Genomic DNA, 55,702 nt, shown 5'->3' with positions numbered 1-55,702 from the left:
AGCGTCGCGGTCGAGGCGCCGGCGCCGCCGCCGACTGGCATCTGCCGCCGGCTGCCGGTGCCGGCCGGGCAGAGGCCCAGCGACCGGGCGAAGGCCGTCAGCTGCGCCCCTGAGAAGGGCGGGGGCGTCGGGCCCGGGGTGTCGACGCGCAGCGCCGCGCAGGGCAGGGTGACCAGCGCCACCGGGCCCTCCGGGCCAATGCGGCCCTGAAGCCATTCGCCGAAATGGCCGGCGACGGAAACCTCGGATCCGCTCATGCCAGATTCGCGCCGATCACCGAGACCGGCCCCTCGGGCCCGCAGCGCAGTCGGGTGGCGGAGAGGGTAGCGACCTCGAAGGCCAGCCCGGCGGAAAGCAGTCCGGTCACCTGCGACAGCGCCGCGCGGATCACCCCGGCATGCACCACCAGCACCAGCGGCGCCGGCATCTGCGCGGCGGCCTGTCCATGCTCGGCCAGCGCCGGCGCCACCCGGGCGCAGAGATCGGCGAAACTCTCGCCTCCGGGCGGGGCGTATTGCGCCAGATCGGCGCCGGACATCGGGCCGAGATCGGGAAGCGCATCGTAGGGCAGCCCCTCGTGGGCGCCGAAATCCTGCTCCCAGAGCCGCGCGTCGGGCTGCGCGGCCTGCGCCGGCCAGAGCGCGGCGGCGGTCTGCCGGCAGCGTCGGGCGGGGCTGGTCACCACCCGGCCGGGCAGGGGCAGGGCGGCGCGCAGCCGGGCGATGTCTGCCGCCACCAGAGCCGCCGAAGGATCGCTGCGGCCGCAGAGCCGGCCGGGCGTGGCCACCGGGGCATGGCGCAGCAGGATCAGCTCTGCCGCGACGCCGGGTTTCGCGGCTGCCTGGCGGGTTTGTTCTTCACATTCATTCATTTTGGTGTTTTTCCATGCGGAAATGTTCAAGTCGATCCTCATCACCGGCGGCGCGCGCTCTGGCAAATCCACCCTTGCGGAACGCAAGGCGCTCGCGCCCTGTGGCCGCGCCGTCTATATCGCCACCGCCGAGATCTGGCCCGGCGATACCGAGATGGCCGAGCGGATCGCCCAGCACCAGGCCCGGCGCGGCGCAGACTGGCACAACCTGCATGCCCCGCGCGATCTTTGCGCGGCGCTGCGCGACAGCGACAGCGCCGGCGGGCCGCCGCGGCTGGTGGATTGCCTGACGCTGTGGATGACGAACCTGCTGCTGGCCGAGGCCGACTGGCGCGCCGAAGTGCGGGCGCTGGTGGCCGAGACGGCCCGGCAGCAGGCGCCGGTGATCTTTGTCACCAATGAGGTCGGGATGGGCATCGTGCCGGAAAACGCCCTGGCGCGCCGGTTTCGGGATGCCGCCGGCTGGATGAATCAGGCCATGGCCGAGGCCTGCGACGAGGTCTGGCTTGCGGTGGCGGGCTATCCAACGAGGGTGAAACCGAATGAGCATACTTTCTGACATCACGTCTTTCGCGGAGCTGTCCGGTCTGGCCGCGACGCTGCCGGTGGCGGATGCGGCAGCGGCACAGGCCGCGACCGCGCGGCAGATGAGCCTGACCAAGCCGCCGGGCGCGCTGGGCCGGCTCGAGGAGCTGGCGATCTTCATGGCCGGCTGGCAGCGGGTCGAGCGGCCGGCGATCGACCGGGCGCAGGCGCTGGTCTTTGCAGGCAACCACGGGGTCTGCGCCCAGGGGGTGAACCCCTTTCCGCAGGAGGTCACGGCGCAGATGGTCGCCAATTTCGCCGCCGGCGGCGCGGCGATCAACCAGCTCTGCCGGGTGGCCGGCGCCGAGCTTTCGGTGATTGCCTGCGATCTCGACCGGCCGACCGGCGACATCACCCAGGCCGCGGCGATGACCGAGGCCGAGACCCTGGCCGAAATGCGTCGCGGTGCGGAGGCGGTGGCCGAGGATGCACAGATCGTGCTGCTGGGCGAAATGGGCATCGGCAATTCCACCGTCGCGGCGGCGCTGGCCTGCGCCGCCTTTGGCGGGGCGGCGGGCGACTGGATCGGGCGCGGCACCGGCTCGGACGAGGCCGGATTGCTGCGCAAGGAGCGCGCGGTGGCGGCGGCTTGCGCCCGGCACGCGGCGGCGCGCGGGCTGGGCCTTCTGGCGGCGCTGGGCGGGCGCGAACAGGCGGCGATCTGCGGCGCGGTGCTGGCGGCGCGGGCACGGCGCATTCCGGTGATCCTCGACGGCTTCATCTGTACCGCCGCCACGGCGCCGCTCTTTGCCGCCGATCCGCGCCTGCTCGACCATTGTCTGGTCGGCCATGTCAGCCGCGAGCCGGGCCATGCCCGCCTGCTCGAGGCGATGGGCAAGGCGCCGATCCTGGCGCTCGACATGGCGTTGGGCGAGGGCTCGGGCGCGGCGGTGGCGCTGAGCGTGCTGCGCGCGGCGCTGGAATGCCACAACGGCATGGCGACCTTTGCCGAGGCCGGGGTCGCGGGCGGATGAGCGCTGCTCTGCGCGAGTTCCGGGTCGCGCTGATGCTGCTCTCGCGCCTGCCGGCCGGCCGGATCGAGGGCGCCGCGCCGAACCTTGCCGACGCGCGCTGGGCCTTTCCGCTGGTCGGGTTGGCGCTGGGGCTGATCGGCTGGGCGGTGCATGCCGGCGCATTGGCGTCGGGCGCTCCGGCCCCGGTGGCGGCGGTGCTCGCCCTGGCGGCGCTGGCGCTGGCCACCGGCGCGCTGCATTTCGACGGGCTGGCGGATTTCGCCGACGGCATCGGCGGCGGGCGCGACGGCGCCCATGCGCTCGAGATCATGCGCGACAGCCGGGTCGGCAGCTACGGTGTCCTGGCACTGATCCTGATCGTCGCGCTCTGGCTGGCGGCGCTGTCTTCGCTCGGGGCGGCGGCCGGGTTGGCGCCGTTCCTCGTCATCGGCGCGCTCAGCCGGGTGGCCATGATCGGCTTGCAGGAGACCCAGCCCGCCGCGCGTTCCGACGGCATGGGCCGGATGGCGGCCGGGCGCTCCGGCCGGGCGCGGCTGAGCGCCGCCGCCGTGGTGCTGCTGGCCGGTCTGGCGGTGGGCTGGCAGGGGGTGGCGCTGGCCGCGACCTGCGCGGTGGTCGCCGCCGGCACCGGCGTTCTGGCCCGGCGCAAGCTGGGCGGGATCACCGGCGACGTGCTGGGCGCGACGCAGCTTCTGGCCGAGGCGTTCTGCTGGGCGGTTCTGGCCACCTTCTGGCCGGGCTGAGCCGCTCATGCGCCGGCCGGCTCCCAGCGGTCGGTCATGATCAGACTGTCGAGCGGCAGGGTCTGCCGCCAGCCGCGCGCCGCCAGCTCGGGCCGGTCGAAGAGCTCGGAGACATGGCCGAGGCAGAGGTAGGCGACGATCTCGACGTGATCCGGCAGCCCGAGAATGGCGCGCAGATCGTCGGGCCGGAAGATGCTGACCCAGCCCATGCCGATGCCCTCGGCACGGGCGGCAAGCCACATGTTCTGCACCGCGCAGACCGTCGAATAGAGGTCCATGTCGCGATTGTGGGTGCGCCCGAGCACCACCTTGCCGCCCCGGGTGCGGTCGCAGGTCACCGCGATGTTGAGCGGCGCCTTGCGGATGCCCTCGAGCTTCAGCGACCGGTAGGTCGATTGCCGCTCTTCGGGAAACATTTCCGCCGCCTCGTCATTGGCGGCGGCAAAGGCGCTGGCGATGCGGTGTTTCTGCGCCGGGTCGCGGATCAGGATGAAGTTCCAGGGTTGCATGTGCCCGACCGACGGCGCGGCATGACCGGCCTCGAGTATCCGCCGCAGCCGGTCCGGGGCGATCGGATCGGGCAGGAATTCGTCGCGCACATCGCGGCGCGCGGCGATGACGTCATAGAGCGCACGGCGTTCGGCAGAAGAGAAGACGCGCGCCGGAGCGGGCGCGGGGGGGTGCAGCATGGTATGGCCTCCGCATGGCTGACAGCGGCCCGTGGTGTCCAGCCACGGAACCTGGTGTCACCAAGCCGGTCTTCTGGCTTGGGTTCCTCCCCGGCGGACGCCTTCCCGGGCCGCAGGGCCCGGTGGCAAAATGTCCGACAGGTCCCCCTCACAGCGGCGGGCCCGCGCCGGTCTTGCACCGGCTTCCCGATTCTCCCCTCTCGGGGCACCTGGTGGCGCGACTATAGATCGACCGGTCGCAGAGACAAGCGCCGAGAGTGCGGCAGGTCAGGGGGCCCGGTCGGGCGCCGGCCCCAGCGAGTCGCGCAGGATAACCGTCGCCTCGAGCTCGACGCTGGGGCCGGGGTCTTCGCCGGCGCGCATCGCAAACAGAAGACTGGCCGCGCCCTTGCCCATGTTGCGATGGGGCACATGCACGGTGGTCAGCGCCGGGGTCACGATCTCGGCGATCTCGATGTCGTCGAAGCCGGTGATCGACAGATCGCCGGGCACGTCGAGCCCCATCTTGCGGGCCTGGGTCAGGGCGCCGGCCGCCAGCACGTCGTTGCCGCACATCACGGCCGTGGGGCGCGGGGTGGTGTGCATGAGCTGCTCCAGCGCCTGTGCACCATTGGCGATGGAATAGGCCGTCTCGACGACGGCCAGGGTCTCCGGGTCCAATCCGCGCGCCGTCATCGCATCCACCAGCCCCTGCGACCGCTGCCGGGCGCGGTCGTTGTTGCGGCGGTCGGCGGTGATCAGCGCCAGCCTGCGGTGGCCCCGGTCGAGAACCGCGTCGGCCAGGGATTTCATCGCCTTGCGATTGTCGAAGCCGATTGAAACCCGCCCTTCGTCGCCGTCGTAGACCCAGGCGATCACATAGGGCACCTGGCGCTTTTGCAGGAAGCTGTAGCATTTTGGCGGCCGGTCATGGCCGATCAGGAGCAGCGCATCGGCGCCGCGCGCGACAAGGCTGTGAATCTGCTGTTCCTCGAGTTCGGGGCTGTAGGAGGAAGAGGCCACCAGAAGGGTGATGCCCTGTTGCCGCAATGCCTCCTGAAAGGCCTGAAGTCCGCGGGCGAAAATGGCGTTTTCCATCGTCGGGACGATGGCGCCAAAGGTGTTGGTGCGCCGGGCGGCCAGGGCCTGGGCCCCGAAATTCGGCGCGTAGCCCATGGCGCGCACCGCATCGAGCACCTTCTTGCGGGTGGCGTCCGATACCACCGCCGGATTGTTCAGGCAGCGCGAGACCGTTGCCGTCGAAACGCCGGCACGGGCGGCGACATCCTCGAGTTTCGGCGTGTCGCTCCCCTGGCGGCTGTCCTGACGTCGATTCGGCACTTTAACCATCAGTTTTCCCGATTCCGGCCTTTGCGGCACTATAAAAAAACCATCGCTGACAAGCATATAACAGGAAAACACGCGGCTTGTCATGTAAGCGCTTGCATTGAGCGACTGTAAGCGCTTACATTTGTCTTGCCCGAGTCGTGGAAAGGACCTGCCCGTGTTTCTGATCTCAGCAATCACTCTGTTTGCAGTCTTTGTCGCGAACGTGCTCGTCGGCGCTTTGGGAGGCGCACAGTTTCTGGGGGACGTGGGGGAGATGCTGCTGCTGTTTGCGGCCTCGGTGACCTTTGTTCTCGCGATTCTTCGGCGAGAGGCGGCGGAGAAGTCCGACCGCAGCTAACGAACCATTTTGGGAGGAAAACATGGATCGTGACAATCTTGAACGCGCCGCGATGGGGCGCCGCAATTTTCTGAAACTTGCCGGCTCCGGCAGCTTTACCGCGGCGCTGGTGGCCGGTGCCGGTGGCATGCTCTGGTCGAGCGAGGCGGCGGCCCAGACCGCCCGGGAGGAAAAAGAGCGCATGGCCGCCGCCGATCACGTGATGACGCTGGCCACCGCCTATGTGCTGGGCGCGTCGCGCAGCTATCCGATCATGCAGCTCGACCTGAAGGAAAACATCCAGAACGCCACCAACGGCAAGGTCTACGTCAAGCTTGCCCCCGGCGGCCAGCTTGGCGCCGGCGGCGCGCTGGTGCAGGCGGTGCAGACCGGGACGATCCAGTGCGCGCAGCATTCGCTGTCGAATTTCGCGCCCTTCGCCAGCGCCGTCGATCTGATCAACATGCCGTATTTCTGCGGCTCGAACCAGCGGTTCACCAACCTGGTCAATTCCGACGCCTGGAAAGGCGAGGTGCATCCCGGCATCGAGGCCGCCGGCTTCAAGCCGCTGTTCTACGTGGTGATCGATCCCCGGGTCGTGGCGGTGCGCAAGGGCGGCAACAAGGTGATCACGCCCGCCGATCTGAAAGGCGTGAAATTCCGCGTGCCGGGCTCGAAGATGCTGCAACAATATTACGGCATGGTCGGCGCCAATCCGACGCCGGTGGCCTGGGGCGAGACGCCTTCGGCGATCAAGCAGGGCGTGGCCGATGCGCTCGATCCCTCGGTCGGCGCGCTGTTTGTCTTTGGCTTCAAGGACATCCTGAGCCATGTCACCTTTACCCAGGCGGTGCCTGACAGTCAGGTCTATTCGGTCAACCTCGAATGGTTCAACGCGCTGCCCGCCGACGTGCAGGAAGGCATTGAATTCGCCGGCGAAATGACCGCGCAGCAAAACCTGGCCAAAGTGCCGGCGGCGCGCGCCCACGCGATGTACGAGCTGACCAAATCGGGCGTCGAGTTCCACACGCTGACCGACGACCAGCTTGCCGAATGGCAGGACGCCGGCGGCTACCAGCGCTCGGAATGGGACGATTTCAAGGTCGAGCTTGCCGGTTCGATGGAGACCTTCAACCGGCTCGAAGAAGCGGCCGGCACCATGGGCCGCTACTACGTGCACGACGCCTGAGGCTTCTGACAGGGGCGGCCCGGGCCGCCCCATCGCTTCGATTGACTGCAAACTGGAGCGGTCGGCGGCGCCTGACGCGTCGCGCGACCACAGGAGACTTTTATGTCGAATGCCTTGCGGAAACTCGATCAGAACGCCGAACGCTGGCTGCTTCTGGTTTTCTACACGATGCTCGTCGTGACCATGTTCATCGAGGTTCTGCGGCGCGAAGTGCTGTCCTATTCCTCGATCTGGGGCGAAGAGATCGTCCGCTATTCCTTTATCTACCTGGCCTGGATCGGTGCCGCCGCGGCGGTGCGCCAGCGCGGTCACATCCGCATCGACGTGCTGATGCAATATGTCGGCCCGCGGGTGAAGGCGGCGCTCTACCTGTTCGGCGATGCCGTGATGTTCGGCGTGGCGCTGATCGCCTTTTACTGGTCGTTCGAGACGGTGCTGGTCTCGGCCAAGTTCGGCTCGGTCACCCACGGTCTGCGGGTCAGTCAGGTCTGGTTCCTCTCAGCGGTGCCCTTGGGCTTTGCCCTGGTGATCCTGCGCCTCGTTCAGTCCTTCATCCGGGACTTCACCGATCTTCGTCACGGGCGCCCCGTGTACGAAGGCGACAAGCTTTTCGACTGAGGAGACGGCCATGCTTTGGAACCAACTCGATCAGACCGTCGAACTCGGCTGGGATTTCTACGGCCCTGTGATCCTCTTCGTGCTTCTGGTGGCGCTGGCAGTACCGGTCTGGGCGGCGATCGGCGCCTCGGCCATCGCGATGCTGCTCTTGTCGGGCGCGCTGCCACTGAGCCTGGTGGGCGAGAGCCTGTTCCACGGAATCGACCATTTCGCGCTGACCGCCGTGCCGCTCTTTATCCTGACCGGCGACGTGCTGGTGCGGACCGGGCTCTCGCGCAAGTTTCTCGACGTGGCCGAGGCGCTGACACAGTTCGCCAAGGGCGGTTTCGGCTCGGCCACGGTGCTGGTCTGCGGCATGTTCGCGGCGATCTCCGGCTCCGACGCCGCCGGCGCCGCCGCCGTCGGCCGGATGACGATCAACCGACTGGTCGAGAGCGGCTATCCGCGGCCCTATGCCTGTGCGCTGGTCGCCGCCGGGGCCTGCACCGGCATCCTGATCCCGCCGTCGATCGCCTATATCATCATCGGCCTGGTGCTGGGGATTTCCGCCTCGACGCTGTTCCTGGCCGCCGTGATCCCCGGCCTGGCCATCCTGCTGTCGATCCTCGCCACCAATATCATCATGAACCGGCTTTACGGCTGGGAGGGCGGCGGCAACGTCTCGGCGGGCGAATACCTGACGAACCTCGGCAAGGCGCTGAAATCCGGCTGGTATGCCTTTATCGTGCCCGGCATCATCTTCTTCGGCATCTTCTCGGGGCGGATGACCCCGACCGAAGCCGGCGCCACCGCGGTGGTGGTGACCATCATCATGGGCTTCATCCTCGGCACCCTGAGACTGTCCGATTTCCCCTCGATGCTGGTCAGCTCGGCCAAGGTCAACGGGATCATCCTGCCGATCATCGCCTTTTCGCTGCCGCTGGCGCAGGCGCTGGCCATCCTCGGGGTGCCGCAGGGCTTTGTCGCCGCCGCCACCTCGGTCAGCAGCGAACCCTGGGTGCTGATCGGAATGATGGTTGTCATCCTGATCGCCGCCGGCTGCGTGATGGAGACGACGCCCAACATCGTCATCCTCGCGCCGATCCTCAAGCCGCTGGCCGACGACATCGGGATGAACGAGATCCAGTTCTGCATCATGATGATCACTGCGCTGGGGGTGGGCTTCATCACGCCGCCTCTGGGGCTCAACCTCTTTGTCGTCTCGGGGCTGACCGGCGAGTCGATCCTGAAGATCGCCTACAGGGCCATCCCCTTCGTGCTCTTCATGCTGATCGTGACCCTGTTCATCGCCTATCTGCCGACGATTTCCACCATCCTTCTGCCTGACATCTTCAAATAGGAGCCCAGCTCATGACCCGTGAATACCTGAAAAAAGCCACTCTGACCTCCAAGAGCGACGCCTCCGACACCAAGAAGATCGTGCGCGGCATCCTCGACGAGATCGAGGCCGGTGGCGACGAGGCGGCGCTGGCGTACGCCAGGAAGTTCGACAAATACGAAGGCGAGATCATCCTCTCGCCGGAGGCCATCGCCGCAGCCGCGGCGCAGGTGCCGGACAAGCTCAAGCGTGACATCGAGTTCAGCCACGCCAACGTCAAGCGGTTTGCCGAGGCGCAGCTCGGCACGGTCCGGGATTTCGAGGTCGAGGTGGTGCCGGGCTTTGTCGCCGGGCAGAAGGCGATCCCGGTGAATGCGGCGGGCTGTTATGTGCCCGGCGGGCGCTACAGCCACATCGCCAGCGCGATCATGACGGTGACCACCGCCAAGGTGGCAGGCTGCAAGAACATCGTCGCCTGTTCGCCGCCGCGCCCCGAGATCGGCATCGCACCGGCGATCATCTATGCCGCGCATGTCTGCGGCGCCGACAAGATCCTCGCCATGGGCGGCGTGCAGGGGGTGGCGGCGATGACCTACGGGCTCTTCGATCTGCCCAAGGCCAACATCCTGGTCGGCCCCGGCAATCAATTCGTCGCTGAGGCCAAGCGCATGCTGTTCGGCCGGGTCGGCATCGACATGATCGCCGGTCCGACCGACAGCCTGGTGCTGGCCGACGAGACCGCCGATCCGATGGTGGTTGCCGCCGATCTGGTGGGCCAGGCCGAACATGGCTACAACTCGCCGGTCTGGCTGGTCACGGACAACCGCGCGCTGGCCGAAGAGGTCATGCGCCTGGTGCCGCTGCTGATCGACGATCTGCCCGAGGTGAACCGCGATAATGCCACCGCCGCCTGGCGTGATTATGCCGAGGTGATCGTCTGCGCCGACCGTGAGGAAATGGCCGCCACCTCCGACGACTACGCGCCCGAGCACCTGACGGTGCAGGCCGCCGATCTCGACTGGTGGCTGGAGCGGCTGAGCTGCTACGGCTCGCTCTTCCTCGGCGAGGAAACCACCGTGGCGTTTGGCGACAAGGCCTCGGGCACCAACCACGTTCTGCCGACCTCGGGCGCGGCCAGCTACACCGGCGGCCTGAGCGTGCACAAGTACATGAAGATCGTGACCTGGCAGCGGGCCACCAAGGAGGGCGCCCGCCCGGTGGCCGAGGCCACGGCGCGGATCGCGCGGCTCGAGGGAATGGAAGGCCACGCCCGCACCGCCGACATCCGGCTGAAGAAGTACTTTCCAGACGAGACCTTCGACCTGACGGCGGAAGGCTGAGCCGATGCGGGGCGATGACCTTTTCTCGGTCGCCGGCAAGGTGGCCTGCGTCACCGGCGCCAGCTCGGGGCTTGGCCGCCATGCGGCCGAGGTCCTGGCGCGGGCCGGAGCCAGCGTCATCGGCGTGGCGCGGCGGGCCGGCGCGCTGGCGGAATGGCAGGCCGGGGCCGGCGGGGCCTGCGCCGCCGTCGAAGGCGACGTGGCCGATCGCGACGGCCTGCCGGCGCTGGTCGACCGGATCTCTGCCCCTTTCGGCGCGCCCGACATCGTGGTCCATGCCGCCGGTCTCAACACCCGGCAGGCGGCCGATGACGTCACCCCCGAGGGGTGGGACGCGACGCTGGCGGTCAACCTTTCGGCACCGTTCTTTCTCAGTCAGCGGCTGGTGCCCGGGATGCGCGCCAGGGGCTGGGGGCGGATCGTGAATTTTGCCTCGCTGCAATCTTTCCGCGCCTTTCCCGGCGGCATCGCCTATGGCGCCACCAAGGGCGGTGTCACTCAGCTCACCCGCGCCATGGCCGAGGCCTGGTCGGGCGACGGCATCACCGCCAACGCCATCGCGCCGGGCTTTTTCCGCACCGAGCTGACTGCGGCCGTGTTCGACGATCCTGACCGGGCCGCCCGCAATGCCGCCCAGACCTGCATCGGCCGCAATGGCGAACCCGAAGACCTCGACGGGCCGCTCAGGTTCTTGTGCTCGGATGCGTCGCGTTACGTGACCGGGCAGGTTCTCATGCTTGACGGGGGGTTCACCGCGAAATGAAAGCTCTGGTCTATACCGATGTCGAAACCCTGACCTACCGCGACGCCCCCGATCCCGAACCGGGCGCAGGCGAGGCCCTGATCCGGGTCGAGAGCGTCGGCATCTGCGGCTCGGACATGCATGCCTGGCTGGGGCATGACAACCGGCGCCCGGCGCCGCTGATCCTCGGTCACGAGGCGGCGGGAACGGTGGTTGGCGGCCCGCGTGACGGCGCGCGTGTCACGATCAATCCGCTGGTCACCTGCGGCGGCTGCCCGGCCTGCACCAGCGGCCGCGAGAACCTTTGCCCCGAACGGCAGATCATCTCGATGCCGCCGCGTGAGGGCGCCTTTGCCGATCTGCTGCGAATGCCCGAACGCAACCTGATCGCCGTGCCGGACGGCGTGCCGCTGGCCAAGGCCGCGCTGGCCGAGCCGCTGGCGGTGAGCTGGCACGCGGTGCGGCTCGGGCTGGCGGCGCTGCATCCTTCGGCCGAGCGGCGGGCGCTGATCCTCGGCGGCGGGGCCATCGGCCTGGCCGCGGCGCTGGCGCTGCGGGCGATGGGGGTGGATGAGGTCACCGTGGTCGAGCCCAACAACGCGCGCCGCGCCTATCTGACCGAGCGCTGCGGGCTTCGGGCGGTGCCGGCCGCCGAGGGCGCCCATCCGATCGTCGTCGATGCGGTGGGGTTTGCCGTCACCCGCGCCACGGCCTCGGCGCTGGCCGAGCCCGGCGGGGTGATCGTGCACATCGGACTGGGCGAGGACGCGGGCGGGCTCGATCTGCGCCGCATGACCCTGCAAGAGATCACCTTCATCGGCACCTATACTTATACCGCACAGGACTTTCGCGACACCGCGGCCGCCCTGTTCGACGGACGTCTCGGCCCGCTCGACTGGACCGAGATCCGCCCGCTTTCCGACGGCGCCGCGGCGTTCCGGGACATTCGGTCCGGGCAAAGCGCGGCGCCGAAAATCATCCTTCAACCTGACAATCAAGGAGTCTGAACCATGGCTGAAATCCCCCATCTGCTGGTCCACGAACATGACGACAACGTCGGTGTCGTCGTGGTCGAAGGCCTGAGCGCCGGCACCGACATGCTGGTCTGCGTCACGCATGACAATTCGACCTTCCGACTGACCTCCGGCGCCGATGTGCCGATCGGCCACAAGGTCGCGCTCAAGGACCTCAAGGAAAGCGACACCGCCATCAAGTACGGCGAGGACATCGGCAAGATCATCGCCGACATCCCCAAAGGCGCCCATGTCCACACCCACAACTGCAAAACCAAGCGCTGGTAAGCCCCGCTCCAGCAGCGAAACGGTCGCGATAAAGGAAAGCCCCATGGCCTCTAAATATTCCAACATGACAGTGCGCGCCTACCGCCGTGAAAACGGCCGGGTCGGTGTCCGCAACCACGTCGTCATCCTGCCGGTCGACGACATTTCCAACGCCGCCTGCGAGGCGGTTGCCAACAACGTCAAGGGCACGCTGGCGATCCCGCATGCCTATGGCCGGTTGCAGTTCGGCGAGGATCTCGAGGTGCATTTCCGCACCATGATCGGCACCGGCGCCAACCCCAATGTGCATTCGGTCGTGGTGATCGGCATCGAGCCCGGCTGGACCAAGCGCATCGCCGACGGCATCCGCGCCACCGGCAAGGAAGTGGCCGAATTCTCGATCGAGCAGAAAGGCGATTTCGAGACGATCCGCGCCGCCAGCTGGGCCGCCAAGGATTTCGTTCACAAGGCGACCGAGGTGCAACGCGAGGAATGCTCGATTTCCGAGCTCTGGGTCTCGACCAAATGCGGCGAGAGCGACACCACCACCGGTCTGGGGTCTTGTCCCACCGTCGGCAACATGTACGACAAGCTGCTGCCCGAGGGCATCACCGGCTTCTTCGGCGAAACCTCCGAGATCACCGGCGCCGAGCACATCTGCCAGAAACGCGCGATCAACGAAGAGGTGGGCGAGCGCTGGCACAAGATGTGGAAGGCCTACCAGGACGACGTGATCTTTGCCCATCAGACCGATGACCTCAGCGACAGCCAGCCCACCAAGGGCAATATCGAAGGCGGCCTGACCACCATCGAGGAGAAGGCGCTGGGCAACCTCGAGAAGATCGGCCGCACCTCGCAGTTCATCGACATTCTCGAACCGGCCGAGGCGCCGCAGTCGGGCAATGGTCTCTATTTCATGGACTCCTCCTCGGCAGCCGCGGAATGCGTGACGCTGATGGCCGCCGGCGGCGCGGTGATCCACACCTTCCCGACCGGGCAGGGCAACGTCGTGGGCAACCCGATCGTGCCGGTGATCAAGATCACCGCCAACCCGCGCACCGTGCGCACCATGAGCGAGCATGTCGACGTCGATGTCTCCGGCATCCTGCGCCGCGAACAAACCATCGACGAGGCCGGCGACGCGCTGATCGAGATGATCTGCCGGACCGCGAACGGTCGCAACACCGCGGCCGAGGCGCTGGGGCATCGCGAGTTCTCGATGACCAAGCTCTATCGCAGCGCCTGACCTGGCCCGGGGCGGCGCATCTCGCGCCGTCCCGCACCGACGAAAGCTCCCGACATGCTTGAGACCGAAACCATCAGCCTTGCCGAGGCAGAGGCGCTGATCACCCGCGTGCTGGGCGCGCAGCGCGTGCCCGAGGCGACGGCGGCCTCGGTGGCCCGGGCGCTTGTCGCGGCCGAGGCCGAAGGCCAGTCTGGCCACGGCTTTTCCCGGCTCGAGGATTACGTCGCCCAGGTCCGCTCGGGCAAGATCCGGGCCGCCGCCGAGATCACCTCGCGCAAGACCAGCCAGACCGGCCTGCGCACCGATGCCGGTTTCGGCTTTGCCTATCCGGCGCTCGACCGGGCGATCGACTGGGGCGCGCGGGTGGCGCGGTCTTATGGCACGGCCACCATGTCGGTGATGAATTCACACCATTGCGGCGCGCTGTCGGTGCAGGTCGAGAAGCTGGCCGCGCGTGGGCTGATCGCCATCATGGTGGCCAATGCGCCGCCCGCGATTGCGCCCTGGGGGGCCCGGACGCCGATTTTCGGCACCAATCCCATCGCCTTTGCCGCGCCGCGCGGCGATGGCCCGCCGCTGGTGATCGACCTGTCGCTTTCCAAGGTGGCGCGCGGCAAGGTCATGCATGCCCGCAAGTCCGGCCGGCCTATCCCCGAGGGCTGGGCGCTCGATGCCGAGGGCGCGCCCATAACCGATCCCGAAGCCGCGCTTGCCGGATCGATGCTGCCGATCGGCGAGGCCAAGGGCACCGCGCTGGCGCTGATGGTCGAGATTCTCGCCGCCACGCTGACCGGCGCCAACCAGAGCCCCGAAGTCTCGTCGTTCTTTGACGCCGAGGGGCCGCCGCCCGGTGCCGGCCAGTTCCTGCTGGCCATCCGGCCCGACAACGACACCGCCTTTGCCGCCCGGCTGGACCGGCTCCTGAGCACAATCGACGCGCTCGAGGGCAGCCGCCTGCCGGGCAGTCGCCGCATCGCCGCGCTGGCCCGCGCCCGTGACCACGGGATCGATGTGCCGCGCTCCTATCTCGCTCTCGCAAGGACACTCGCCAACCCCCATGACTGATCGCCAAGCCGGCCCGGCCGGGCTCTTCGAACGCCGCCTGCGGCCCCTGCTTCCCGGCGTGCTGATCGCCGGCATCATCGCGCTGGCCAGCCAGTTCGTCGCCGAGCACTACGGCGCGCCCGCGATGCTGCTGGCGCTGCTGTTCGGCATTTCGCTCAATTTCCTCGGCACCGAGGCGCAGAGCAAACGCGGCATCGACTTCGGCTCGCGTCAATTGCTGCGGCTGGGCGTAGCGCTGCTGGGGGTGCGGATCAGCGCCGATGTGCTGACGCTCCTGGGCTGGCCGGTGGTGCTGATGATCGTCGGCGCCGTCATCGCGACCATTGGATTCGGCCTTGCGGTGTCGCGGCTGTTCGGCTTCCGCTTTCGCTTTGCCTTTCTGTCGGCCGGGGCGGTGGCGATCTGCGGCGCCTCGGCCGCCATGGCCATCGCCGCGATCCTGCCGCGCGACGCGCGCTCGGAGGAGCGGCTGATCTTTACCGTGGTCTCGGTCACGCTGCTTTCGACATTGGCGATGATCGTCTATCCGGTGCTCGCCGCCGCCATCGGCTTCGACGATCGCACCACCGGCATCTTCATCGGGGCAACGGTGCATGACGTGGCCCAGGTGGTGGGGGCCGGCTTCTCGGTGTCGGAAGAGACCGGCAATGTCGCCACCCTGGTCAAGCTCCTGCGGGTTGTCATGCTGGCGCCGGTGGTGGTGATTGCGGCGCTGGCGATCCGGAGCTTTGCCAATGGCGGCGAGATCGACGGCCGCCGGCCGCCACTGGTGCCGGTCTTTGTGCTGGGGTTCGTGGTGCTGGCCGCCCTGCGCAGCGCCGGGCTGGTGCCGGAACTGCTGGTTCAGGTCGCGTCAGAGGCCTCGCGCTGGCTTCTGGTGATCGCGATTGCCGCCGTCGGCCTTAAGACCCAGCCCCGGGACATCCTCAAGGTCGGTCTGCCGGCGGTTGCGCTTCTGGTGGCCGAGACCGCGTTCCTGGCCGGGCTGATCGGGCTGGCGCTGCGCTTACTGCCGCACACCCTGCTCGGGTGACCGCCGGCGGCCGGCAGGAACGGTCGCAATGGCCGATCCGGCGGTGTAGACAGGGGCCGGTGGCCGGCCAACGGCCAAGCTGAAGGGAGCCGACATGAGCAGTTTCGACGAAGATCTTTTCCTCAAGGGGCGGGCGCAACGCGAGGCGACGCTGGGCGCGGACTACGTCGAGAAGAACCTCGCCGCCGCCGATGACTTTACCCGGCCGTTCCAGGAGGCGATGACCGCCTGGTGCTGGGGGTTCGGCTGGGGCGACGAGGTGATCGACGCCAAGACCCGGTCGATGATGAACCTGTCGATGATCGGCGCGCTGGGCAAGATGACCGAATGGGAGATCCATTGCCGCGGCGCGCTCAACAATGGGGTCAGCAAGGAAGAGATCCGCGCCATCATCCATGTGGTTGGCATCTACTGCGGTGTCCCGCAGGCGCAGGAATGCTTCCGCGTGGCACGCAAGGTCCTGGCCGAGAACGATATGCTCTGAGCGGCCGAACCGGCCGGTCAGGGCACCTCGATCGCCGCCGGTTTGACGGTGGTTTCGAGATAGGCGGCGCCCTCGGCATGGGTCATGAAACCGGGCGGCGGAAACGCCATCTCGAGGCCCCAGGCGTCGCCCGTCTCTTCCATGTTCCGCACCACCCGGGCATCGAGCTCGGCCTGCACCGCGGCAAAGGCCGGATCATCCACGAGGTTGATCAGCTCGTCGCGATCGGCGGTCTGATCGAAAAGGTAGAGCGGCCGGTCCTGCTTGCGCACATAAAGCCAGTCGGGGGTGCGAATGCCGCGCTCGGGCTTGACGTGGCGTTCGCTGCGGCCGCCGAAATCGGCTTTCATCAATTCGAACTGCACGTGATCGCGGATGGGAATATCCTCTGTCCCCTCCAGCAGCGCGAGATAGCTGGTGCCCTGTACACTGTCGGGAACGTCGGCACCGCACGCCTCCAGCAGCGTGGGCATGGTGTCCACCGCCACATCGACCAGCGATGTCACCCGCTTGCCGGCGGCGAACGTGCCCGGATAGCGGATCAGCAAAGGCACCTGCGCCGAGGCGCGATAGGCCTGCCGCTTGATCCCGCAATAGCTACCGTGCTGGCCCAGCATGTCGCCGTGGTCGGAAAAGAAGACGACGATGGTGTCTTCCGCGATGCCCTGGGCATCCAGCCAGTTCAGCAGCCGCCCGACATTGTGATCGACGTTGGAGATCATGCCGTAATACTCGGCCACGAACTTGCGGATCTGCGCCTCGGTTTCGATCTCCGGGTCCTGGCCCTCGATCTTGTCGGCCTTGGAGCGTTCGCCGAAGTTGTCATCGCCGTCGAAGTCGCGCGCGGTACGTTCCTGGGCCCGGCGCTTTTGCAGCTCGGGGTTCGGCGTGCCCTTGGGCAGGGTGATCTTGTCGGGGTCGTACATCCGCCGCCAGTGCTCGGGCATGTCCATCGGGAAATGCGGCGGGCCGAAGCAGACGTAGGCGAGGAAGGGGTCGCCCTTGGCGCGGGCGCTCTGCATGAATTCGATGGTGTGATCCGTCTGGAAATCCGGCTCGTAGCGGCGGCAGCGATAGGGCTGGTCGGTGTCGCGGTAAAAGATCGCATCCATGTAGTAGTGGCCGCGATTGTAGCCGACGAAATGATCGAACCCCATGCGGTCCGGTCCGGGCGGGATGAACCCCGGTTTCGGTCCGCCGTAGAGGTGCCACTTGCCGATGTAGCCCGAGCGGTAGCCCGCGTCGTTCAGGATCGGCGCCAGCGAGGGCTGATCGGTGTCGATCGGGAAGTGGTTGGAATAGAGCCCCGCCTTGTGGGCATATTTCCCGGTCAGAAGCGAGGCGCGGAACGGTGTGCAGAGCGGGTAAGAGGTGAAAGCCTCGTCGAAGCAGGTGCCTTCATTGGCCAGCCGGTCGAGATGCGGGGTCTTGACGTCGGGGTTGCCGGAAAACCCGGCGCAGTCATAGCGCATCTGGTCGGCATAGATCATCAGGATATTGGGTTGCTTGGTCATCGCTTACACCGTGGCCGGTTTGTTCACGCCGCGCACATATTGTTGGCTGGCATCGAAAAGGGGCTGATAATCCCAGTGATAGCCGCCATTGGTCGACAGCGCGTCATGCAGGAAACTGCGGGTTTCCTTTTCCCTCGCGGCCCGTCGGGTCATGGCCTCGACGTCGTAGCGGCCGAGCAGCCGGTTCTTCAGCTGCGTCTTGATCGCGGCATGCGCCGGATCGGTCGAAAGGTCGGTTTGCTCGTCGGGATCCCTGGCCAGGTCGAACAGCAGTTCCGGCGCGTTGCGCGTCCAGGCGTATTTGAAATCGCCCTGCCGGATCGCCAGCCAGGGCTCGATCACGCCTGGGCCGAAATACTCGGCAATCGCCTCGTCTTTCACGCTGTCGCTGCGCGCCATCAGCAGGCCGAGGAAACTGCCGCTCTGGTCGCTGCCGTAGCGGTCCGACGTCTCGCCGGCGCCGCCAAGCTCGGCGAAGGTCGGGCAGAGATCGGCCAGCGAGACACATTCGGCCCGCCGCCCCGGCGCAATGCGCTTGGGGTTGTGCCAGATCATCGGCACCTGCAACGAGCCCTGGTAGAAGCTGCGTTTGAACCACATGCCGCGTTCGCCCAGCATGTCGCCATGATCCGAGGTGAAGACGATCACCGTGTCGTCATAAAGGCCCAGGTGCTTCAGCTCGGCCACCAGCTCTCCGACGTAATCGTCAAGATGCGAGATCATGGCGTAATAGGCGCGGCGCGAGGCGCGGATGGTGTCGTCGCAGGGCGGCGCCTGATCGATGCCGTGGTGGATGTGCAGCCATTCGGTGGTCGGGTGCGGTGCCTCGTCCGCAGGGATGCGGGGCAGGGCGATCTCGGTGTCGTCGTAGCGGCCCCAGTACTCCGGCACCGATTGATAGGCCTCGTGCGGCTGGGTGTAGGAGACATGCAGGAACCACGGCTGATCGTGGCTTTCCAGCACACGGGACCGCAGGAATTCCAGCGACCGGTACTGCACCTCGGCGTCGTAAAGCAGCTGGTTGTTGGTCTTGCAGAGCCCGCTGACCGCCAGTTTCTTGACCGAGGTGCCTTCGCGATGCACCGGCCCCCAGGACCAGGGAATGGTCCAGTCGAAGCCCGAGGGATACATGTCGGTGGTCAGCCGCCGGTCAAAGCCGTGCAACTGGTCCGGCCCGATGAAATGGCATTTGCCGGATACCACGCATTCATACCCGGCCGCGCGCAGGAAATGCGCCACGGTGGGGATCTCGGCCCGGAACTCGGCGCCGTTGCCCCAGACCTCATGCGTCGAGGGCAACCGGCCCGAGAATTGCGAGGCCCGCGCCGGGCAGCAGATGGGTGAATTGGAATAGGCGTTTTCCATCACCACGCCCTGGGCGGCCAGCGCATCGAGATTGGGCGTCTTTGACTGGGCGTCGTCGCGGTACATCGACAGCACGAAAGCGGTCAGTTGGTCGGCCTGGACAAAGAGGATATTGGGCTGATCGCTCATGCCGCTTCCCCTTCGCCGAGGGGCAGGCCCTTGGCGGTCAGCGCCGCGCGGCGGGCCAGCTCATGCGCCTTGAGGATCGCATTGGGCCGCGCCTTGCCTTGCCCGGCGATGTCAAACGCGGTGCCATGGGCGGGGGTGGCCAGGATGAAGGGCAGCCCGCCGAAATAGGTGACGCCATCGTCGAACCCCATCAGCTTGGTCGCGATCTGGCATTGGTCGTGATACATCGACAGCACGGCGGGAATGCCCTCGTCCTGCACGGTGAGAAAGATCGTGTCGGCGGGATAGGGCCCCGCGACGTTCAGGCCCCGGGCCTTGGCCTTTTCGATGGCGGGGGCGATGATGTCGATCTCCTCGCGGCCAAAGGCGCCTTCGTCGCCGTTGTGCGGGTTCAGCCCCGAGACCGCGATGCGCGGATCGGCATAGCCGAAGCGCCGCAACTCGCGGTCGAAATAGGTGAGGACATCGAGGATCGCGTCTTCGCTGATCGCGCCGGCGATGGCCGAGATCGGGATGTGAGAGGTGACGCGGGTGGTCCAGAGGTGGCCGATGGTGTTGATCTCGGTCGAGCGCTCGGTAAAGCCCATGTAATCGGCGATCCCGGCCTTGTAGCCTTCGAAATGATGGCCCGCCTTGTGGATCGAGGCCTTGTTGACCGGCGCCCAGACAAAGGCGTCGATCAGCCCGGCCGCCGACAGATCGGCCGCGTGACAGCCGATCTGGTAGTCCGCCAGCCCGGCCTGGGCGCTGGTCTTGCCGACGTCGATATCCCCGTAGTGCAGCGTGTCGAAGTGGTAGAAGACCACCGGATCGGGGCTGGCAATCGCGGCCTCGATATCGGTGAAGCGGGGCAGGTCGGTGGCGACGCCCGCCACCTCGCGGCCCATGTCGAAGATCCTGGGGTGGCCCGCGATCACGCGTTTGCAGCCACGGGTGATCTCAGGGTGGTCCAGCGTGCGGGCCACCAGTTCCGGGCCGACGCCGCCGGCATCGCCGAGGGTCGAGAGGATCACGGGGGTATCTGTCATCAGTCGTTCCATAACTTTGCGTTGCGAGACGCGCCGGCGGCCCGGCGCCCCGTTCATTCGTCGTTGCCGGTCAGAAGGGCGGCCTGGTTGGCACGCCAGGCGCCAAGCGCCTTGGCAATCAGCGGGCCGCAGACCCCGACCACCGAGAGCAGCAGGAAGACCAGCGCGATGGGCTGTTGCAGGATCGCCCAGAGGTTGCCGTCATAGATCAGGTAGCTCTGTTTCAGCGAGGTTTCGATCAGCTCGCCCAGGATCAGCCCCATGACGATGGGTGCGGGGGCAAAGCCGTGGCGGTTGAGAAAGAAGCCGAGGATCGCGAAAAAGACCATGACGCCGACGTCGAACATGCTCTGCTGCAACGAGAAGGCGCCAAGCGCGGCAAGGCAGATCACGCAGGGCCAGAGGATCGTGGTGGGGATCAGGGTGATCCGGCTGAAGAACTTGGCACCGACCATGCCGTAGATCAGGAAGCAGATATTGGCCCCAAGCATGGCACCGAAGATGCCGGCCAGCAGATCGGGCTGTTCGGCAAAGAGCGCGGGGCCCGGCCGCAGCCCGAGGATCAGCATCGCGGTCAGGATGATCGCGGTCGAGCCGCCGCCAGGGATGCCCAGCGCCAGGGTCGGCACCATGGTGCCGCCGGTCGCGGCATTGTTGGCGGCCTCGGGCGCGGCGAGGCCTTCGATCGCGCCCTTGCCGAACTGGTCCTTGTGTTTCGACCAGCGCATTTCCTCGTTATAGGCGATCATCGCCGCGACCTTGCCCCCCTCGGCCGGCAGGATGCCGATGAAGGTGCCGATGCCGGTCGCGCGCAGCACGGTGCGCCAGATCGCCTTGAAGTCCTGCAACGAAGGCAGCTTGGTCACGCCCTCGGCCACCAGCTCGCGTTTGACCTTGGTCTGGGTGGCCTGGCGCAGCAATTCGCCGCCGGCAAAGATGCCGATCATGATCTGCACCACGGCAATGCCTTCGTAAAGGTCGGCCTGACCGAAGGTGAAGCGCTCGATCCCGGTTGTCAGATCGGTGCCCACGGTGGCCAGCAGCAGGCCGAAGGCACCGCCGATGAAGTTCTTGACCATCGAGTTGCCGCTGATCGAGGCCAGCATCGACATGCCGAAAACCGCCAGCGCAAAGAACTCGGCCGGGCCGAAGTGATAGGCGACGCGGGCCAGCAGCGGTGTGGCGACGATCATCACCAGGATGCCGAGAATGCCGCCGATGGCGCTGGAGAAGGTGGCGATGCCCAGCGCCCGGCCGGCCTCGCCTTTCTGGGCCATGGGAAAGCCGTCAAAGGTGGTCATCGCCGCGGCTGGCGTGCCCGGCGTGTTGATCAGGATCGCGGTGATCGAGCCGCCATAGGTGGTGGCGCAATAGACGATGGCACAGAGCGCGATGCCGGTGGTCGGGTCCATGCGGACCACGAAGGGCAGCATCAGCGCAATCAGGATGACCGAGCCCAGGCCCGGCAGCGCGCCGACGATCAGGCCGACCAGCGTGCCGGCGGCGATGATGAAGAGGTTATAGGGGTCCGCAAGGAATTGCAGGACAAGCAGAAAGGGTTCCATCGGGTGCAATCCTCAGGGCAGGGGGACGTTCATGATCAGGCGGAACAGCAGGTAGACAAAGCCCGCGAAGCCGGCAAAGCTGAGCGCCATAAGGCGCCAGCGGCGTTCCCCCCAGAGCAGCGACAGGGCGGGCAGGAACAGCACCAGCGCCGGGAAGGTGCCGATCACCGGCATCAGTGCCACAAAGCCGATCAGCAGCGCCGCGGTCAGCACCACGATCAGCGGGATTGGCCCCTTCGGCTTGAGCATTTCCAGATCCTCGGCCGAGCGCCGCAGCGCGGTGACGGCCTGGATCACGCCGAGGCCGAACATGATCGCCAGGATGGCGCGGGGAAAGACCGTGGGCTGAATGCCCTGGGCGAGGATCGGCGGCACCTTCTTGAAGCTGAAGGTCACCGCAAAGAGGATCACGGCAAAGGCCATGACGACCAGCGCTTCGAAAAGCCGGGTGCGGTCGATGGTGCGGGGGGCGGGGTGTGACATGGGCGTCCTGTATCTTGAGACGGAATGCGAAAGGCGGCCGGCCCGGGGGGAGGCGTCCGGGCCGGCCGAGGCCTCAGCCGCCCATCAGTTCCTTGGCGACGGCCTGATAGCCATCATACATCCTGTCGAACTGTGCGCCGAAGACCTCGCGCCCGGCAATGCTGCGTGCGTCCTGGCCCGACCCGGCGAGATATTCGAGATAGCCCTCGCTGTTCATCGACTGGATCAGCGCCGCTTCCAGTTTGGCGATAACCGGTTCGGGGGTGCCCTTGAGCACGCCGATGCCGCGCACCACCTCGATATCGACCGGCATGCCGACTTCGTGGCCGGTGGGAATGTCGGGCGAATTGGCCGAGCGTTCCGGCGTCAGGATCGCCAGCGCCTCGACCTGGCCGGCCTTGGCCTGGGATTCGAATTCGTCGAAGTTCAGCAGGGCCACGTCGACATTGCCGTTGATCACGTTGATGATGATCTCGCCGGATTTCTCGAACGGCACATAGACCTGGTTCTGCATCTCGAGTGCATTGCGGAAGATCAGGGCGCTGACATGCGGATTGCCGCCGACCTTGGTGCCGGCCTGCTTGACGCTGTTGTTCTGCACATAGTCGATGAACTCCGCCGCATCGGCAAATCGACCGGCTTTCACCACCACGAATTCCGGATCGACGGTGCCGCGCACCAGCGGAATGATGTCGTCCCTGGTTAGATCGACGGTGCCACGCATCATGGTCAGCGCGGTGCCGGCATTGACGATGAACAGGGTCTGCCCGTCGGCCGGTTTGCCGGCGGCGTATTTCAGCGTGTTGGTGGCCACGCCGCCGGTTTTCGACAGGTGCAGGAAGTCGCCGCCGAGGATCTCGCCGGCGCGTTCGGTCGCAAACCGCAGGAAGATGTCCGAGCCGCCGCCCGGCTTGGAATTGTTGATGACCTCGATCGGGCCGTCCGGGAAGCCCTCGGCCAGGGCGGGGGCCGCCGCTGCGGCCAGGGCCAGCCCGGCAAGGGCGCCGGTGATCTGCTTGGAAAGGGGCATGTGTTCCTCCTCTGAACGTGCCGGTGTCTGACGATGACCCCCGCTCCTCCGGGGTTTCGTGCTTGACATGAATCATGGTATACGGTTTTTGGTATACCAAGACAAGACAGAATTTGTGGGCAGCGTTTTGCGGCGGTCGGAGACCCCGGTTATCCTGCGCCACGGTCTGTTGTCTGGAAACGCGAAGCGATAGGCTTGGCCGTGGTGCAGGCAGATGATCTGCGGCAGGACGGCCGGCAGGAGGGTATGGTAGAGATGTCCTTGAAAGACCTGATAGGCGACAATCTGGCCGCCGAGCGGCCCAAGAGCCTGGCCGAGCAATCGGCCGACAAGCTGCGCGAGCTGATCCTGCTCGAACGGCTGCCGGCGGGCCTGTCGCTGAACGAGAGGGAGCTTTCGGCCCTGCTCGGGATCAGCCGCACGCCGGTGCGCGATGCCATCCGGCTGCTCGAGGTCGAGGGGCTGGTGGATTACATCGACGGCCGTCTCAGGGTGGCCGATCCCTCGATGGAGACGCTGTCGCATTGGCTGATGATCCAGGGCGCGCTCGAAGGGCTGGCGGGGGAGCAGGCCTGCGCCCAGGCCACCGAAGCCGAACTGGCGCAGATCGCGGCCCTGCATCGGCAGATGGTCGACATGGCCGAAGGCGAGGACGGGCTTCAACGGTTCCGGCTGGATATGGATTTTCACCGTGCGATCGTACGGGCGGCGCATAATCCGCCGCTGATCGAAACCCACAATCAATACAACACCCGGCTGTGGCGGGCGCGATATGTCTCGTCCCAGCGGCGGGCCAACCGCAAGCAGCAGATGGCCAAGCACCAGGGCATCGTCGATGCCCTGCAACGGCGGGATGCGGCGGCAGCCTCCGCGGCGCTGATCGACCATCTGCGCAATGCCATCGGCAACATCGAAGCCGCCCGCAGCGAAGTGCAGGCGGCCGCCGGCGAGTGAGCGGCGCGGCCCCGGGCGGCTCAGGCCGGTGGTGTCAGGCCGGCCCGGCGCATGCGGCGCAGCACGGTCGAGCGGTTCACCCCCAGCCGGCGGGCCGCCCGGGACATGTTCCAGCCGCAGGCCTCCAGCACTGATTCCAGGCTCTCCTCGGCGACCGGCGCCACGGCTTGCTCGGCCGGCGGCGGCAGATCGGGCAGGTCGATCACCTCGCCATCGCAGAGCGCCACGGCGACATCGAGCAGCCGGCCAAGCTCGTGCAGGTTGCCGGGCCAGACCCGCCCGGTCAGATCGGCCCGCGCGGTCGGTGACAGGCGTTTTTCGCCCTGGGTCCGGCGCCGCAGCAGCCGGTCGAGCAGCCAGCCCAGATCCTGCCGCTTGCGCAGCGGCGGCAGGGCCAGCGTCGCGCCGGTGAGGCGATAGAACAGCGGCGTGTGGAACCGCCCCTGCTGCATCGCCAGCGCCAGATCGGTGCAGCAGGTCGCCACCGGCCGCAACCCGGGGCGTTCGTCGAGCAGGGAGGTCAGCAGCGGCTGCACCGCTGGCGGCAGTTCCTCGACCCGCCGCAGCAGAAGCGTGGCGCGGCAGGGACCGGCGGGCCCCAGCGCGTCGGGCAGGCTCTCCGGGGTCAACGCCGCGCAATCCACCGCGATCAGGCTGCGCCGGGCGCCGCCGGCCACATGGACCGCCCGCGCCAGCCGCATCTTGCCGCTGCCGGTTTCGCCACAGAGCAGCAGCGGCACCTCGGTCGGCGCCAGCCGTTCGGCCTTGGCCAGCAGGCGCTGCATGCCGGGATCGGCGCCGGCCAGCGCATCCAGCGGGCCGCCGCTCTGGCGCAGCCGGCGGGTCAGAGCGCCTGCGGTTCTGGGGGCCTGCGGCGCGATGGCGTGGCCGAACAGCGCGCCGCCGTCGCGCAGGTTGACCACACGATCCTCGGTCGGCCGGTCGCGCATCAGATCGGGCAGGTCGTCGACCGAGAGGTCCAGCAGGGTCTCGAGCCGCTGGCCGAGCAGCGAGCCGCCATCGCCCCGGAACATTTTCTCGGCGCCCCGGGTAAAGCCGATGATCCGCCCCGCTCCGTCCAGCGTCACCGCCGCCTCGGGATCGACATCGAGAAACTCGGGGCTGGCGGAAAAGCGCAGCACCCATTCGCGGCGGCTCTGCGCCATCAGGTTCGCCATCTCGACCCGCCGCGCCGAGGAGGTCACCAGGCTCATCGCCAGGTTCTGGCTCGATTTCGGCGACGGCGATTGCAACAGCGAGATGTCGAGCACCGCAGCCAGTTGCCCGAGGCTGTCATAGACCGGCGCGGCAGTGCAGGAGAGTGCGGTATGGGCATTTCCGAAATGGTCGTCCTGATGGATCGTCACCGGCTCGCCGGTCACGATGCAGGCGCCGGCGGCGCTGGTGCCGGCCAGATCCTCGGACCAGTTCGCCCCCATGAACAAGCCGGCGCCGCGCAGATCATCCTCGAAATCGGGATCGCCAAAGAAATCGACGCAAACGCCTTTGGCGTCGGTCAGCAGCACGGTGTAATTCTGCCGCGCCACCTGTCGGAACAGGCTTTGCAGGCCGGAACGGGCCGAGGCGATCATCCGCTCGGCCTGCATGCGATGCTCGCGCAGCTCGGTTTCGGTGACGATATGCGCCGGATCGGCACGGGCCGGATCGAGGCCATGGACTTCGACGCAGCGTTTCCACGAGTCCGCGACCTGGCTGTCGCGCCCGGTGGCGCCGCCTTCGAGAACGCGCTCGATTTCCTCGACGTGATGGCGTGCGATCATGTCTTCCGTTCGGTTTGGCTGGCGACATGCTACGCCGGATCGCCGCAAAAGGCGATGCGCCAAAAGTCGGAGCCGTGCCGGACGGGCCTCTGCTGCTCAGGCCGCGAAACGGCCCGGCGCCAGCGCGGCGATCACGGCATCGGCCAGTTGCGGCGCGGTGCCTGCGACCAGATCGGCGGTCAGCCGCGACAGCGCCGGCGCGGTCTGCACGCCATAGCCGCCCTGGCCGGCCAGCCAGAAAAACCCCTCGCACTCGGGGTCATGGCCAACCACCGGCGTGCGATCGGGCGCAAAGCTGCGCAGCCCGGCCCAGCTGTGTTCGACCCGGGTGACCGAAATGCTGACCGCCTGTTCGAACCGGTACAGCCCTTCGGCCAGCACCATGTCATCGGCCCAGGCGTCATGCGGCTCGACCGGGTCTTCGTCGGCCGGGCTGACCATCAGCTTGCCGGCCTCGGGCTTGGCATACCAGCGTTCGGAGGCCGAGACGAACAGCGGCCAGGCGCGCAGGTCATACCCCTCGGGCGCCGGCAGGATCGCGGCCGAGCGGCGCAACGGGTGCAGCGGGATCGGCGTGGCGCCGGCCATCCGGGCAACCGCCGCCGACCAGGCGCCGGCGGCATTGACCAGCAGCGGCGCCTGATAGCTCCGGCCGCCGGCGGTCACCTGCCAGAGTCCGGCGTCGCGGCGGATTGCCGTGACCGGGGCATCGGTTTCGACCCGGCTGCCGCGCTGTTTCAGCAGCCGGGCATAGCCCGACAGCATGCGGTCGACATCGATATCCTGGGCGTCGCGCTCGATGGCGGCGCCGGCGATGATCTCGGGGCGCAGGATCGGTACCAGCTCGACCGCCTGCGCGGGGCTCAGCCGCTCCAACCCCTCGGCGCCGCTGCAATAGGCCTCGAGCGCGTCCAGTTCGTCTTCGGTCGCCACCATCATCTCGCCGCGCGGCGACAGCAGGCTGCGCTCCGAGACCCCCTCGGGCGCTTCGAGAAACCCGGCGGCGGCGGCATTGAGCGCGCGCAGGGTGGCATTGCCGTAGTTGCGGATGAAGATCGCCGCCGAGCGGCCGGTGGCGTGATAGCCGATCTGCCGCTCGGCCTCGAGCACGCAGACCGAGCGATCGGCGGCAAGCTCGGCACCGGCGCCAATGCCGGCGATGCCACCGCCGATGATGAGAACATCCGCCCGGGTCACGATGCCTCCTGAAACCCGGTCAGGGTTCGCGTCAGATTGGCCCCGAGCGTGTCGGACAGATAGCCGCCCTCCTGCACGAAGAGCACCGGCAAGCCGGTGGCGGCGATTGCTGCGCCGATCCTGGCAAAGCCGTCCTGGGTCACCGCCAGCCCCTGGAACGGATCGTCGATCGAGGCGTCGAGGCCAAGCGCCACCACCAGCGCCTCGGTGCCGAAGTTGCGCACCCGTTGCAATGCGGTGGTCAGCGCCTCGAGAAAGCCGTCGTCGTTGGTGCCGCGCGGCAGTGGCAGGTTGAGATTGCAGCCAAGGCCCCGACCGGCGCCGCGCTCCTGGGCATGGCCCCAGAAAAACGGGTAGAACCGCGCCGGATCGGCGTGGATCGATACCGTGAGCACGTCGTCGCGCTCGTAGAACATGCCTTGTGTGCCATTGCCGTGATGCACGTCGACATCGAGGATCGCCGGGCGCAGCCCGGCGGCGCGCAGCCGTTCGGCGGCAATGCCTGAATTGTTGAGAAAGCAGAACCCGCCGGCAAGATCGGCAAAGGCGTGATGGCCCGGCGGACGCGACAGCGCATAGGCGGCCTGCGCGCCCGCGCGCAGCAGATCGGCGCCGGTGACGGCGCTCTGGGCCGACCAATAGGCCGCGTCCCATGTGCCTTGCGAGATCGGGCAGGCGGTGTCGGCCTGGTGATACCCGGCCTGACCGACGGCGGATTTCGGATAGCTGTCGCACCGGTTGGCCGGGTGGATGTTGGGGATCACCTCTTCGCCGGCACCTTCGATCCGGCGCCAGCGGGTGTGGATGGTTTCCAGAAAGGTCAGATATTCCGGCGTATGCACTGCCGCAATCGGGCCGAGACCGGCATCGGCGGGCGCCTGAAAGTCACAGCCGGCCTCTTCGGCGGCGGATTTCAGCACCTCGATCCGGCGGGGCTGTTCCGGGTTTGGCCGGATCGCGCCATTGGCCATGAAATGCTTGGGGTCGTGGTGCCATTGGCGGGGGTCGAAGATGGCCTTCATCGTATCTGCTCCTTGGCCTTTGGGGCGGCCTCTTGCGGGGGCGCTTCATGCGGGGCCGCGTCTCTGGCCGGTTTTGGTGTCACTGCCATCAAATCGCCGTCCTGTCAGCGCCCTTGAGGCCCAGCATCTGCCGGGCGTCACCGGGGCTGGCCACCTCGCGGCCCAGCGCTTCGACGATCCGGCGGATCTTGTCGACCTGTGCCGCATTGCCGGGCGCCAATTGCCCGCGCGCGATCATCAGGTTGTCTTCCAGCCCGACGCGCACATGCCCGCCCATGGCGGCGGCCATGGTCGCCATCGGCAGCTGGTGCCGCCCGGCGGCCAGCACCGAGAACATGTAACTGTCGCCGAACAGCTTGTCGGCGATGGTCTTCATGTGGGTCAGGTTCTCGGGGTCGGGGCCGATGCCGCCGAGGACGCCAAAGACGAACTGGATGAAGAACGGCGGCGCAACTAGCTCGCGATCGGCGAAATGCCGCAGCATGTAGAGATGGCCGACGTCGTAACATTCGAATTCGAACCGCGCGCCGCGCTCCTGGCCCAATTGGCGCAGGATGCCGGCGATGTCGCGCGGGGTGTTCTTGAACACCAGATCGTCAGAGGTTTCGAGGAACGGTTTTTCCCAGTCGTGTTGCCACTCCGTGACGCGCTCCGCCGCCGGGTAGAGGGCAAAGTTCATCGATCCCATGTTGAGGCTGCACATTTCGGGCTCGGCCCGGATCGGCGCCGCCAGCCGTTCGTCCAGTGTCATCGTGGCGCTGCCGCCGGTGGTGATGTTGAGCACCGCGCCGCTGGCCTGTTTGATCCGCGGCAGGAAAGCCATGAAATGCGCCGGATCGGACGAGGGGCGGCCGGTTTCGGGATCGCGGGCGTGCAGGTGCAGGATCGCCGCGCCGGCCTCGGCGGCCGCGATCGACTGGCGGGCGATCTCTTCTGCCGTCACCGGCAGATGCGGCGACATCGACGGCGTGTGGATCGATCCGGTGATGGCGCAGGTGATGAGGATCCTGGACATCTCACTGCGCCTCCATCGCCGGGGCGATCTCTTGCGTGAGCTGGGCAAGCGCCCCATCCAGACCGTCGATCAGCTCGTCGATATGGCCACCGTTCAGGATCAGCGGCGGGCAGACAAGCACGTGATCGCCCTCGAGCCCGTCACGGGTCCGGCGCGAGTAGACGATCAGGCCGCGGTCGTAGGCGATGTCGACAAAGCGTTGATGGGCGTTCAGATGTTTCGGCAGGGGGGCCTTGGTGGCGCGGTCCGACATGAATTCGAAGGCGGTGAGCAGGCCCTTGCCGCGCACGTCGCCGATGATCTCGTGGTGCTGCATCAGCCCGCCAAGCCGCGCCAACAGGATTTCGCCCATGGCGGCGGCATTGGCGCAGAGGTCCTGCCGGTCGATCTCCTCCATCACCGCCAGCCCGGCGGCGCAGGACAGCGGATTTCCGGCATAGGTGAAGCCATGGGCAAAGCCGCCGGCATCCAGCACCGGCTCGACCAGACGCCGATCGGCCACCATCGCCCCGAGCGGCGCATAGCCCGAGCCCAGCCCCTTGGACATGACCAAGATATCCGGCCGCAGGCCCCAGTGATCGCCGCCGAGAAAGGCGCCGGTGCGCCCGGCGCCGGTCATCACCTCGTCGGCGATCAGCAGCACCCCGAAGCGGTCGCAGATCGCCCGTACCCGCTCGAGATAGCCCGGCGGCGGCACCAGCGCCCCGGTCGAGGCGCCGCCGATCGGTTCGAGGATGAAGCCCAGCACGCTTTCCGGCCCCTCGGCCTCGATCCGGGCCTCGAGCATGTCGGCATAATGCTGCCCGGTCTCGCGGGCGGTCGGGTCGAGCCCGTCGAGATAGGCGCGCGGCGCCGGGATCATCGGCATCTGTTGCATCATCGGCGCGAAGGGCTCGGTCAGCGGCGCATAGCCGGTGACCGCCAGCGCGCCCAGGGTACAGCCGTGATAGGAGGGGCGGCGCGAGATCACCTTCCAGCGCCGCGGCGCGCCCCGGGCAAGCGCATGTTGCCGCGCCAGTTTCAGCGCGCTTTCCACCGCCTCGGAGCCGCCCGAGACAAAGAACACCCGGTCCAGCCCCTCGGGCATCTTGCCGGCCAGCCGGCGGGCCAGTGTCTCGGAGGCTTCGGTTTCGAAATGCAGGCGGTAGCCGAAGGTCGATTTCTCCATCTGCCGCCGCATCGCGGCCAGCACGTTCTCGTTGGAATGGCCGATGTTGCAGACCATGGCACCGGAAGAGCCATCAAGGTAGCGGCGGCCGTTCTTGTCCCACATATAGACGCCGCGCGCCTGGTCCAGCACCGGCTTGCGGCCGCGGCCCTGGTAGAAGAGATTGCTCATGTCATGCCCCCGGCAGCCCGGCGCAGTCCCTCGGGCGGAAGGCGGCGGTGACCTGGGTGCCTTTGGCAAAGGGGTGGCCGTCGATCATGTTGATCGCCTGCAACTGCCGGTCGCCGGCGCGGATGAAATAGCGCACGGTCTGGCCCTGGTAATCCACGGTTTCCACCACGGCCGGGGCGGTCACCATGCCTGGCGCCTCGGCATCCTCGGCCAGCAACAGAAGCTTTTCTGCGCGCAGCACCAGCTTGGCCGGGCCGGGGCGCACCTCGGGGGCCTTGTCGACCGGCACCGGCACGGCGCCAAAGACCGGCACGTCGAGCTGCACGGCATCGCGCCCGGTGTCGGTGCAACGGCTTTCGAGGATGTTGGAGGCGCCGAGGAAATTGGCGACGAACTCGCTGGCCGGGCGGTTGTAGACCTCTTCCGGGGTGCCGACCTGTTCGACCCGTCCGGCGCTCATCACGACAATCCGGTCGGACATCGCCAGAGCCTCGGACTGGTCATGGGTGACAAACACCGTGGTCACGCCGATCTTGTCCTGGATGCGCTTGAGCTCGACGCGCATGTCCTCGCGCAGGTTGGCATCAAGCGCCGAGAGCGGCTCGTCGAGCAACAGCACATCAGGTTCGATGACGATGGCGCGGGCCAGGGCAATGCGCTGCTGCTGGCCGCCGGAAAGTTCGCGCGGATAGCGCCCGCCGACATCCGGCAGCTGCACCAGATCGAGCGCCGCCTGCACCCGGCCGGCGATCTCGGATTTCGGCACATCGCGGTATTTCAGGCCAAAGGCGACGTTGTCGGCCACGCTCTTGTGCGGAAAGAGCGCATAGTTCTGGAACACGATCCCGAGGTTGCGCTTGTGGATCGGCACGTCATTCACCCGCCGCCCGCCAATCAGGATCTCGCCTTCGGTCGGATCGAGCAATCCGGCGATCATCCGCAGATTGGTGGTCTTGCCACAGCCCGACGGGCCCAGAAGCGTCAGGAAGGTGCCTTCGGGGATCTCGAGGCTGGTGGAGTGTACGGCGGTAAAGCTGCCGAACCGCTTGACGATATTGTCGAGGACGACGGAACTCACGGGGAATGTCTCCGGTCAGGGCCCCCTCCGGCAACCGGAGGGGGCGGAGGTGTCAGTAGCCCTTCTGCACGCGGCCGAAGGTTTTCGACCAATCGGCCTCGCGGCCGTTCCAATAGGCCGGATCGGCAAAGGTCAGCCCGTCGAGCGTGCCCGAAGGATCGAAAGCCGGCAGGGTCGGTATCTTGGCTCCGAGGTCGATCTGTTGCGGGTCGAGCGCCGGCGGGTAGTTCTGGCCCTCGGCCACGGCGATCGCGGTCTCCGGTGCCAGCATGAAGTTCAGCAGCTCCTCGCAGGCCTCCATCGGCGACCCCTTGATGACGAACATGCATTCCTGCCAGCCAAAGCCGTTGGGCGGATCCATGTAGCCGATGTCATGGCCCTGTTCCTGCAAGGCAAAGATCCGGCCCGACCAGCCTTCGGTGACATGGATTTCCTCTTCCGCCAGCAGGCTCATCAGCTCGGCGCCCGAGTTCCAATACTTCAGCGCCAGGTCGCGGTGCTGGCGCACGGCATCCCAGGCGGCCTCTTCGTCGGTGATGCCGTTGGGATCCTGGTCGGTTTGCAGCGCCGCGTACCACATCCGCGTGCGCCAGTCGGACCAGCCGCCGATCTTGCCCTTGTGGGCTTCGTCGATGAGGATGCGCGCGCCTTTCTCCTGCATCTCCGCGTCCGAGATATAGGCCCGGTTGTAGGCCAGCCCGGTGGTGCCGTAGTCGTAGGGCACACAGCTCAGCGTGCCGTTGGTCACCTTGCGGAACACCTCGGTCAGCTTGGGAATGACGAATTTCAGGTTGGGAATGTTGTCTTCGTTCAACTCGCTGCTGAGGCCGAGATTGTGGTAGCGCGCGTAATCGAACACGCCCGAGAGATGGGCGATGTTGAATTCGCCGGGCTGGCTGGCCTTGATCCGCGACAGGTATTCGTCGGCGCCGCCAAAGGTGCCATCGACCACCTCGATGCCGGTCTTGGCGGTGAAGGGGTCAAAGGCGTTTTCGCGCAGTGCCTCGGAGACCACGCCGCCCCAGCCGTCAAAGCGCACCTGGCTTACGGTCTGTGCCAGCGCGCGGTAGGGCGTCACCAGCCCGTAGGCCGCGCCGGCCGCGCCGAGCAGGCCGAGGAACTGGCGGCGCTCCAGCCCGCCGTTCATGTAGCGTTCGCGCAGCCGTTCGTATCGGGTTGTGTTGTCGATCTTTCGGGTCATTGTCGTCTCCTTGTCGGGTGAATGGGTGCAGGCGGTTCTCAGGTGCCGCTCTTGCGGGCGAGATGTCGGGCGATCGCCGCCCCGAGCAGGGGCAGGCCGACCGTCATGACAATCATCACGGTGCCAAGCGCGTTGATCTCGGGGCTGATCGAATTGCGCAGCATGGCGAAAATCTGGGTCGGCACGGTCTCGACGCCGCCGGGTTTCCAGAACAGCGTGCCGGTGATGTCGTCGAAGCTGATGGTGAAGGCAAAGAGCGCCCCGGCCAGCACCGCCGGCAGCATCAGCGGCAGGGTGATCTGAAAGAAGGCCTGCACCGGGCTGGCGCCCAGGCTCATCGCCGCTTCCTCGACGTCGCGGCGGATGGCGATCAGCCGCGCCTGCACCACCAGGATCACGAAAGGCAGGGTAAAGATCACATGGCCGAAGAGCAGCAGGGCAAAGCTCTTGTGCAGGCCGAGAAAGTTGAGGAACAGCAGCAGCGCCACCGCCAGCACGACCTCGGGCACCAGGATCGGCGCGATCAGCAGGGTCGAGATCGCATTGGCGCCCGGCACCCGGTAGCGCACCAGGGCGAGGCTGGCCAGCACCCCGAGCGTGGTCGAGATCGCCGCCGTCAGCAAGCCCAGAACGATCGAGGTGCGAAAGGCGCGCATGATGGCGTCGTTCTGCGCCAGCTCGACGAACCAGCGCAGGGAAAACCCGGTCATCGGGAAGGCACCGAACTGGCTGGCGTTGAAGCTCAGCAGCACCACCACCGCAACCGGCAGGAACATGAAGCCATAGACCAGCACGGTCCAGAGTCGGATCGCCTGCCATCCCCAGCGCATCAGCCCAGCCCCTTCATCAACTGCGCCATGCCGAGATAGCGGTTGTAGATCATCACCAGCACGCCGAGCACCACCAGAAGCATCAGGCTCAGCGCCGAGCCGAGCGGCCAGTTGAGCTGGGTGATGATCGCCTCGAAGACCAGGTTGGCAAACATCGCGTCGCGCGGCCCGCCCAGCACCAGCGGCGTGATATAGGTGCCGGCGCCCAGCACGAAACACAGCAGCCCGCCGGCGGCGAGGCCGGGCAGAGACAGCGGCAGCGTGACTTGCAGGAACGCCTGCCATCGCGTGGCGCCCAGAGAATTGGCGGCATCCTCGAGATTGGTGTCGATGCCGTCGAGCGAGACAAAGACATTGAGCACCATGAAGGGCAGCAGGAAATGCACCAGCCCGAGGATCACGGTCGCCTCGTTGTAGAGCATGTTCAATGGCTCGCTGATGACCCCGATGCCCAGCAGCAGTGTGTTGAGCGCGCCGGAGACGCCGAGGATGTTGATCCAGCTCATCGTGCGGATGATGTAGCTGATCCAGAACGGCAGCATCAGCAGCAACAGCAGGATCATCTTGTTGCCGCGCGAGCGGGCAATGAAATAGGCCGCCGGATAGCCCATCAGCGCACAGACCAGCGTTGTGATGGCGGCAATCCGCAGGGTCGAGATCAGGATGTCGCGATAAAACCGGTCGGTCAGCGCCTCGCGCCAGTTGTCGAGGTGGAAGCCGGGCAGATCCGCACCGGTCGCGCTGCGCAGCCAGAAACTGTAGACCACGATAAAGACCAGCGGCACGAAAAGCAGCAGGGTCACCGCGCTGAGGGCAGGGGCCAGTAGGATCCAGGGTTGGCGTGCCTCACGGGCTTCGACGGACATCCGCTCTCTCGTGTGATGAAACTTGCGCAAAGCATGCGAAGCGGGCAATCATAGATCAAATAGATAATCGGAATTTTCAATATAGATGAAATCTATGATCCCGCCTGATCCGCCCGACGCCCCCGACAACGACCCGCATTTCGAGCCCGAGCGCATTGCCCGCGAGCTTGACTGGAACCTGCTGCGCACCTTCGTGGTGCTGGCCGACAGCCGGTCTGTCACCGAGGCGGCGCAACGCCTGCGGCTCAAGCAGCCGTCGGTTTCGGCGGCGCTGCGACGGCTCGAAGAGCGATTGGGTCGCAAGCTGGTCGACCGGTCGCCGGGGCATTTCGCCCTGACCGATGCCGGCCGTCTGCTCTATCGCGAGGCGGTCGAGATCAACGGATCGGTGCTGCGGCTCTCGACGCTGGTGCGCGAACTGACCGACGAGGTGCAGGGCCATGTGAAGATCTGCGCCGCAAGCCATGTGGTCTGCCCGCTGCTCGATCAGGCGCTGGCCGAATTTCATCGCGCCCATCCGCGCGCCAGCCTGTCGATCGAGGTGCATTCCAGTGCCGATGCGATCGCCGAGGTGATGGCCAAGCGCGCCTCCTTTGCGGTCTGCCTGGTGCGCGATCACAATCCGCGGCTGGAGTACCGCCGGCTCTACCGCGAATTCTTCGGGTTGTTCTGCGGCCCGGCGCATCCGCTGTTCGGGCGCGACGATCTGAGCCTCGCCGATCTTGCCGGACATGCCTCGGTCAGTTTCGAGACCGACCGGCTTCAGGACGTGCTGCGGCCGGTCACGCTGATGCGCGCCCAGGCTGAGCTGGGCCAGCGCATCACCGGCATCTCGTCGCATCTCGAAGAGGTGCGGCGAATGATCATCGCCGGCCTCGGCATCGGGCCGCTGCCGATGCATGTGGCGGCGCGCGATGTGCGCGACGGGCTGCTCTGGCAATTGCCGCCCTACAGCGATCTGCCGGCGATCGACGTGCATGTTGTCTGGAACAGCCGGGCGGTCAAGAACCGCGCCGAAGACCTGTTGTTGCGCGGCATCCTCGACGCCATCGAGGCCACGCCGATGGAGGCGCGCACCTACCGTTGACCGGTCTCAGCCACCGGACGGGCAGCCCATTCGGCCATGCCCGGGATCAAGCAATTGATTCGCCCGGGCCGCCAACCGGGCAGAGCCTTCCGCAATGCAGCGAGGCCACCTGTGGAACGCGCCGTTACACAGCGCGAACGGAAGCGTAACGCAACTTTACACTCTTGCGCCGCGCGGCCCGAAAACGCCGCGAATTCCGCCCGCCGCGCCCGAAAACATTGCGTCACCCTGTCGCTGGGCTAGCCTGTTCGCCACTCAAGACCATCGGCCATCCGGGGAGGGGAGACGATGCGCGACAGACCTTTGGCCCAGGAGCATTCCGGGGGCCCCGAAGACGTGCGGCCTTGTCCCGGCCCTTTGCCCGCCGAAGGCCGGGGGATGCCATGACAGATCGGCCGCGCGACATCGACGCCATCCTTCGCGACCGCCTGGCAGCCACGCAGGCGATTGCCGAGGCCAATACCGAACAGATGCGGCTGAACCAAAAGGCGAGCGGCATGATGGTGCTCGACATGAAAGACGCCCGCGACGGCGTGACCGACAGCGAGCACGAAGCGGCCATGGCGCGCAACGCGGCCGCGCTGGATGACAATCTCCACAGGATCACCCGGTTGGAACAGGCGCTCTCGTCGCTCGACGAAGAGCTGGCTGCCGCCGTCAGGAAGGACAGTTGAATGACCGAACACAAACCGCCGCAAGCGATGACGCTTTTCGATCTGATCGCCCGCACATGGGCGCTGAAAACCGAGGTCAGAGGCCTGGCCTTCAACGCCAGCGGCAGCGCGCTCTCGGCGCTGCTGGCGGATGGCCGGCTGGCCTTCGTTTCGGTCAAGGACGCCGAAAGCCCGGACAGCCGGGTGCGGGTCGAGGCCGATACCGGACGGGCCAACATCCGCCCGAGAACCAAGCCGCTGCCGCCGCCGGTGATCACCGAGGTGCCGGTCGCGCGGCTGGAGGTCCGGCCCGGCCGCCTGGGCGATCAGGGGCTTGCCTTTGCCCATGCCGAAACCGGCCTGTTGTGGCGCGCCACCGCCCGTGGCCAGGTGCTGGCGATGAACGCCGCCCCGCGTTTGGCGCCGACGGCGCTGGCGGCGCTGCCGCGGGCCGGCCTGCTGGCGGCGGGTTTCGGCAGCCGGCTGTCGCTTCTGGCCGAGGCGGGCGGCGCCGAGATCGCCTGTCTCGAACTGCCGCATGCGGTCGCGCGGATTGCAGTTTCGGCCGATGAAACCCGGCTTGCCTGCTGGGGCGACGGGCAGGTGAGCCTTGTGGGAGTCAAAGAGCCGGCGCTTGGCTCGACGATTGCCTGTGCCGGCGATCTGCTCGAACTGACGTGGTCGCCCTGCGGGCGCTGGCTGCTGGGCGGTTGCCGCGACAAGGCGCTGCTGCTGGTCGATGTCGCGGCCGGCACGGCCGACCGCATCGTCGATTTTCCGGCGCCGGTGCACAATGTGGCTGTCAGCCCGGCGGCCGATGCGATGGTCGCCTCCGGGGCCTTTCGCGTTGTCGGCTGGCGCTTGCCCGATCTGCCGTTCGGCACCCACGACGGCACGCCGATCGAGACCGGCAAGCCGGGGCTGACGCTGGTGGACCGGATCGCCGTGCACCCCAGCCGCGATCTCTGCGCGGTGGGATATGGCACCGGGCTGGTGATGCTCTGCCGCATCGGCCATGGCGACGAGATGCTGGTGCGCGAGGGCACTGGCGATGCGGTGACCGCGCTGGCCTGGTCCGACGATGGCGCGCATCTTGCCATTGGCGGCACCGACGGCGGGCTGTCGATCGCGACATTTCCGAACAACATGTTCAAGTAAGACGAAACTTCAGGGAGGGAGACCCATGACACAAGCGCTGACCACGGAAGAGCAAAGCAAGGACCGCTACTTTCAGCAACTGGCCAAGGTGGCCGAGGAAATGGTCGAGGACCACGGCAAGGATTTTGCCGCCGGCGCGCTGGTTCTGGCGGCGCGCTGGGTGGCGGAGAACCGCCTCGGCACGCCGCAGGACGTCAAGCACTAGTGACGTTTCGCCGTCTGCCGGGGGGCGGTGGGCGGCGCCGAAAGACTCTGGATCTGATTGACGAGAATGTCGCAGAGCGGCGCGGCCAGGGCGGCCAGCGGGCTGGGCTGCGTCTCGTCGCGGGCCGCCGCTTTCAGCGCCCGGGTCAGGGCGGGTTCGACCAATTGCGCAAAGGCGCAGAGCTCATGCATGCGGAAGGTAGCAAAATGCAGCGAGTCGCCGTTCAGCAGAACATGGTCCTGCGGCCGGGCGGGCACGCCGGTGGACAGCGCATTGCTGTGTACCGCCGCCCCCAGCGTCGTCAGCACCGATTTGCGCCACTTGGCATAGTCGGTGTCGGCGGAATGATCGATGCCCACGGCATAAAGCCGTTCCGAGATGCTGCGAAAGGCGCGGCCGCCGGCGATATGGCGCCGCCAGAAGTCGCTGGCCTCTTCGGCGGTGCGGCAGGCGGCAAAGCGCGCCGCCAGTTTGCGGCGGATCAGGATCACCAGCGCCATGTCGACATCTTCCGAGATCGCGCGCGCGATCTGCATCGCCGGCATCGGCAGGTCGGTCAGCGCCAGCAGGCGCAGCGCCGCCAGCTGTTCGGTCAGCCGCGCCGAGATCGCCGCCAGCCCGTGCCATTGCGCCGGGCTCAGCCCCGGCGTGCCCTGCTGTCGCCCGGCATTGGCAGCACCATGCAAGGCCCGCACCCAGATCACGGATTGATCGAACAGGAACACGAGATCCACATCGGTGCTGCTGGCCGAGGTCTCGACGCGGGGCAGTGCGCGAAAGCCCTGAAGGCTGCGGATGGCCAGGCGCCAATGGCTGTCGAAATCGAGGCCGGCGGCCGACCAGAGCTGGGTAATCCGCGCCAGAAGCTGCGGCGACAAACCGGGATAGGACAATTCGGGCGCGGCGCCGTCAAGCGGCACGATACCGCCGATCGGGGGGTGTTGGCTCATCTCGCAGCGGTCCCTGAGGTTCGTTCACAGAGGATAGCCGGGCCGGGCGGCGCAGGGCCAGTGTTTTGTCGGGAGGCGGGCACATGAGGCCGGGTCTGCACCTGCGCGCACGGCAAAGCCAGGTATTCCGGCTGGGCCAGGTGGTGCGGCTGTTGCAGATGTCGGCGGCCGAGCTTGACGCCCATCTGGCCGAGGCGGCTCGCGACAATCCGATGCTGGTGCTGCGGCCACGACCGCTGGCGCCCGGGGCCACCGATGTGCTTGAAATGGCGGCGGTGGCGGAGGCCAACAGTCTTTATGACCACGTTTTCCGTGAGCTTACCGGGCTGATCGGGCAGGGCGGGCTGATGGCCCGGGTGATCACCGCGCTGGTCGCCGAGCTGGAGCCGTCGGGCTGGCTCGGGCGCGGGGTCGACGAGATTGCCGAGGGGCTGGGGCTGGGACAGGATCTGATCGCCGCGGCGCTGCGGCTGGTGCAGAAACGGGTCGAGCCGGCGGGATTGTTCGCGCGGGACTTGCAGGAATGTCTGCGGCTTCAACTCGAAGAGCGCGACAGGATGAGCGCGGCCATGCGGCTGGTGCTGTCCCATCTTCCGGTGCTCGAAACCGGCGGCCCGGCAGGTCTGGTGGCGGCCACCGGGCTGGCGGCAGAGACGGTGCAGGCCTGCCTCGCGGAGCTGCGGCAGCTCGATCCCAAGCCGGGCAGTGGCTTTTCCAGCGATCCGACGCTGATGCGTGAACCCGATGTCCGGCTGACCCCCACAGGCGATGGCTGGGAGATCGAATTCCTGTCGTCCTTGCAAGAGGATGTCGCCATCTCCGGTGTGCCGCGCGGCACCGGCGCCGAGACGCGGGCGGCGCTGGCCCGGGCGCGGGCGCTGAAACAGGCGCTGGCGATCCGCCGTTCGGCCCTGCGGCAGGTGGTGGGCGAGATCGTCGCGCGCCAGGGCGCCTTCTTCCGCGACGGGCCGGCGGCGCTGGCACCGATGACCATGTCCGAGATCGCGGCGGAGACCGGGTTTCATCTCAGCACCGTCAGCCGGGTGTTGAACGGCCTTCTGATCGAGGGTCCGAACGGGATCACCGCCGCACGGACGCTGTTCGGCGGCGCGGCTTCGGCGGCGGCGACACAGTCGAAACCGGCGGTGCAGGCACGGCTTCGCGCCTTGCTGGCGGGCGAGAATCCGAGACAGCCACTGTCCGACCGGCGGCTGACGGCGCTGCTGGAAGGCGAAGGCATCGCGATCTCGCGGCGGGTGGTGGCGAATTACCGGCGGGAGATCGGGGTTCCGGCAGCCGCAAAACGCCGGCTGCGGGCCTGATCTCCACCTCTCATTCCCTCCCGAAGCCGAGCACAGAACGGCGTCCGGCTCACCCGGGCGCCGTTTCGTGTTGCATACCTGACCGGGCCGCCGCTGACGGGTGTAACGCGGTGTAATGTCGCAGCTGAAACAGGGTGTAACGTTCTGCGACACTCTGGCCCTTTTCGGCGCGTCACGACCGTAGGCCCGAAAACCTGCGCAAGAAATTTCATCAAAAATAAACGTTCTATATCAGCGTATTAGCGAAAAAATACCGCGCGACTTTTACAAAGCCCGAATTCTGGAACCGGTCTTGCCACAAGTAGGGCACAAGCCGCGGCGTCCACCGGACGGGCGGCAGCAAGAACGAAGGACGGGAGCGCGATCTCCACAACCTTTGCCGAGAACCGGCGCCCCCGGGCGCGCAAACGAAACGGCAAAAGCCGCCAACAGGCCGGGCACCCGGCCGCAGAGCTGTAAGGAGGCTCATGGCATGACTTTGACGCTTAACAAGATCACGTCGCAACGTGGTATCTCGGTTGGGGAGGCCACCAAGAAGATCTCCGATCTCGGATGGAATCCGTCTTACGTGCAGGAGGCCAGCACCTTCCCGACGGATTACAAGATCACCAAGGCCCCGCGCGACCCGATGAAGCAGGTCCTGCGCTCCTACTTCCCGATGGAAGAGGAAAAGGACAACCGGGTCTATGGCGCGCTGGATGCCGCCCTGCGCGGTGACATGTTCCGCAATGTCGAACCCCGCTGGATCGAGTGGATGAAGCTCTTTCTGGCGATCATCCCGTTCCCCGAGATCTCGGCCGCGCGCTCGATGGCCATGGTGGCGCGCCTGTCGCCGGGCGAGGACCTGCGCACCGGCTTCACCATGCAGATGGTCGATGAATTCCGCCACTCCACGATTCAGATGAACCTGAAGAAGTGGTACATGGAGAACTACATCGATCCGGCCGGTTTCGACATCACCGAAGAGGCCTTCGGCAAGTGCTACGCCACCACCATCGGCCGGCAGTTCGGCGAGGGCTTCATCACCGGCGACACCATGACCGCCGCCTGCATGTATCTGACCGTCGTGGCCGAGACCGCCTTTACCAACACGCTCTTCGTGGCGATGCCGTCGGAAGCGGCGCGCAATGGCGACTATGCGCTGCCCACGGTGTTCCTCTCGGTCCAGTCGGACGAGAGCCGCCACATCGGCAACGGGCATTCGCTGCTGATGGCGGCGCTGAAGGAGCCCGAGAACCACCTTCTGCTGGAACGCGACCTGAAATACGCCTTCTGGCAGAACCATGCCATCGTCGACGCCGCCATCGGCACGTTCATCGAATACGGCACCACCAACCGCGACAAGGAAAAGGAATCCTACGCCGAGATGTGGCACCGCTGGATCTTCGAGGATTACTACCGGACCTACATGCTGCCGCTCGAGAAATACGGCGTGAAGGTGCACCACGACGACGTTCAGGAAGCCTGGAAGCGGATCACCGAAAAGAACTACGTCCACAAGGTCGCACAGTTCTTTGCCGTCGGCTGGCCGGTCAACTTCTGGCGGATCGAGGCCCAGACCGAGAAGGACTTCGAGTGGTTCGAGCACAAGTACCCGGGCTGGTACGCCGAGTTCGGCGAGTTCTGGAAATGGTACGCCAAGCTGTCGAAGCCGGGCGAGACCGTCGTCACCTTCAATCAGGACACCGGCTATGTCTATCCGCACCGCTGCTGGTCCTGCCTCGTGCCCTGCCTGATCCGCGAGGACATGGTGGTCGACGAGATCGACGGCGAGCTGCACACCTTTGCCCATGAGCTGGACCGCTGGACCGCGGTCGAGGCCTTTTCTGATGAATTCCAGGGCCGGCCGACCCCGGCAATGGGCAAGTTCTCGGGCAAGCGCGAATGGGAAAGCGTCTATGACGGCTGGGATCTCGCGGATGCGATCAAGGACCTCAACTTCGTCCGCGACGACGGCGAGACCCTGACCGCCCAGCCGCACCTGCGCTTCGACAACAAGGACATGTGGAAGCTCGAGCATGTGCGCGGCCACACCCTGCGTTCGCCGCTGAACATGCTGCGCAACATGAACGAGGCCGACCGCGCGGCGCATATCGCCGAATACCAGGCCGGCTTCACCATCAACCCCTGCAACTGATCGCAGACCGCGGGGGCCGCATCCGGCCCCCGCACCCCGAGGCGTCAGACGGCGCGTCGATGAAAGGGAGGACACGATGACGGACACGTATAACGTCCGATTGGAACCGGTCGGTGTGGAATTCGAGGTCGAAGACGGCGAATACATCCTCGACGCCGCGTTCCGCCAGGGCATTGCCCTGCCGCACGGCTGCAAGGAGGGCCAATGCTCGGCCTGCAAATGCGTCCAGCTCGACGGCGAGAGCGAGATGGAGAATTATTCCACATTCGCGCTGAACGACATGGAAAAGGACGGCGGCCATATCCTGATGTGCCGGTCGCTGGCGTTCAGCGATCTCGAGATCGAACTTCTCAACTATGATGAGGAGGTGCTGTCGAAATCCATTCCGGTCAAGCAATACTCCGGCAAGATCGTCGACTTCCAGAAACTCACCCATGACATTCGCGGGGTTCAAATCGAACTGGATGCGCCTTTGAAATTCTGGGCGGGCCAATATGTCGACATCACGGTCAAAACCGAAGCGGGGGAGGAGATTACACGCTCGTTCTCCATGGCAAATCCGCCGAGCGAAACCCAGAAACTCGGCTTCATCATCAAAAAATACCCCGACGGACGGTTCAGCAACGAGCTTGACGACGGCGGCATCAAAGCCGGCGCCGACGTCCGCGTCGAAGGCCCCTACGGAATGTGCTTCCGACGCGAGGACCGACAGGGACCGGTGATCCTGGTGGGCGCGGGCTCGGGCATGTCACCGGTCTGGTCGATCCTGAACGACCACATCGCCAGCGGCGAGGACCGCCCGGTCTATTTCTACTATGGCGCCCGCTCGCAAAGCGACCTGTTCAAGCTCGACGAGATCGCCGCGCTGACCGCCGCGCATCCAACCGTCGAGTTCATCCCGGTGCTGAGCCACGAGGACGAGGCCAACGGATGGGAGGGCGCGCGCGGCTTCGTGCATGAATACGTCGACAGCCATCTCAAGGAGCTGGGGATCGACGGCGCGGGCGATGTCTATGCCTGCGGCCCGCCGCCGATGATCGACGCGCTGACCCCGGTGCTCTTCATGCACGACTTCGACACCGATCGCATCTTCTACGACAAGTTCACCCCCACTTCCGGTTCTTCGACCCATTGAGACGGGTCGAACGCTAGTGACGTGAACACAACACAAGGGAGGCTACCATGGTAGCAACATCAAGTTCTGTCGGATCCGGCGCTGCCGGCGCGGCGCAATTCGCCGGCTCGAAAAGCCGCAAATACAACTACTTCGAGCCGCGCGGCAAGCGGGCGACGCATTATGAGGACGTCACCGTCGACGTGCAGCCCGATCCCGAGCGCTACCTGATCCAGAACTGGATCATCGAATTCGAGGGCGGCAAGGGCGGCGGCGCCTATCGGAAGGACAACACCGCCGCGCTGTCGTCGAACTGGCACGCCTTTCGTGCCCCGGATCAGGAATGGGAACGCACCCATTACCAGCGCCAGTCCAAGATCGAGACCATGGTGCAGAACGTCATCGCCAATGCCCGCAAGGCCGGCGCGCACAAGGCTTTTGACAAGGCTTGGCAGATGATCCTGCAAAAGCACCTGGGCGCTTGGAAACACGCGGAATTCGGCCTTGGCACCTCGCTCATGCAGGCGCAGCGCTATGGCTACACCCAGATGATCAACAATGCCACGCTGACCAATTCGTCTTACAAGATGCGCCTGAGCCAGGACATCACGCTCTATCTGGCCGAAATCGGCATGGACATCGACGGCTGGTCGGACGAACTGGGCAAGCAGGCCTGGCTGGAGGACCCGATCTGGCAGCCCTGCCGCGAGGCGATCGAGACGATCATGGGCTCCGAGGATTACCTCGAGCAGTATTTCGCCATCAACATCGTGTTCGAGCCGATGGTGGGCGAGCTGGTCCGCTCGGGCTTCTTCATGCAGGCGGCGGCGGCCAACAATGATTTCATCACCCCGCCGGTGATTTCGGCCGCCGAGGCGGATTTCGAGCGCAATCTCGCCAATACCGTCGATCTGATCTACCTGCTGGCGCATGACGAAGAGCACGGGCCGCACAACCGCGCGCTCTTCAAGTCCTGGCTCGCGAAACATGGCGCCCTGGCCGAAAAGGCCGCCGCCGCATTGCAGCCGATCTGGTCGCAGCCGCATTCCAAGCCGGTGTCCTTCGAAGACGTGAAAGCGGTCTCGAAAGAGCGCCTCGATCACATCGTCGCCGAGCTGGGGCTCGAGTAACCTTCTGAAAGGAAAAGAGATATGTCTACCGTAGCGCGCAATGCGTCGAACCAGAACATCTTCAAATCGATGAAGGACATCGATCTGACCTCGCGCGAAGTCTCGCATCAATGCGGCGTCACCATGAACGACAGCGTCGAGGCCCGCGCCATCGCCGAATTCATGGAGGAGAACGACCCCAGAGTGACGATCACCTACAACCCGGCGACCATCCGCATCGACGGCGAGGGCAAGCTGATCTTCAAGATGGACGAGATCACCGAATACCTCGGTCGCGAGATGACCGCCGAGACCTTCGAGGTCAATACCTCCACCCACTACGGGCGGATGGTGCGCGTCGACGACGACACCGTGATCCTGTTCGGCGACATGAACGAGGTCATGGAATACATCTGATCGCCGCGTTTCGCGGATGACCGGCTCCGGGGTCCGGCACCCCGACCCCGGAGCCGACAGCAAACTCAGCCACACGCAAGGGAGGACACCATGTACACGACCAAGGACGGAAAAGAGATCTTCGTGCTCGACGGCCACACCCATTTCTGGGACGGCAGCCCCGAGAACCAGGCCAATGTGCACGGCAAGCAGTTCATCGAATGTTTCTACGCCTATCACACCAACCTCAGCCCGCCGGAACAGCTCTGGGAAAAGGCGAAGTTCGAGAAATACAGCGAAGACGACATCTATCGCGACCTGTTCGTCGACGGCCCCAATGACATGGCGATCATCCAGACCACGGTGCTGAGCGACTTCTACAAGAAGGGCTTCGGCTGTCTGGAACGTTCGAACGAGATGGCCAAGCGCCACCCCGAGCGCTTCATCGTCAACGGCAGCTTCGATCCGCGCGATGGCGAGAAGGCGCTGGAATACATCCATTACATGAAGGAGACCTACGATATCTCCGGCGTGAAGATGTACACCGCCGAGTGGAACGGCGACAGCAAGGGCTGGGCGCTGAACGATCCCGCGGCCTACAAGTGCTTCGAGCTGTGTGACAAGCTGGGCATCAAGAACATCCACGTCCACAAGGGCCCGACGATCATCCCGCTGTCGAAGGATGCCTTCAGCGTCGATGATGTCGATTACGCCGCCACCGATTTCCAGAACCTCAACTGGATCGTCGAACATTGCGGGTTGCCGCGGCTGGACGACTTCTGCTGGATCGCCACGCAGGAAACCAACGTCTACGCCGGGTTGGCCGTCGCCATGCCCTTCATCCATTCCCGCCCGCGCTACTTCGGCGAGGTCATGGCCGAACTGCTCTGGTGGGTGGGCGAGGACAAGATCCTGTTTGGCTCGGACTATGCGATCTGGACGCCGAAATGGCTGGTCGATCAGTTCATGGACTATCAGATCCCCGATGACATCTCGGCCGAGCGCGGCGGCGTGCAGCTGACCGACGAAATCAAGGAGAAGATCCTCGGGCTCAACGCGGCGAAACTCTACGGCATCGATGTCGCCGCCAAGAAGGCCGAACTGGCCGGCGCCCCCGTGCAGATCGCGGCGGAGTAGGGGCATGCTGGTCGCCAATCTGAAAAAGGAACTGGAGCTCGAGGTCTGGGAGCGTCTTGATGGCGTGACCGACCCCGAGCTGGATGAACCGATCACCGACATGGGCTTTGTCGAAGCGGTTGAGGTGACGGATGCCAGAAAGGTGCGGGTGGCGTTTCGCCTTCCCACCTACTGGTGCTCGCCGAACTTCGCCTTTCTCATGGCCTTCGGCATCCGCCGCGAGGTGATGGCCTTGCCCTGGGTGGCCGAGGCCGAGGTGCTGCTCAACGATCACTGCTTCGGTGACAAGGTCAACGAAGGCGTCAACAGCGGCCGCGCGTTTACCGAGATCTTCGCAGAGTACTGCGACGGCGCGCGGCTGGACGAGGTGGTGGAAACCTTCCTCGCCAAGGCCTTCGACCGGCGCCAGGAGACGGTGCTCTTGGGGCTTCAGGCGCTGGGCCACGAACCGGCAGAGATCACCGCGATGACGCTCGGCGCGCTGCGCCGGGTGGCGTTCAGCGGTGAAGAGGAGCTGCGGCAATTGCCGCGTTACCTCGACCTGCTGCTGGCGCAGGGGCTGGCATCAGAGCCGCAGGACCTGGCCTTTCCCACCTGGGACGGTGACGAGATCGCGCCGCATGAGCTGCGCGCGCATCTGACCAAGCTGAGCAGCACCCGGATCAACATGGAGTTCAACGGCGCGCTTTGCCGGGGGCTTGCCAAGACGCGCTACAAGGAAGTCGAGATCGGGCCCGACGGGCCGCAGCTGATCGACTTCATCGCCGGGCGGGTGCCGCCCCGCGACGAGGGCGTGAAGGCCACCTAAGCGGCCGGCATCACACGACAAAACAAGGGAGGACGCCCCGCATCCGCGGCGGCGAAGGAGGAAGATATGGCGAAACTCATGGTACACGGCAAGACCGCCCGCAACTGCCTGGCCCGCGGTGTCGCGCGGCTGGCGGCGGCGGTGGAACCCACCCTCGGGCCCAAGGGGCTCAACGCGATGGTCGACCGGCCGGTCGGCACGCCGCTGGTCACCCGCGACGGGGTCAGCATCGCCTGCGAGATCGAGCTGAACGACCGGTTCGAGAACATGGGCGCCCAGGTGGTGCGCGAGGTCTCGATGCAGACCAACGACGTCGCCGGCGACGGCACCACCACCGCCATCGTGCTGGCCAATGCGCTGATCCAGCGCGGCGTCGATCTGACCGACAATGGCGTCAAGCCGGTCGATCTCTGCAAGGGCATCGACCTTGCCGTCAACCGCGTGGTGGCGGCCATCGACGCCTCGTCGCGCGACTGCGACGATCACCCGGAATATCTCGAAGCGGTTGCGCGGGTGTCCTCGACCGACCCCAAGCTCGGCGAACTGGTGGCCGAGGCCTATCGCCGGGTCGGCCGCGACGGCGTGATTTCGGCCGATTTCGGCGTCACCATCGACACCACGATGGAGGTGGTCGAAGGCATGTCCTTCGAGCGCGGCTACATCTCGCACCACATGGTCACCGACCGCGAGACCATGGAAGCGGTGCTGCGCAACCCGCTGATCCTGATGACCGATCAGAAGATTCTCAAGCCCGAGCTGCTGGACCCCGCGATCGCGATTGCCGAAGAGGAGGGCAGGCCGCTCCTGATCATCGCCGAGGAGATCGCGCCCGAGGTGGTTGTGCGGCTGCTCGACACTGGCGGCGCCGGCAAGTTCCTGATCGTGCACCCGCCGGAATACGGCCACTGGCGCACCGCGATGATGGACGATCTGGCAATCCTCACCGGCGGCGAGGTGCTGGCCCGCGACCTCGGCAAGAAGATCGAGAATGTCACCCGCGCCCAACTGGGCGGCTGCGAGACCGTGCGCTGCCATGCCTCCGGCACCTCGATCCTGCGCGGCGAGGGCGATGCGGCTGCGATCACCGCAAGGCGAAATCAGGTGCAGCGCCAGCATGACAATGCCCCGCCCAATATCGACAAGGACAAGCTGCGCGAGCGGCTGTCGAAACTTACCGGCGGCAGCGCGATCATCTATGCCGGCGGCTTCACGCCGGTGGAGCAGAAGCGCACGATCCAGCTGATCGAGGATGCGCTCTGCGCGGTGCAGGCGGCGGCCGAGGATGGCGTGGTTGCCGGCGGCGGCACGGCCCTGGCGCAGATCGCCGATTGCCTCGATACGCTCGACGCGCTGGGCGACGTGGCCAAGGGCATCCAGCTGGTGCGCTCGATCCTGACCGAGCCGTTGCGCCGCATCGCCCGCAATGCCGGGGCCGATGTTGCCGCGGTGGCGCAGGCGGTGGCCGAGGGCCCGGCGGGCCATGGCTATGACGCCGCGACCGGCAGCTTCGGCGACATGTACGCCGCCGGCATCATCGATCCGGCCCGCGTGCCGGCCTCGGCGCTGGTCAATGCCGCCTCGGTCGCGACGCTGATCCTGACCACGGAAACCCTGGTCGGCGATCTCGAAGAGGGCGAGGCCGATCCCACCGAAGGCCCGGCCCGCGGCGGCGGCGCCGAGCTGCTGGGCCGCGCCTGAGCGCTGGTGCTCCCCCGGGGCCGGCCCGACCGGCCCCGTTCAGACACAAGGAACAAGACCATGAAAGCAGCGAGACTCTACGAATACGACCCCGCGATGAACGTCGAACTGGCAATCGAGGAGGTCGCCGCACCGACCATCGCGGCGCCTGACGAGGTGATCGTCAAGGTCGGCGCCGCCGGCCTCTGCCGCACCGATCTGCATATCATCGAAGGTGTCTGGAAGGACATCATGGACACCGAAGGCAACCTTCTGCCCTATGTCATGGGCCATGAAAACGCCGGCTGGGTCGAGGACGTGGGCAGCAATGTCACCTCGGTCAAACCCGGCGACGCGGTGATCTGTCACCCGTTCAACGCCTGCGGAATCTGCCTGAGCTGCCGCTATGGCCACGACATGTATTGCGATCACGGCAAGTTTCCGGGGCTTGGCCTCGACGGCGGCTTTGCCGAGTATTTCAAGACCAACGAACGCTCGATCATCAAGCTGAACACCGGCATTACGCCGCTGGAGGTGGCGCCGATGGCCGATGCGGGCATCACCGCCTATCGCGCCGCCAAGAAGGCCGCCAAGCTGCTCAATCCCGGCGGTTACGTGCTGCTGCTGGGCATCGGCGGGCTCGGCCATATCGCGCTTCAGGTGCTGAAACACACCAGCGGCGCGCGGGTCATCGCCGTTGACCGCGAGCCTGCGGCGCAGGCGCTGGCCCGCGATCTGGGCGCCGACATCGTGCTGGGTGGCGGGCCAAACCTGATCGAGGAGATTAAGGATTTGACGGGCGGCGGTGCGCATGTGGCCATCGACTTCGTTGGCGAACATGGCACCGAAAACCTCTGCTGGCGGCTGCTGCGCCAGGGTGGCGAGCTGATCATGGTGGGCTACGGCGGCGAGGTGCGGGTGCCGACGCTGGAACTGGTGGCCAATGAGATCAAGATCGGCGGCAGCCTCGTCGGCGATTTCGTCGAGCTGGTCGAGCTGATGGAGATGAACGCCGACGGCAAGGTCAGGATGCACCAGACCGAATACAAGCTGGCCAACATCAACCAGGCGGTCACCGATTTCAAGGATCGCAAGTTCACCGGGCGGGGCGTGATCGTACCCTGATCACCCGCCCGGCTCCCCGGAGCGCCTTCTCGGGCGCTTCGCCCTGCGGTCGTTTGCCTTCCGTCACGGCCGCAGGGCCCAACGCTTCAACCGCCGAGGTGCGACATGGCCAAAGCCATCCATTCGATGATCCGCGTGCGTGACGCGGATCGCTCCGTGGCCTTCTACCGCGCGGCCTTTGGCCTCGGGGTGGCCGACCGGATCGAGTTCGACGATTTCACGCTGATCTATCTGTCGAACGACGAAACGCTGTTCGAGCTCGAGCTAACCGTCAACAAGGGCACCGAGGAGGCTTACGACCTGGGCACGGGTTACGGCCATCTCGCGTTCAGCGTCGCGGATGTGGCGGCCGAACATGCGCGCTTTGCGGCAGAAGGGCTGGCCCCGCGCAAGCTGGTCGATTTCCGGCACGCGGGCCGGCGGCTGGCGCGCTTCTTTTTCGTCAAGGACCCCGATGGCTACGAGATCGAGGTCCTGCAACGCGCCGGGCGTTTCAAATGAGACACCGGCAAACCACCTGACAGACCGATGCCCGGCGGCCCCACCGGCCGCCGGAGCACTCCAAGATACGTAACAAGGGACAAGACCATGGATGGAAACGATTTGCGGCCGGCGGGCGGTTGTCCGGTGATGCACGGCACGACGAACCGGGCAGGGCGCAGCAACCGCGACTGGTGGCCGAACCAGCTCAACCTGTCGGTGCTGCACCAGCATCCGCCGGCGGCCAATCCGATGCCCGACGGCTTTGACTATGCCGCGGCTTTCAAGGCGCTCGATCTCGATGCGGTAAAATCCGATCTGACCGCGCTGATGACCGACAGCAAGCAGTGGTGGCCGGCGGATTACGGCCACTACGGCCCGCTTTTCATCCGCATGGCCTGGCACAGCGCCGGCACCTACCGCACCGCCGACGGGCGCGGCGGCGCCTCGACCGGCAACCAGCGCTTTGCGCCTCTGAACTCCTGGCCCGACAACGGCAATCTCGACAAGGCCCGTCGACTGCTCTGGCCGATCAAGGAGAAATACGGCAACGCGATCTCCTGGGCCGACCTGATGATCCTGGCCGGCAATGTCGCCATCGAGAGCATGGGCGGTCGGACCTTCGGCTTTGGCGGCGGCCGCGCCGATATCTGGGCCCCCGAAGAGGATGTCTATTGGGGCGCCGAGGAGGAATGGCTGGCAACTTCGGACCGGCCCAACAGCCGCTATTCCGGCGCGCGCGAGCTGGAAAACCCGCTGGCCGCGGTGCAGATGGGGCTGATCTACGTCAACCCGGAGGGGCCCGACGGCGTGCCCGATCCGCTGGCCTCGGCGCGTGACATCCGCGACACCTTTGGCCGGATGGCGATGAATGACGAAGAGACCGTCGCCCTGGTCGCCGGCGGCCACACCTTCGGCAAGGCCCATGGCGCCGGCGATCCGGCACTGGTCGGCGCCGAGCCCGAGGGCTGCCCGGTACAGGAGATGGGGTTCGGCTGGAAGAACGGCCACAAGAGCGGCCGGGGCGTCGACACCACCACATCGGGCATCGAGGGGCCCTGGACGGCCAACCCGACGCAATGGGACATGGGCTATCTCGACCTGCTGCTCGGCTATGACTGGGAACTGACAAAAAGCCCGGCAGGGGCGCATATCTGGCACGCCAGGGGGCTGACCGACGATGACCACGCGCCGCAGGTCGATGGCTCGGGCGACCGGGTGCCGGTGATGATGACCACCGCCGACATGGCGATGCGCATGGACCCGGCCTATGGCGCGATCTCGCGGCGGTTTCACGAGAACCCCGAGGAATTTGCCGAGGCCTTCGCCCGCGCCTGGTTCAAGCTGACCCACCGCGACATGGGGCCCCGGGCCCGGTATCTCGGCAAGGAGGTGCCGGCGGAAGAGCTGATCTGGCAGGACCCGGTGCCGCCGGTCGATCATCCGCTGATCGACGCCAGGGACGCGGCCGCGCTGAAGGCGGAGATCCTCGGCTCGGGCCTGTCGGTGGCCGATTGCGTCTGGGTCGCCTGGGCTTCGGCATCGAGCTATCGCGGATCGGACAAGCGCGGCGGTGCCAATGGCGCGCGTCTTCGACTGGCGCCGCAAAAGGACTGGGCGGCCAATGATCCGGCGCGGCTGGCGCGGGTGCTCGACGTGCTGGAGGGACTTGCCGCCGATTTCAACGGCGGCACCTCTGGCGGCAAGAAGGTCTCGCTGGCCGATGTCATCGTGCTGGCCGGCAACGCCGGGGTGGAGGCAGCGGCCAGGGCCGGCGGCCATGAGGTGCAGGTGGCCTTCACCCCGGGCCGCACCGACGCCAGGGAGGATCAGACCGACGCCGCCTCTTTCGAGCCGATGGAGCCGATTGCCGACGGGTTCCGCAACTTCGAAAAGGCGGCCTATACCGTGCCCGCCGAGGCGCTGCTGGTCGACAAGGCGCAGCTTCTTGGGCTGAGCGCGCCCGAGTTGACGGCGTTGGTCGGCGGGCTGCGTGTGATCGGCGCGACCCATGGCGGCACCGCTACCGGCGTGCTGACCGACCGTCCCGGCACGCTCAGCGCCGATTTCTTCGCCAATATTCTCGACATGGATATCGAATGGCTGCCGATCGACGGTGCCGAACGGGTGTTTGACGGCTGCGACCGCGCCAGCGGCGCGAAGAAATGGAGCGCCTCGCGTGTCGATCTGGTGTTCGGCTCGAATTCGCAGCTTCGGGCGCTGGCCGAGGTCTATGCCGGGCGGGACAACGCCGGGCTCTTTGTCAGTGATTTTGTCGCCGCCTGGACCAAGGTAATGAACGCTGACCGGTTCGATCTCGACTGAGGCAGCATCCGGCAGGTCTCTGCCGGGCAGCACATCCGCCGGGGGCCGCGCAGATGGCCCCCGGCACGCGCCGCAGGAGCCGCGCTCTGCATCGCAGGGCCGGGCGGGCCGATGGCCCTACGACCTTAAAGCTTTGGCATCGGGCGCGACCTTCTGCTAACACATGAACACGGGAGGAGAACCAGTGGTTGATATTTTCTCGAAACGCGAGGGGCCGCGTCTCGAAGACGTCAAGGCCCGGCGTCTGCTGACCCAGAATGCCGGCACAATCCGCAAGCTGGCGGATCAGATCAGCAATGGCGGCTTCAGCAAGATGCAGGCCGATCAGGCGCACCGCCGCGAGCCGCCCAAGCCCGACGGGCTGATCATCCATGACCTCAAGGCGCGGGTGACAAGCGATGTGGCCGAGCCCTATGTCAAGGTGAGCCTGAACAACCGCGTTGTCCTGGTCGACAGATCGACCGGTCGCCAGATGCAGATGCTGGGCGAGATCCGCGGCAGCGTCCTCTCGAAGCGTTTTGTGCTGGCCAGCAGCGAGAACGGGTTCTTTTCACCGCTGGACCCCGAGATGCAGGCCGCCCTGGCGCATCTCGACGGGGTCGAGATCACCGATGCATTCAGTGACCGAGACCTGGCGGACCGCCTCGAAGACGTGCTTGTGCCGCGCGACGAATGACCCATTCGCCGCGCCTTTGTTATCCGTAACCGACCGAAGGACATGCAACCAGGCCTGACAAAGGGGCCCTGATGACAGACTCGAAAAGCAAGAGGCCGCAAGGATTGCCCGACCGTTCCAGCTATTCGGAATATGACACCCGCGAGGCCTGGGAACGGTTTGTAAGCACCGGCTCCTCGGTCGATGAACGGCCTCCGAAGGTGCGCGAGGAGATCCTCGATTCCTGGCGCCGGAGCCGGGATTCCGGTGTCGACGCCGCCAGCCTGGCGTCGCGCAAGGTCTATGATGAGCAACAGATCCACCTCAGGCGCGAGCGCAATACCGCGCTGCGCAAGGCGGCCTCGGCGGCGTTCAAACGGCTGGAACCGCATTTGAAGGAGGCCCGGACAATCCTGATCCTGGCCGATGATCAGGGCGTCATCATCGATGCCATCGGCGATGCTCATGTGCTCGACGAAGGCCAGGAGATCCACCTGGAACTGGGCGGCGACTGGAGTGAAAAGACCATTGGAACCAATGGCATCGGCACCGCGCTCAAGACCGGAAAACCGGCCTGTGTGCATGCGACCGAGCATTTCGCCGAAGGGGTGCAGGCCTGGACCTGCGCCGGGGCGCCGATCTTCGATCCCTTCACCCAGACGATCATCGGCGTGGTCGACCTCTCGGGGCCGCCGCAGATCTTTCGTCAGCATAATGTGGCGCTGGTGTTGGCCGCCGCGCGCGAGATCGAGATTGCGCTGGCCGAGCAGAAACAGGTCGAGCGGACGCAACTGCTCGAGGCCTTCCTGGTGTCGGATTACAGCCGCGCGCATGAAAGCGTGGTGCTGGTCGATCAATCCGGCCGGGTGCTGTTCCGGCGCGGGTTCGAAGAGGACATGCTGCGCCAGGCCAAGGAGCTTTCGGTGGGCCACAAGCTGTTGCCCAAGCTCGAGGGGCTGTCGGATCAGGACATTCCCAAGCTCCTGCCGCTGAACGTCGAGGCGGAGGGCATCGAGCGGCTCAAACTCGAAGGCGTGTTTCGTGGCGCGGCGCTGTTTCTCAAGGATCGCAGCGCGCTCAGGCCCAAGGCAGGCGAAACCTGCAAGATCAAGCCGCGCGCCAATGTCAGCGAGGCGCAGATCCAGATCGTCGGAACCTCGCCCAAGATGGTTGATGCCATGGGTCTGGCCGAACGGGCGGCGCTGGCCAATGTCTCGGTGCTGATCCATGGCGAGACCGGCGTCGGCAAAGAGCTCTTCGCGCGGCTGATCCACAGCCGTCTGCCTGATGACAAGGCGCCTTATGTGCCGGTCAACTGCGCCGCGATCTCCAGCGATCTGATCGGGGCGGAGCTGTTCGGCTATGCCGAGGGTGCCTTTACCGGTGCGGCGCAGGGCGGGCGCACCGGCAAGTTCGAGCTGGCCAATGGCGGTGTGCTCTGCCTCGATGAGATCGGCGACATGCCGATCGAGTTACAACCCTATCTTTTGCGGGCGCTGGAACAGCGGGCGATCTATCGCATCGGCGACAGCCAACGCCGACGGGTCGACGTGCGGCTGGTGGCGATGACAAACCGCGATCTGCGACAGGAGATCGAGAAAGGCAATTTCCGCCGCGACCTGTTCTATCGCCTTGGCGTGATGACCATCGAAGTGCCGCCGCTGCGTGAACGCGGCGATGACGTGATCGCGCTGCTGGAGCATTTCTCGCAGCATTACGCCGAAGAGACCGGCCAGGCGCCGCTGACTTTTACCGACAAGGTGCGGGAACTGCTGAGGCGCTATCAATGGCCCGGCAACGTGCGCGAGCTGCGCAACGCGGTGCAGCGTTTTTACCTGATCAAGACCGACAGCCTGGTGACCGAGCGCGACCTGCCGCCGGAGATCCTCGACGATTTCGAAGGCGGCGCCGAGGATTCGCTCGAACATATCCTCGGCGGCCACTCCGGCGATCTGGAAAGCATCGAGGCGAGCGCCATCCGGCGGACGATCCTTGCGGAAAACGGCAATCTGTCCAAGGTCGCCCAGGTGCTGGGCATCTCGCGTCCGACCCTCTATCGCAAGATGAAACGCTACCGGATCCGCAAGGGCTGACCGCGCCGGCCTTTGGCGGCGTCAGTGCCAGCCGACGCGCGGCGCGGCGGGGATCCTGTCGTCGGGCCGGGATCGGATCATGTCGGTATGCTCGCGCCGGACTGCGGCATAGGCGGGGTCGTCGAAGCGATTGACCATCTCGTCGGGGTCGTCGTGCAGGTCGTAGAGCTCGCAGGTCCCGGTGCGCAGATCCATCGACATGCGGCAGCGGGCGCTGCGGACGGTCATCAAATCCATATCCACGGCCGAGCGCTGGCTGTCCACCTCGTACTCCGACAGGGCGAAGTCGCGGCTCTCCTGGCCGGTCCAGAGCCCGCGCCACGAGCGGCCATGCCCCTCCGGGGCGGCCAGCCCGGCAAGATCGGCCGCCGTCGCAAGGACATCCACGGTGCCGACCGGATCATCGATGACCCGGCCCCCGGGGATGCCGGGGCCGCGGATCAGGCAGGGCACCCGCAGCAACCCGTCATAGAGCATCGGCCCCTTCAGCAGCAGCCCGTGATCGCCCAGCCATTCACCGTGATCGCTGATGAAGATGACATAGGTATTGTCCAGCTCGCCGGCGGTCTCCAGCGCATGCAGGATACGCCCGACTTCATGGTCGACGGCAGAGATCATGCCGAAATAGATGCGGGTGATGTCGCGCAGGGCGGCGTCGGTCAGCTCGCCTTTCTGCCCCCAGTCGATGCCGCCGGCATTGTGCTCGGCGCCTTGCTTGATCGGCCTGGCGCGGTCCTCGACAAAGGCGCGGTGCCACCAGGGGCGGTTCTCCAGGTCGAGTTCGGGATGCCGGGCAATCGTCACCTCCTCGGGCGTGTAGCTGTCGCACCAGGGTTGCGGTGCCAGAAAGGGCGGGTGCGGATCGGGAAAGGACACCCAGGCCATCAGCGGCCTGTCATCCTTGTTGTCGATCATCTCGATCGCGCGGTCGCCGATCCAGGGCGAGGAATGCCAGGGCGCCTCCAGCGCCGAGCGCCAGGCCTGAAAATGCGCGGTGTCCGGCGTCAGCCTGCAGCGCGACAAACAAGATGAGAATCCGGCGTCAATCAGGA

Annotated in this window: 54 protein-coding genes and 1 riboswitch (1 of these 55 cut by a window edge); of the genes, 33 read left to right on the top strand and 21 right to left on the bottom strand. The window is 66.3% G+C overall.

The features are described 5' to 3' along the window. Together PVW49_RS04820 and PVW49_RS04815 are read right to left on the bottom strand one after the other, a co-directional pair. Positions 1 to 257: the 5' portion of a propanediol utilization protein gene (locus PVW49_RS04820; RefSeq protein ID WP_274590021.1), read on the bottom strand. 529 nt of this gene lie to the left of the window's left edge; 257 of the gene's 786 nt are visible here — the first part of the coding sequence; the start codon lies at positions 255 to 257; the stop codon falls past the left edge of the window. Next, positions 254 to 871, bottom strand: coding sequence for a histidine phosphatase family protein (locus tag PVW49_RS04815; RefSeq protein ID WP_274590020.1), 618 nt, complete (start codon positions 869 to 871; stop codon positions 254 to 256). Before PVW49_RS04815 ends, PVW49_RS04820 begins: the two co-directional genes overlap by 4 nt. A 22-nt stretch (positions 872 to 893) precedes the next feature. On the opposite strand from PVW49_RS04815, the gene cobU reads away from it, so the two are divergent. Genes cobU through cobS form a run of 3 tightly spaced genes read left to right on the top strand, consistent with a single transcriptional unit; the run spans position 894 to position 3,173 of the window. Further along, complete coding sequence (gene cobU / locus PVW49_RS04810) at positions 894 to 1,430, top strand: bifunctional adenosylcobinamide kinase/adenosylcobinamide-phosphate guanylyltransferase (protein WP_274590019.1); 537 nt, start codon at positions 894 to 896, stop codon at positions 1,428 to 1,430. Further along, positions 1,414 to 2,430: a nicotinate-nucleotide--dimethylbenzimidazole phosphoribosyltransferase gene (gene cobT, locus PVW49_RS04805; RefSeq protein ID WP_274590018.1), complete on the top strand. Its 1,017-nt coding sequence runs from the start codon at positions 1,414 to 1,416 to the stop codon at positions 2,428 to 2,430. The genes cobU and cobT overlap by 17 nt, the downstream gene beginning before the upstream one ends. Further along, positions 2,427 to 3,173, top strand: a complete 747-nt coding sequence (cobS, locus tag PVW49_RS04800; RefSeq protein ID WP_274590017.1) for an adenosylcobinamide-GDP ribazoletransferase — start codon at positions 2,427 to 2,429, stop codon at positions 3,171 to 3,173. The genes cobT and cobS overlap by 4 nt, the downstream gene beginning before the upstream one ends. Positions 3,174 to 3,178: 5 nt before the next feature. Here the strand turns inward: cobS and bluB are convergent, their stop codons facing one another. Together bluB and PVW49_RS04790 are read right to left on the bottom strand one after the other, a co-directional pair. Further along, on the bottom strand, positions 3,179 to 3,862 hold the full coding sequence (bluB, locus tag PVW49_RS04795) for a 5,6-dimethylbenzimidazole synthase (RefSeq protein ID WP_048530862.1): 684 nt from the start codon (positions 3,860 to 3,862) through the stop codon (positions 3,179 to 3,181). Positions 3,863 to 3,908: 46 nt separating this feature from the next. Beyond that, a riboswitch (cobalamin riboswitch) is annotated at positions 3,909 to 4,090 on the bottom strand. Positions 4,091 to 4,129: 39 nt separating this feature from the next. Further along, positions 4,130 to 5,191, bottom strand: a complete 1,062-nt coding sequence (locus PVW49_RS04790) for a LacI family DNA-binding transcriptional regulator (protein WP_074835435.1) — start codon at positions 5,189 to 5,191, stop codon at positions 4,130 to 4,132. 154 nt (positions 5,192 to 5,345) lie between these two features. Here PVW49_RS04790 and PVW49_RS04785 point away from each other — a divergent pair, with 154 nt between their 5' ends. The 12 genes from PVW49_RS04785 to PVW49_RS04730 all read left to right on the top strand — a co-directional run bounded on the left by PVW49_RS04785 (position 5,346) and on the right by PVW49_RS04730 (position 15,822). After that, positions 5,346 to 5,528 carry a hypothetical protein gene (locus tag PVW49_RS04785; protein WP_048530865.1) on the top strand — a complete coding sequence of 61 codons (183 nt, stop codon included), beginning with the start codon at positions 5,346 to 5,348 and terminating at the stop codon, positions 5,526 to 5,528. A 22-nt stretch (positions 5,529 to 5,550) separates the two neighbouring features. Next, positions 5,551 to 6,696, top strand: coding sequence for a TRAP transporter substrate-binding protein (locus PVW49_RS04780; RefSeq protein ID WP_048530867.1), 1,146 nt, complete (start codon positions 5,551 to 5,553; stop codon positions 6,694 to 6,696). Between the two features lie 102 nt (positions 6,697 to 6,798). Then, the gene (locus PVW49_RS04775; RefSeq protein ID WP_048530869.1) at positions 6,799 to 7,314 is read left to right on the top strand and encodes a TRAP transporter small permease; all 516 of its coding nucleotides are present in this window, start codon (positions 6,799 to 6,801) and stop codon (positions 7,312 to 7,314) included. 10 nt (positions 7,315 to 7,324) lie between these two features. Next, positions 7,325 to 8,653, top strand: coding sequence for a TRAP transporter large permease (locus tag PVW49_RS04770; protein WP_048530870.1), 1,329 nt, complete (start codon positions 7,325 to 7,327; stop codon positions 8,651 to 8,653). A gap of 11 nt (positions 8,654 to 8,664) precedes the next feature. After that, a complete protein-coding gene (gene hisD, locus PVW49_RS04765; protein ID WP_048530873.1) occupies positions 8,665 to 9,972 on the top strand; it encodes a histidinol dehydrogenase in 1,308 nt (435 codons plus the stop codon). Between the two features lie 4 nt (positions 9,973 to 9,976). Next, entirely contained in the window at positions 9,977 to 10,735 is a 759-nt protein-coding gene (locus PVW49_RS04760) for an SDR family NAD(P)-dependent oxidoreductase (RefSeq protein WP_274590016.1), read from the top strand. Then, positions 10,732 to 11,721 carry a zinc-dependent alcohol dehydrogenase gene (locus PVW49_RS04755; RefSeq protein WP_274590015.1) on the top strand — a complete coding sequence of 330 codons (990 nt, stop codon included), beginning with the start codon at positions 10,732 to 10,734 and terminating at the stop codon, positions 11,719 to 11,721. The genes PVW49_RS04760 and PVW49_RS04755 overlap by 4 nt, the downstream gene beginning before the upstream one ends. Before the next feature lie 3 nt (positions 11,722 to 11,724). Beyond that, positions 11,725 to 12,015 carry a UxaA family hydrolase gene (locus PVW49_RS04750; RefSeq protein WP_274590014.1) on the top strand — a complete coding sequence of 97 codons (291 nt, stop codon included), beginning with the start codon at positions 11,725 to 11,727 and terminating at the stop codon, positions 12,013 to 12,015. 43 nt (positions 12,016 to 12,058) lie between these two features. Continuing rightward, complete coding sequence (locus PVW49_RS04745; protein WP_074835164.1) at positions 12,059 to 13,240, top strand: UxaA family hydrolase; 1,182 nt, start codon at positions 12,059 to 12,061, stop codon at positions 13,238 to 13,240. A 54-nt stretch (positions 13,241 to 13,294) separates the two neighbouring features. Then, the gene (locus PVW49_RS04740; protein ID WP_274590013.1) at positions 13,295 to 14,305 is read left to right on the top strand and encodes an Ldh family oxidoreductase; all 1,011 of its coding nucleotides are present in this window, start codon (positions 13,295 to 13,297) and stop codon (positions 14,303 to 14,305) included. Next, complete coding sequence (locus PVW49_RS04735) at positions 14,298 to 15,338, top strand: YeiH family protein (RefSeq protein WP_274590012.1); 1,041 nt, start codon at positions 14,298 to 14,300, stop codon at positions 15,336 to 15,338. Before PVW49_RS04740 ends, PVW49_RS04735 begins: the two co-directional genes overlap by 8 nt. 94 nt (positions 15,339 to 15,432) lie before the next feature. Next, positions 15,433 to 15,822 (top strand): carboxymuconolactone decarboxylase family protein, encoded by a 390-nt coding sequence (locus tag PVW49_RS04730; protein ID WP_074835158.1) that lies wholly within the window; start codon positions 15,433 to 15,435, stop codon positions 15,820 to 15,822. Between the two features lie 17 nt (positions 15,823 to 15,839). Here the strand turns inward: PVW49_RS04730 and PVW49_RS04725 are convergent, their stop codons facing one another. From PVW49_RS04725 to PVW49_RS04700, 6 genes are all read right to left on the bottom strand, one after another. Further along, a complete protein-coding gene (locus PVW49_RS04725) occupies positions 15,840 to 17,336 on the bottom strand; it encodes a sulfatase family protein (protein ID WP_274590011.1) in 1,497 nt (498 codons plus the stop codon). 3 nt (positions 17,337 to 17,339) lie between these two features. After that, a complete protein-coding gene (betC, locus tag PVW49_RS04720) occupies positions 17,340 to 18,830 on the bottom strand; it encodes a choline-sulfatase (protein ID WP_274590010.1) in 1,491 nt (496 codons plus the stop codon). Then, complete coding sequence (locus PVW49_RS04715) at positions 18,827 to 19,858, bottom strand: PdxA family dehydrogenase (protein ID WP_074835434.1); 1,032 nt, start codon at positions 19,856 to 19,858, stop codon at positions 18,827 to 18,829. The genes betC and PVW49_RS04715 overlap by 4 nt, the downstream gene beginning before the upstream one ends. A gap of 53 nt (positions 19,859 to 19,911) precedes the next feature. Further along, the gene (locus PVW49_RS04710; protein WP_274590009.1) at positions 19,912 to 21,423 is read right to left on the bottom strand and encodes a tripartite tricarboxylate transporter permease; all 1,512 of its coding nucleotides are present in this window, start codon (positions 21,421 to 21,423) and stop codon (positions 19,912 to 19,914) included. A gap of 12 nt (positions 21,424 to 21,435) precedes the next feature. Continuing rightward, complete coding sequence (locus tag PVW49_RS04705; protein WP_274590008.1) at positions 21,436 to 21,906, bottom strand: tripartite tricarboxylate transporter TctB family protein; 471 nt, start codon at positions 21,904 to 21,906, stop codon at positions 21,436 to 21,438. A gap of 73 nt (positions 21,907 to 21,979) precedes the next feature. Beyond that, the gene (locus PVW49_RS04700; protein WP_074835149.1) at positions 21,980 to 22,936 is read right to left on the bottom strand and encodes a tripartite tricarboxylate transporter substrate binding protein; all 957 of its coding nucleotides are present in this window, start codon (positions 22,934 to 22,936) and stop codon (positions 21,980 to 21,982) included. Positions 22,937 to 23,197: 261 nt separating this feature from the next. On the opposite strand from PVW49_RS04700, the gene PVW49_RS04695 reads away from it, so the two are divergent. After that, complete coding sequence (locus tag PVW49_RS04695; protein WP_244526423.1) at positions 23,198 to 23,890, top strand: GntR family transcriptional regulator; 693 nt, start codon at positions 23,198 to 23,200, stop codon at positions 23,888 to 23,890. Positions 23,891 to 23,910: 20 nt separating this feature from the next. On the opposite strand, the gene PVW49_RS04690 is transcribed toward PVW49_RS04695, so the two are convergent. The 9 genes from PVW49_RS04690 to PVW49_RS04650 all read right to left on the bottom strand — a co-directional run bounded on the left by PVW49_RS04690 (position 23,911) and on the right by PVW49_RS04650 (position 34,219). Continuing rightward, the gene (locus PVW49_RS04690; RefSeq protein ID WP_074835148.1) at positions 23,911 to 25,671 is read right to left on the bottom strand and encodes a sigma-54-dependent Fis family transcriptional regulator; all 1,761 of its coding nucleotides are present in this window, start codon (positions 25,669 to 25,671) and stop codon (positions 23,911 to 23,913) included. A 96-nt stretch (positions 25,672 to 25,767) separates the two neighbouring features. Beyond that, positions 25,768 to 26,868, bottom strand: a complete 1,101-nt coding sequence (locus PVW49_RS04685) for an NAD(P)/FAD-dependent oxidoreductase (protein WP_048530897.1) — start codon at positions 26,866 to 26,868, stop codon at positions 25,768 to 25,770. Further along, complete coding sequence (locus PVW49_RS04680) at positions 26,865 to 27,890, bottom strand: histone deacetylase family protein (RefSeq protein WP_048530900.1); 1,026 nt, start codon at positions 27,888 to 27,890, stop codon at positions 26,865 to 26,867. The genes PVW49_RS04685 and PVW49_RS04680 overlap by 4 nt, the downstream gene beginning before the upstream one ends. An 88-nt stretch (positions 27,891 to 27,978) precedes the next feature. Then, positions 27,979 to 28,905 carry a 3-keto-5-aminohexanoate cleavage protein gene (locus PVW49_RS04675; protein ID WP_274562946.1) on the bottom strand — a complete coding sequence of 309 codons (927 nt, stop codon included), beginning with the start codon at positions 28,903 to 28,905 and terminating at the stop codon, positions 27,979 to 27,981. A gap of 1 nt (position 28,906) precedes the next feature. After that, the gene (locus PVW49_RS04670) at positions 28,907 to 30,244 is read right to left on the bottom strand and encodes an aminotransferase family protein (RefSeq protein ID WP_274590007.1); all 1,338 of its coding nucleotides are present in this window, start codon (positions 30,242 to 30,244) and stop codon (positions 28,907 to 28,909) included. Between the two features lies 1 nt (position 30,245). Beyond that, the gene (locus PVW49_RS04665; RefSeq protein WP_048530906.1) at positions 30,246 to 31,322 is read right to left on the bottom strand and encodes an ABC transporter ATP-binding protein; all 1,077 of its coding nucleotides are present in this window, start codon (positions 31,320 to 31,322) and stop codon (positions 30,246 to 30,248) included. Positions 31,323 to 31,374: 52 nt separating this feature from the next. Beyond that, the gene (locus PVW49_RS04660; RefSeq protein ID WP_244526422.1) at positions 31,375 to 32,523 is read right to left on the bottom strand and encodes an extracellular solute-binding protein; all 1,149 of its coding nucleotides are present in this window, start codon (positions 32,521 to 32,523) and stop codon (positions 31,375 to 31,377) included. A 38-nt stretch (positions 32,524 to 32,561) separates the two neighbouring features. After that, entirely contained in the window at positions 32,562 to 33,353 is a 792-nt protein-coding gene (locus PVW49_RS04655) for an ABC transporter permease (RefSeq protein ID WP_048530908.1), read from the bottom strand. Next, a complete protein-coding gene (locus tag PVW49_RS04650; RefSeq protein ID WP_048530910.1) occupies positions 33,353 to 34,219 on the bottom strand; it encodes an ABC transporter permease in 867 nt (288 codons plus the stop codon). Before PVW49_RS04650 ends, PVW49_RS04655 begins: the two co-directional genes overlap by 1 nt. A 94-nt stretch (positions 34,220 to 34,313) precedes the next feature. Between PVW49_RS04650 and PVW49_RS04645 the strand changes: the two genes are divergently transcribed. The 4 genes from PVW49_RS04645 (at position 34,314) to PVW49_RS04630 (ending at position 37,322) form a co-directional block, all read left to right on the top strand. Next, the gene (locus tag PVW49_RS04645; RefSeq protein WP_274590006.1) at positions 34,314 to 35,306 is read left to right on the top strand and encodes a LysR family transcriptional regulator; all 993 of its coding nucleotides are present in this window, start codon (positions 34,314 to 34,316) and stop codon (positions 35,304 to 35,306) included. A 383-nt stretch (positions 35,307 to 35,689) separates the two neighbouring features. Continuing rightward, positions 35,690 to 35,980, top strand: coding sequence for a hypothetical protein (locus PVW49_RS04640; RefSeq protein WP_274590005.1), 291 nt, complete (start codon positions 35,690 to 35,692; stop codon positions 35,978 to 35,980). After that, complete coding sequence (locus PVW49_RS04635; RefSeq protein WP_074835138.1) at positions 35,981 to 37,117, top strand: WD40 repeat domain-containing protein; 1,137 nt, start codon at positions 35,981 to 35,983, stop codon at positions 37,115 to 37,117. Positions 37,118 to 37,142: 25 nt separating this feature from the next. Further along, on the top strand, positions 37,143 to 37,322 hold the full coding sequence (locus PVW49_RS04630; protein WP_048530918.1) for a hypothetical protein: 180 nt from the start codon (positions 37,143 to 37,145) through the stop codon (positions 37,320 to 37,322). On the opposite strand, the gene PVW49_RS04625 is transcribed toward PVW49_RS04630, so the two are convergent. Beyond that, on the bottom strand, positions 37,319 to 38,272 hold the full coding sequence (locus PVW49_RS04625) for a hypothetical protein (protein ID WP_074835137.1): 954 nt from the start codon (positions 38,270 to 38,272) through the stop codon (positions 37,319 to 37,321). The two genes, PVW49_RS04630 and PVW49_RS04625, sit on opposite strands and share 4 nt — an antisense overlap. 83 nt (positions 38,273 to 38,355) lie before the next feature. Between PVW49_RS04625 and PVW49_RS04620 the strand changes: the two genes are divergently transcribed. The 13 genes from PVW49_RS04620 (at position 38,356) to PVW49_RS04560 (ending at position 54,650) form a co-directional block, all read left to right on the top strand. Further along, a complete protein-coding gene (locus PVW49_RS04620; RefSeq protein ID WP_074835136.1) occupies positions 38,356 to 39,594 on the top strand; it encodes an RNA polymerase factor sigma-54 in 1,239 nt (412 codons plus the stop codon). 472 nt (positions 39,595 to 40,066) lie between these two features. Beyond that, positions 40,067 to 41,731 carry an aromatic/alkene/methane monooxygenase hydroxylase/oxygenase subunit alpha gene (locus tag PVW49_RS04615; RefSeq protein WP_074835134.1) on the top strand — a complete coding sequence of 555 codons (1,665 nt, stop codon included), beginning with the start codon at positions 40,067 to 40,069 and terminating at the stop codon, positions 41,729 to 41,731. 76 nt (positions 41,732 to 41,807) lie between these two features. Next, on the top strand, positions 41,808 to 42,866 hold the full coding sequence (locus PVW49_RS04610; protein ID WP_074835133.1) for a 2Fe-2S iron-sulfur cluster-binding protein: 1,059 nt from the start codon (positions 41,808 to 41,810) through the stop codon (positions 42,864 to 42,866). A 47-nt stretch (positions 42,867 to 42,913) separates the two neighbouring features. After that, on the top strand, positions 42,914 to 43,975 hold the full coding sequence (locus tag PVW49_RS04605) for an aromatic/alkene monooxygenase hydroxylase subunit beta (protein WP_074835131.1): 1,062 nt from the start codon (positions 42,914 to 42,916) through the stop codon (positions 43,973 to 43,975). Positions 43,976 to 43,996: 21 nt separating this feature from the next. Continuing rightward, positions 43,997 to 44,371 carry an MmoB/DmpM family protein gene (locus PVW49_RS04600; protein WP_048530927.1) on the top strand — a complete coding sequence of 125 codons (375 nt, stop codon included), beginning with the start codon at positions 43,997 to 43,999 and terminating at the stop codon, positions 44,369 to 44,371. Positions 44,372 to 44,461: 90 nt separating this feature from the next. Further along, entirely contained in the window at positions 44,462 to 45,487 is a 1,026-nt protein-coding gene (locus PVW49_RS04595; protein WP_074835130.1) for an amidohydrolase family protein, read from the top strand. 4 nt (positions 45,488 to 45,491) lie between these two features. Further along, on the top strand, positions 45,492 to 46,295 hold the full coding sequence (locus tag PVW49_RS04590) for an iron-sulfur cluster assembly protein (RefSeq protein ID WP_274590004.1): 804 nt from the start codon (positions 45,492 to 45,494) through the stop codon (positions 46,293 to 46,295). 66 nt (positions 46,296 to 46,361) lie between these two features. Beyond that, entirely contained in the window at positions 46,362 to 47,993 is a 1,632-nt protein-coding gene (locus tag PVW49_RS04585) for a molecular chaperone GroEL (RefSeq protein WP_074835127.1), read from the top strand. 60 nt (positions 47,994 to 48,053) lie between these two features. Beyond that, positions 48,054 to 49,097: an NAD(P)-dependent alcohol dehydrogenase gene (locus tag PVW49_RS04580; RefSeq protein ID WP_274590003.1), complete on the top strand. Its 1,044-nt coding sequence runs from the start codon at positions 48,054 to 48,056 to the stop codon at positions 49,095 to 49,097. Between the two features lie 105 nt (positions 49,098 to 49,202). Beyond that, complete coding sequence (locus PVW49_RS04575; protein WP_274590002.1) at positions 49,203 to 49,598, top strand: VOC family protein; 396 nt, start codon at positions 49,203 to 49,205, stop codon at positions 49,596 to 49,598. Positions 49,599 to 49,685: 87 nt separating this feature from the next. Then, positions 49,686 to 51,902 (top strand): catalase/peroxidase HPI, encoded by a 2,217-nt coding sequence (gene katG / locus PVW49_RS04570; protein WP_274590001.1) that lies wholly within the window; start codon positions 49,686 to 49,688, stop codon positions 51,900 to 51,902. Positions 51,903 to 52,086: 184 nt separating this feature from the next. Beyond that, the gene (locus tag PVW49_RS04565; protein WP_274590000.1) at positions 52,087 to 52,578 is read left to right on the top strand and encodes a hypothetical protein; all 492 of its coding nucleotides are present in this window, start codon (positions 52,087 to 52,089) and stop codon (positions 52,576 to 52,578) included. Positions 52,579 to 52,649: 71 nt separating this feature from the next. Next, the gene (locus PVW49_RS04560) at positions 52,650 to 54,650 is read left to right on the top strand and encodes a sigma-54-dependent Fis family transcriptional regulator (protein ID WP_274589999.1); all 2,001 of its coding nucleotides are present in this window, start codon (positions 52,650 to 52,652) and stop codon (positions 54,648 to 54,650) included. A gap of 21 nt (positions 54,651 to 54,671) precedes the next feature. Here PVW49_RS04560 and PVW49_RS04555 read toward each other — a convergent pair. After that, positions 54,672 to 55,702: sulfatase family protein (locus PVW49_RS04555; protein WP_274589998.1), on the bottom strand; the 1,031-nt coding region annotated here is incomplete at its 5' end.

The sequence above is a fragment of the Marinovum sp. PR37 genome, from assembly GCF_028807375.1.
Lineage (GTDB): Bacteria > Pseudomonadota > Alphaproteobacteria > Rhodobacterales > Rhodobacteraceae > Marinovum > Marinovum algicola.
The sequence above is the reverse complement of the archived record's forward strand: the minus strand, read 5'-3'. Positions and strand labels throughout refer to the sequence as shown.

What these genes read in the sequence shown, in the direction of transcription:
- PVW49_RS04770 (WP_048530870.1), top strand. Translation starts at nt 7,325, where the DNA reads ATGCTTTGGAACCAACTCGATCAGACCGTCGAACTCGGCTGGGATTTC.
- cobU (WP_274590019.1), top strand. Translation starts at nt 894, where the DNA reads ATGTTCAAGTCGATCCTCATCACCGGCGGCGCGCGCTCTGGCAAATCC.
- PVW49_RS04815 (WP_274590020.1), bottom strand. Translation starts at nt 871, where the DNA reads ATGAATGAATGTGAAGAACAAACCCGCCAGGCAGCCGCGAAACCCGGC.
- PVW49_RS04715 (WP_074835434.1), bottom strand. Translation starts at nt 19,858, where the DNA reads ATGACAGATACCCCCGTGATCCTCTCGACCCTCGGCGATGCCGGCGGC.
- PVW49_RS04605 (WP_074835131.1), top strand. Translation starts at nt 42,914, where the DNA reads ATGGTAGCAACATCAAGTTCTGTCGGATCCGGCGCTGCCGGCGCGGCG.
- PVW49_RS04775 (WP_048530869.1), top strand. Translation starts at nt 6,799, where the DNA reads ATGTCGAATGCCTTGCGGAAACTCGATCAGAACGCCGAACGCTGGCTG.
- cobT (WP_274590018.1), top strand. Translation starts at nt 1,414, where the DNA reads ATGAGCATACTTTCTGACATCACGTCTTTCGCGGAGCTGTCCGGTCTG.
- PVW49_RS04635 (WP_074835138.1), top strand. Translation starts at nt 35,981, where the DNA reads ATGACCGAACACAAACCGCCGCAAGCGATGACGCTTTTCGATCTGATC.
- PVW49_RS04690 (WP_074835148.1), bottom strand. Translation starts at nt 25,671, where the DNA reads ATGATCGCACGCCATCACGTCGAGGAAATCGAGCGCGTTCTCGAAGGC.
- PVW49_RS04560 (WP_274589999.1), top strand. Translation starts at nt 52,650, where the DNA reads ATGACAGACTCGAAAAGCAAGAGGCCGCAAGGATTGCCCGACCGTTCC.
- PVW49_RS04705 (WP_274590008.1), bottom strand. Translation starts at nt 21,906, where the DNA reads ATGTCACACCCCGCCCCCCGCACCATCGACCGCACCCGGCTTTTCGAA.
- PVW49_RS04630 (WP_048530918.1), top strand. Translation starts at nt 37,143, where the DNA reads ATGACACAAGCGCTGACCACGGAAGAGCAAAGCAAGGACCGCTACTTT.
- PVW49_RS04615 (WP_074835134.1), top strand. Translation starts at nt 40,067, where the DNA reads ATGACTTTGACGCTTAACAAGATCACGTCGCAACGTGGTATCTCGGTT.
- PVW49_RS04670 (WP_274590007.1), bottom strand. Translation starts at nt 30,244, where the DNA reads ATGAGCAATCTCTTCTACCAGGGCCGCGGCCGCAAGCCGGTGCTGGAC.
- PVW49_RS04745 (WP_074835164.1), top strand. Translation starts at nt 12,059, where the DNA reads ATGGCCTCTAAATATTCCAACATGACAGTGCGCGCCTACCGCCGTGAA.
- PVW49_RS04650 (WP_048530910.1), bottom strand. Translation starts at nt 34,219, where the DNA reads ATGTCCGTCGAAGCCCGTGAGGCACGCCAACCCTGGATCCTACTGGCC.
- PVW49_RS04620 (WP_074835136.1), top strand. Translation starts at nt 38,356, where the DNA reads ATGAGGCCGGGTCTGCACCTGCGCGCACGGCAAAGCCAGGTATTCCGG.
- PVW49_RS04730 (WP_074835158.1), top strand. Translation starts at nt 15,433, where the DNA reads ATGAGCAGTTTCGACGAAGATCTTTTCCTCAAGGGGCGGGCGCAACGC.
- PVW49_RS04625 (WP_074835137.1), bottom strand. Translation starts at nt 38,272, where the DNA reads ATGAGCCAACACCCCCCGATCGGCGGTATCGTGCCGCTTGACGGCGCC.
- PVW49_RS04760 (WP_274590016.1), top strand. Translation starts at nt 9,977, where the DNA reads ATGCGGGGCGATGACCTTTTCTCGGTCGCCGGCAAGGTGGCCTGCGTC.
- PVW49_RS04735 (WP_274590012.1), top strand. Translation starts at nt 14,298, where the DNA reads ATGACTGATCGCCAAGCCGGCCCGGCCGGGCTCTTCGAACGCCGCCTG.
- PVW49_RS04600 (WP_048530927.1), top strand. Translation starts at nt 43,997, where the DNA reads ATGTCTACCGTAGCGCGCAATGCGTCGAACCAGAACATCTTCAAATCG.
- PVW49_RS04750 (WP_274590014.1), top strand. Translation starts at nt 11,725, where the DNA reads ATGGCTGAAATCCCCCATCTGCTGGTCCACGAACATGACGACAACGTC.
- PVW49_RS04700 (WP_074835149.1), bottom strand. Translation starts at nt 22,936, where the DNA reads ATGCCCCTTTCCAAGCAGATCACCGGCGCCCTTGCCGGGCTGGCCCTG.
- PVW49_RS04755 (WP_274590015.1), top strand. Translation starts at nt 10,732, where the DNA reads ATGAAAGCTCTGGTCTATACCGATGTCGAAACCCTGACCTACCGCGAC.
- betC (WP_274590010.1), bottom strand. Translation starts at nt 18,830, where the DNA reads ATGAGCGATCAGCCCAATATCCTCTTTGTCCAGGCCGACCAACTGACC.
- PVW49_RS04575 (WP_274590002.1), top strand. Translation starts at nt 49,203, where the DNA reads ATGGCCAAAGCCATCCATTCGATGATCCGCGTGCGTGACGCGGATCGC.
- PVW49_RS04580 (WP_274590003.1), top strand. Translation starts at nt 48,054, where the DNA reads ATGAAAGCAGCGAGACTCTACGAATACGACCCCGCGATGAACGTCGAA.
- PVW49_RS04590 (WP_274590004.1), top strand. Translation starts at nt 45,492, where the DNA reads ATGCTGGTCGCCAATCTGAAAAAGGAACTGGAGCTCGAGGTCTGGGAG.
- PVW49_RS04595 (WP_074835130.1), top strand. Translation starts at nt 44,462, where the DNA reads ATGTACACGACCAAGGACGGAAAAGAGATCTTCGTGCTCGACGGCCAC.
- PVW49_RS04725 (WP_274590011.1), bottom strand. Translation starts at nt 17,336, where the DNA reads ATGACCAAGCAACCCAATATCCTGATGATCTATGCCGACCAGATGCGC.
- hisD (WP_048530873.1), top strand. Translation starts at nt 8,665, where the DNA reads ATGACCCGTGAATACCTGAAAAAAGCCACTCTGACCTCCAAGAGCGAC.
- PVW49_RS04645 (WP_274590006.1), top strand. Translation starts at nt 34,314, where the DNA reads ATGATCCCGCCTGATCCGCCCGACGCCCCCGACAACGACCCGCATTTC.
- PVW49_RS04780 (WP_048530867.1), top strand. Translation starts at nt 5,551, where the DNA reads ATGGATCGTGACAATCTTGAACGCGCCGCGATGGGGCGCCGCAATTTT.
- PVW49_RS04710 (WP_274590009.1), bottom strand. Translation starts at nt 21,423, where the DNA reads ATGGAACCCTTTCTGCTTGTCCTGCAATTCCTTGCGGACCCCTATAAC.
- cobS (WP_274590017.1), top strand. Translation starts at nt 2,427, where the DNA reads ATGAGCGCTGCTCTGCGCGAGTTCCGGGTCGCGCTGATGCTGCTCTCG.
- PVW49_RS04680 (WP_048530900.1), bottom strand. Translation starts at nt 27,890, where the DNA reads ATGAAGGCCATCTTCGACCCCCGCCAATGGCACCACGACCCCAAGCAT.
- bluB (WP_048530862.1), bottom strand. Translation starts at nt 3,862, where the DNA reads ATGCTGCACCCCCCCGCGCCCGCTCCGGCGCGCGTCTTCTCTTCTGCC.
- PVW49_RS04660 (WP_244526422.1), bottom strand. Translation starts at nt 32,523, where the DNA reads ATGACCCGAAAGATCGACAACACAACCCGATACGAACGGCTGCGCGAA.
- katG (WP_274590001.1), top strand. Translation starts at nt 49,686, where the DNA reads ATGGATGGAAACGATTTGCGGCCGGCGGGCGGTTGTCCGGTGATGCAC.
- PVW49_RS04790 (WP_074835435.1), bottom strand. Translation starts at nt 5,191, where the DNA reads ATGGTTAAAGTGCCGAATCGACGTCAGGACAGCCGCCAGGGGAGCGAC.
- PVW49_RS04655 (WP_048530908.1), bottom strand. Translation starts at nt 33,353, where the DNA reads ATGCGCTGGGGATGGCAGGCGATCCGACTCTGGACCGTGCTGGTCTAT.
- PVW49_RS04675 (WP_274562946.1), bottom strand. Translation starts at nt 28,905, where the DNA reads ATGTCCAGGATCCTCATCACCTGCGCCATCACCGGATCGATCCACACG.
- PVW49_RS04585 (WP_074835127.1), top strand. Translation starts at nt 46,362, where the DNA reads ATGGCGAAACTCATGGTACACGGCAAGACCGCCCGCAACTGCCTGGCC.
- PVW49_RS04740 (WP_274590013.1), top strand. Translation starts at nt 13,295, where the DNA reads ATGCTTGAGACCGAAACCATCAGCCTTGCCGAGGCAGAGGCGCTGATC.
- PVW49_RS04640 (WP_274590005.1), top strand. Translation starts at nt 35,690, where the DNA reads ATGACAGATCGGCCGCGCGACATCGACGCCATCCTTCGCGACCGCCTG.
- PVW49_RS04610 (WP_074835133.1), top strand. Translation starts at nt 41,808, where the DNA reads ATGACGGACACGTATAACGTCCGATTGGAACCGGTCGGTGTGGAATTC.